General features: G+C 68.3%; 51 protein-coding genes, 3 tRNA genes and 1 riboswitch (1 of these 55 only partly in view). Of the genes, 15 read left to right on the plus strand and 39 right to left on the minus strand.

What is annotated here, in order from left to right; translation table 11 throughout:
- The first annotated feature begins 148 nt into the window (after positions 1-148).
- Genes AC5RVV_RS16400 through AC5RVV_RS16415 form a run of 4 tightly spaced genes read left to right on the plus strand, consistent with a single transcriptional unit; the run spans position 149 to position 4,156 of the window.
- Positions 149-1,366 (plus strand): sensor histidine kinase, encoded by a 1,218-nt coding sequence (locus tag AC5RVV_RS16400; protein WP_494002460.1) that lies wholly within the window; start codon positions 149-151, stop codon positions 1,364-1,366.
- 47 nt (positions 1,367-1,413) lie between these two features.
- Positions 1,414-2,136 carry a LytR/AlgR family response regulator transcription factor gene (locus AC5RVV_RS16405; protein ID WP_494002461.1) on the plus strand — a complete coding sequence of 241 codons (723 nt, stop codon included), beginning with the start codon at positions 1,414-1,416 and terminating at the stop codon, positions 2,134-2,136.
- Positions 2,133-2,654, plus strand: a complete 522-nt coding sequence (locus tag AC5RVV_RS16410; RefSeq protein WP_494002462.1) for a DUF485 domain-containing protein — start codon at positions 2,133-2,135, stop codon at positions 2,652-2,654. The genes AC5RVV_RS16405 and AC5RVV_RS16410 overlap by 4 nt, the downstream gene beginning before the upstream one ends.
- Positions 2,651-4,156 (plus strand): sodium/solute symporter, encoded by a 1,506-nt coding sequence (locus AC5RVV_RS16415; RefSeq protein WP_494002463.1) that lies wholly within the window; start codon positions 2,651-2,653, stop codon positions 4,154-4,156. The genes AC5RVV_RS16410 and AC5RVV_RS16415 overlap by 4 nt, the downstream gene beginning before the upstream one ends.
- Before the next feature lie 16 nt (positions 4,157-4,172).
- Here the strand turns inward: AC5RVV_RS16415 and AC5RVV_RS16420 are convergent, their stop codons facing one another.
- From AC5RVV_RS16420 to rpsB, 6 genes are all read right to left on the minus strand, one after another.
- Positions 4,173-4,763 carry a DivIVA domain-containing protein gene (locus AC5RVV_RS16420; protein WP_494002464.1) on the minus strand — a complete coding sequence of 197 codons (591 nt, stop codon included), beginning with the start codon at positions 4,761-4,763 and terminating at the stop codon, positions 4,173-4,175.
- A gap of 99 nt (positions 4,764-4,862) precedes the next feature.
- Positions 4,863-5,765: a phosphatidate cytidylyltransferase gene (locus AC5RVV_RS16425; protein WP_494002465.1), complete on the minus strand. Its 903-nt coding sequence runs from the start codon at positions 5,763-5,765 to the stop codon at positions 4,863-4,865.
- A 23-nt stretch (positions 5,766-5,788) separates the two neighbouring features.
- The gene (frr, locus tag AC5RVV_RS16430; protein WP_494002466.1) at positions 5,789-6,346 is read right to left on the minus strand and encodes a ribosome recycling factor; all 558 of its coding nucleotides are present in this window, start codon (positions 6,344-6,346) and stop codon (positions 5,789-5,791) included.
- A 94-nt stretch (positions 6,347-6,440) separates the two neighbouring features.
- Positions 6,441-7,184 (minus strand): UMP kinase, encoded by a 744-nt coding sequence (gene pyrH / locus AC5RVV_RS16435; protein WP_493988119.1) that lies wholly within the window; start codon positions 7,182-7,184, stop codon positions 6,441-6,443.
- Positions 7,185-7,353: 169 nt separating this feature from the next.
- A complete protein-coding gene (gene tsf, locus AC5RVV_RS16440) occupies positions 7,354-8,193 on the minus strand; it encodes a translation elongation factor Ts (RefSeq protein ID WP_494002467.1) in 840 nt (279 codons plus the stop codon).
- A 118-nt stretch (positions 8,194-8,311) separates the two neighbouring features.
- Positions 8,312-9,196: a 30S ribosomal protein S2 gene (rpsB, locus tag AC5RVV_RS16445; RefSeq protein ID WP_494002468.1), complete on the minus strand. Its 885-nt coding sequence runs from the start codon at positions 9,194-9,196 to the stop codon at positions 8,312-8,314.
- A gap of 374 nt (positions 9,197-9,570) precedes the next feature.
- On the opposite strand from rpsB, the gene AC5RVV_RS16450 reads away from it, so the two are divergent.
- Complete coding sequence (locus tag AC5RVV_RS16450) at positions 9,571-10,077, plus strand: murein hydrolase activator EnvC family protein (protein ID WP_494002469.1); 507 nt, start codon at positions 9,571-9,573, stop codon at positions 10,075-10,077.
- Here the strand turns inward: AC5RVV_RS16450 and AC5RVV_RS16455 are convergent.
- From AC5RVV_RS16455 to AC5RVV_RS16480, 6 genes are all read right to left on the minus strand, one after another.
- The gene (locus tag AC5RVV_RS16455; protein WP_494002470.1) at positions 10,074-11,264 is read right to left on the minus strand and encodes an acyl-CoA dehydrogenase family protein; all 1,191 of its coding nucleotides are present in this window, start codon (positions 11,262-11,264) and stop codon (positions 10,074-10,076) included. The two genes, AC5RVV_RS16450 and AC5RVV_RS16455, sit on opposite strands and share 4 nt — an antisense overlap.
- Before the next feature lie 235 nt (positions 11,265-11,499).
- A tRNA-Ile gene (locus AC5RVV_RS16460) sits at positions 11,500-11,573 on the minus strand.
- An 88-nt stretch (positions 11,574-11,661) separates the two neighbouring features.
- Positions 11,662-12,858 (minus strand): glycosyltransferase, encoded by a 1,197-nt coding sequence (locus AC5RVV_RS16465; RefSeq protein ID WP_494002539.1) that lies wholly within the window; start codon positions 12,856-12,858, stop codon positions 11,662-11,664.
- A 52-nt stretch (positions 12,859-12,910) separates the two neighbouring features.
- Positions 12,911-13,825: a DMT family transporter gene (locus tag AC5RVV_RS16470; protein WP_494002471.1), complete on the minus strand. Its 915-nt coding sequence runs from the start codon at positions 13,823-13,825 to the stop codon at positions 12,911-12,913.
- Between the two features lie 42 nt (positions 13,826-13,867).
- Positions 13,868-14,497: a CDP-alcohol phosphatidyltransferase family protein gene (locus AC5RVV_RS16475; protein WP_494002472.1), complete on the minus strand. Its 630-nt coding sequence runs from the start codon at positions 14,495-14,497 to the stop codon at positions 13,868-13,870.
- A gap of 89 nt (positions 14,498-14,586) precedes the next feature.
- Positions 14,587-15,519 (minus strand): phage holin family protein, encoded by a 933-nt coding sequence (locus AC5RVV_RS16480; RefSeq protein WP_494002473.1) that lies wholly within the window; start codon positions 15,517-15,519, stop codon positions 14,587-14,589.
- A gap of 207 nt (positions 15,520-15,726) precedes the next feature.
- Between AC5RVV_RS16480 and AC5RVV_RS16485 the strand changes: the two genes are divergently transcribed.
- Complete coding sequence (locus AC5RVV_RS16485) at positions 15,727-17,145, plus strand: GH1 family beta-glucosidase (RefSeq protein WP_494002474.1); 1,419 nt, start codon at positions 15,727-15,729, stop codon at positions 17,143-17,145.
- 50 nt (positions 17,146-17,195) lie between these two features.
- Here the strand turns inward: AC5RVV_RS16485 and AC5RVV_RS16490 are convergent.
- From AC5RVV_RS16490 to AC5RVV_RS16530, 9 genes are all read right to left on the minus strand, one after another.
- A tRNA-Asn gene (locus tag AC5RVV_RS16490) sits at positions 17,196-17,268 on the minus strand.
- Positions 17,269-17,389: 121 nt separating this feature from the next.
- Positions 17,390-17,462, minus strand: a tRNA-Asn gene (locus tag AC5RVV_RS16495).
- A gap of 80 nt (positions 17,463-17,542) precedes the next feature.
- Complete coding sequence (gene dnaG, locus AC5RVV_RS16500) at positions 17,543-19,642, minus strand: DNA primase (protein WP_494002475.1); 2,100 nt, start codon at positions 19,640-19,642, stop codon at positions 17,543-17,545.
- Positions 19,643-19,751: 109 nt separating this feature from the next.
- Positions 19,752-21,047: a deoxyguanosinetriphosphate triphosphohydrolase gene (locus AC5RVV_RS16505; protein WP_494002476.1), complete on the minus strand. Its 1,296-nt coding sequence runs from the start codon at positions 21,045-21,047 to the stop codon at positions 19,752-19,754.
- Positions 21,040-22,221: a tRNA dihydrouridine synthase DusB gene (gene dusB / locus AC5RVV_RS16510; protein WP_494002477.1), complete on the minus strand. Its 1,182-nt coding sequence runs from the start codon at positions 22,219-22,221 to the stop codon at positions 21,040-21,042. Before dusB ends, AC5RVV_RS16505 begins: the two co-directional genes overlap by 8 nt.
- A gap of 179 nt (positions 22,222-22,400) precedes the next feature.
- Positions 22,401-23,069 (minus strand): HAD family hydrolase, encoded by a 669-nt coding sequence (locus AC5RVV_RS16515; protein ID WP_494002478.1) that lies wholly within the window; start codon positions 23,067-23,069, stop codon positions 22,401-22,403.
- Between the two features lie 69 nt (positions 23,070-23,138).
- Complete coding sequence (locus AC5RVV_RS16520; protein WP_494002479.1) at positions 23,139-24,542, minus strand: YibE/F family protein; 1,404 nt, start codon at positions 24,540-24,542, stop codon at positions 23,139-23,141.
- 3 nt (positions 24,543-24,545) lie between these two features.
- Positions 24,546-25,454 carry a GNAT family N-acetyltransferase gene (locus AC5RVV_RS16525; protein ID WP_494002480.1) on the minus strand — a complete coding sequence of 303 codons (909 nt, stop codon included), beginning with the start codon at positions 25,452-25,454 and terminating at the stop codon, positions 24,546-24,548.
- An 83-nt stretch (positions 25,455-25,537) separates the two neighbouring features.
- A complete protein-coding gene (locus AC5RVV_RS16530; RefSeq protein ID WP_494002481.1) occupies positions 25,538-26,926 on the minus strand; it encodes a glycine--tRNA ligase in 1,389 nt (462 codons plus the stop codon).
- 185 nt (positions 26,927-27,111) lie between these two features.
- Between AC5RVV_RS16530 and AC5RVV_RS16535 the strand changes: the two genes are divergently transcribed.
- Entirely contained in the window at positions 27,112-27,339 is a 228-nt protein-coding gene (locus tag AC5RVV_RS16535) for an RNA-binding S4 domain-containing protein (protein WP_494002482.1), read from the plus strand.
- 18 nt (positions 27,340-27,357) lie between these two features.
- Here AC5RVV_RS16535 and AC5RVV_RS16540 read toward each other — a convergent pair whose 3' ends face one another.
- Both AC5RVV_RS16540 and AC5RVV_RS16545 read right to left on the minus strand, forming a co-directional pair.
- A complete protein-coding gene (locus tag AC5RVV_RS16540; RefSeq protein WP_494002483.1) occupies positions 27,358-28,008 on the minus strand; it encodes an alpha/beta hydrolase in 651 nt (216 codons plus the stop codon).
- Between the two features lie 102 nt (positions 28,009-28,110).
- Positions 28,111-29,184, minus strand: a complete 1,074-nt coding sequence (locus tag AC5RVV_RS16545) for an alpha/beta fold hydrolase (protein ID WP_494002484.1) — start codon at positions 29,182-29,184, stop codon at positions 28,111-28,113.
- A 154-nt stretch (positions 29,185-29,338) separates the two neighbouring features.
- Between AC5RVV_RS16545 and AC5RVV_RS16550 the strand changes: the two genes are divergently transcribed.
- Together AC5RVV_RS16550 and AC5RVV_RS16555 are read left to right on the plus strand one after the other, a co-directional pair.
- Positions 29,339-30,181: an SGNH/GDSL hydrolase family protein gene (locus AC5RVV_RS16550; RefSeq protein WP_494002485.1), complete on the plus strand. Its 843-nt coding sequence runs from the start codon at positions 29,339-29,341 to the stop codon at positions 30,179-30,181.
- 11 nt (positions 30,182-30,192) lie between these two features.
- Positions 30,193-31,359: a winged helix DNA-binding domain-containing protein gene (locus AC5RVV_RS16555; protein WP_494002486.1), complete on the plus strand. Its 1,167-nt coding sequence runs from the start codon at positions 30,193-30,195 to the stop codon at positions 31,357-31,359.
- A 95-nt stretch (positions 31,360-31,454) separates the two neighbouring features.
- Here AC5RVV_RS16555 and metX read toward each other — a convergent pair whose 3' ends face one another.
- Together metX and AC5RVV_RS16565 are read right to left on the minus strand one after the other, a co-directional pair.
- Positions 31,455-32,525 (minus strand): homoserine O-acetyltransferase MetX, encoded by a 1,071-nt coding sequence (metX, locus tag AC5RVV_RS16560; RefSeq protein ID WP_494002540.1) that lies wholly within the window; start codon positions 32,523-32,525, stop codon positions 31,455-31,457.
- A gap of 80 nt (positions 32,526-32,605) precedes the next feature.
- Complete coding sequence (locus tag AC5RVV_RS16565; protein WP_494002487.1) at positions 32,606-33,931, minus strand: bifunctional o-acetylhomoserine/o-acetylserine sulfhydrylase; 1,326 nt, start codon at positions 33,929-33,931, stop codon at positions 32,606-32,608.
- Between the two features lie 67 nt (positions 33,932-33,998).
- Positions 33,999-34,113: riboswitch (SAM riboswitch) on the minus strand.
- 227 nt (positions 34,114-34,340) lie between these two features.
- Here AC5RVV_RS16565 and AC5RVV_RS16570 point away from each other — a divergent pair.
- Together AC5RVV_RS16570 and AC5RVV_RS16575 are read left to right on the plus strand one after the other, a co-directional pair.
- Entirely contained in the window at positions 34,341-34,982 is a 642-nt protein-coding gene (locus tag AC5RVV_RS16570; RefSeq protein ID WP_494002488.1) for a VOC family protein, read from the plus strand.
- 174 nt (positions 34,983-35,156) lie between these two features.
- Complete coding sequence (locus tag AC5RVV_RS16575; protein ID WP_494002489.1) at positions 35,157-36,125, plus strand: hypothetical protein; 969 nt, start codon at positions 35,157-35,159, stop codon at positions 36,123-36,125.
- Positions 36,126-36,295: 170 nt separating this feature from the next.
- Here AC5RVV_RS16575 and AC5RVV_RS16580 read toward each other — a convergent pair whose 3' ends face one another.
- The 7 genes from AC5RVV_RS16580 to AC5RVV_RS16610 form a co-directional block, all read right to left on the minus strand.
- Positions 36,296-37,075: a CPBP family intramembrane glutamic endopeptidase gene (locus AC5RVV_RS16580; protein WP_494002490.1), complete on the minus strand. Its 780-nt coding sequence runs from the start codon at positions 37,073-37,075 to the stop codon at positions 36,296-36,298.
- Positions 37,076-37,181: 106 nt separating this feature from the next.
- Positions 37,182-38,138: a PDR/VanB family oxidoreductase gene (locus AC5RVV_RS16585; RefSeq protein WP_494002491.1), complete on the minus strand. Its 957-nt coding sequence runs from the start codon at positions 38,136-38,138 to the stop codon at positions 37,182-37,184.
- 19 nt (positions 38,139-38,157) lie between these two features.
- Positions 38,158-38,955, minus strand: coding sequence for an amino acid ABC transporter ATP-binding protein (locus tag AC5RVV_RS16590; protein WP_494002492.1), 798 nt, complete (start codon positions 38,953-38,955; stop codon positions 38,158-38,160).
- Positions 38,952-39,890 (minus strand): amino acid ABC transporter permease, encoded by a 939-nt coding sequence (locus AC5RVV_RS16595; protein WP_494002493.1) that lies wholly within the window; start codon positions 39,888-39,890, stop codon positions 38,952-38,954. Before AC5RVV_RS16595 ends, AC5RVV_RS16590 begins: the two co-directional genes overlap by 4 nt.
- A gap of 19 nt (positions 39,891-39,909) precedes the next feature.
- Complete coding sequence (locus AC5RVV_RS16600; RefSeq protein ID WP_494002494.1) at positions 39,910-40,860, minus strand: ABC transporter substrate-binding protein; 951 nt, start codon at positions 40,858-40,860, stop codon at positions 39,910-39,912.
- Between the two features lie 218 nt (positions 40,861-41,078).
- The gene (locus AC5RVV_RS16605; RefSeq protein WP_494002495.1) at positions 41,079-41,528 is read right to left on the minus strand and encodes a hypothetical protein; all 450 of its coding nucleotides are present in this window, start codon (positions 41,526-41,528) and stop codon (positions 41,079-41,081) included.
- An 8-nt stretch (positions 41,529-41,536) separates the two neighbouring features.
- The gene (locus tag AC5RVV_RS16610) at positions 41,537-42,616 is read right to left on the minus strand and encodes an aromatic ring-hydroxylating dioxygenase subunit alpha (RefSeq protein WP_494002496.1); all 1,080 of its coding nucleotides are present in this window, start codon (positions 42,614-42,616) and stop codon (positions 41,537-41,539) included.
- A gap of 160 nt (positions 42,617-42,776) precedes the next feature.
- On the opposite strand from AC5RVV_RS16610, the gene AC5RVV_RS16615 reads away from it, so the two are divergent.
- Entirely contained in the window at positions 42,777-43,433 is a 657-nt protein-coding gene (locus AC5RVV_RS16615) for a GntR family transcriptional regulator (RefSeq protein WP_494002497.1), read from the plus strand.
- A gap of 73 nt (positions 43,434-43,506) precedes the next feature.
- On the opposite strand, the gene hutI is transcribed toward AC5RVV_RS16615, so the two are convergent.
- The 5 genes from hutI to AC5RVV_RS16640 are packed head-to-tail and all read right to left on the minus strand — an operon-like array spanning position 43,507 to position 49,776.
- Positions 43,507-44,736 (minus strand): imidazolonepropionase, encoded by a 1,230-nt coding sequence (gene hutI / locus AC5RVV_RS16620; protein WP_494002498.1) that lies wholly within the window; start codon positions 44,734-44,736, stop codon positions 43,507-43,509.
- Complete coding sequence (locus tag AC5RVV_RS16625; RefSeq protein ID WP_494002499.1) at positions 44,733-46,151, minus strand: formimidoylglutamate deiminase; 1,419 nt, start codon at positions 46,149-46,151, stop codon at positions 44,733-44,735. The genes hutI and AC5RVV_RS16625 overlap by 4 nt, the downstream gene beginning before the upstream one ends.
- A complete protein-coding gene (locus AC5RVV_RS16630; RefSeq protein WP_494002500.1) occupies positions 46,148-47,347 on the minus strand; it encodes an allantoate amidohydrolase in 1,200 nt (399 codons plus the stop codon). The genes AC5RVV_RS16625 and AC5RVV_RS16630 overlap by 4 nt, the downstream gene beginning before the upstream one ends.
- A gap of 6 nt (positions 47,348-47,353) precedes the next feature.
- Complete coding sequence (gene hutU, locus AC5RVV_RS16635) at positions 47,354-49,051, minus strand: urocanate hydratase (RefSeq protein ID WP_494002541.1); 1,698 nt, start codon at positions 49,049-49,051, stop codon at positions 47,354-47,356.
- Positions 49,052-49,053: 2 nt separating this feature from the next.
- On the minus strand, positions 49,054-49,776 hold the full coding sequence (locus AC5RVV_RS16640; RefSeq protein WP_494002501.1) for an IclR family transcriptional regulator: 723 nt from the start codon (positions 49,774-49,776) through the stop codon (positions 49,054-49,056).
- A gap of 183 nt (positions 49,777-49,959) precedes the next feature.
- Between AC5RVV_RS16640 and AC5RVV_RS16645 the strand changes: the two genes are divergently transcribed.
- From AC5RVV_RS16645 to AC5RVV_RS16655, 3 genes are all read left to right on the plus strand, one after another.
- Positions 49,960-50,988 carry an ABC transporter substrate-binding protein gene (locus tag AC5RVV_RS16645; RefSeq protein WP_494002502.1) on the plus strand — a complete coding sequence of 343 codons (1,029 nt, stop codon included), beginning with the start codon at positions 49,960-49,962 and terminating at the stop codon, positions 50,986-50,988.
- A 67-nt stretch (positions 50,989-51,055) separates the two neighbouring features.
- Positions 51,056-52,642, plus strand: a complete 1,587-nt coding sequence (gene hutH, locus AC5RVV_RS16650) for a histidine ammonia-lyase (protein WP_494002503.1) — start codon at positions 51,056-51,058, stop codon at positions 52,640-52,642.
- A 100-nt stretch (positions 52,643-52,742) separates the two neighbouring features.
- A complete protein-coding gene (locus tag AC5RVV_RS16655) occupies positions 52,743-53,780 on the plus strand; it encodes a sialate O-acetylesterase (RefSeq protein ID WP_494002504.1) in 1,038 nt (345 codons plus the stop codon).
- A gap of 41 nt (positions 53,781-53,821) precedes the next feature.
- Here the strand turns inward: AC5RVV_RS16655 and AC5RVV_RS16660 are convergent, their stop codons facing one another.
- Positions 53,822-55,039: a glycine C-acetyltransferase gene (locus AC5RVV_RS16660; protein WP_494002505.1), complete on the minus strand. Its 1,218-nt coding sequence runs from the start codon at positions 55,037-55,039 to the stop codon at positions 53,822-53,824.
- 11 nt (positions 55,040-55,050) lie between these two features.
- On the minus strand, positions 55,051-55,919 hold the 3' portion of the coding sequence (gene tdh / locus AC5RVV_RS16665; RefSeq protein ID WP_494002506.1) for an L-threonine 3-dehydrogenase. 178 nt of this gene lie beyond the right edge of the window; 869 of the gene's 1,047 nt are visible here — the last part of the coding sequence; its start codon lies off the right edge, out of view; the stop codon is at positions 55,051-55,053.

The following is a 55,919-nucleotide window of genomic DNA, read 5'->3' on the forward strand; positions in this document are numbered from 1 at the left end:
TGACTGCGATCACTCTGCTAGCTCGCGGTTACGGAGGCCAGCAGCCGGGCGGGTCGGGTCGCCCAACGGTCCACCGGCTGCGGTGAACGGCGCTCCCCTGCGCCGAGCTGCACCCGGCCGGCCCGGCCCGGAGGCTAGGCTGGAGGGCATGCTCAGCCCGGCCGTGGACATCGCGCTCATCGCCGCCCTGGCTGCCGCGGCGGTGGCGGTGATCGCGCTGGTGGGCTTCAAACTGACCCGGTCCTACCGGGACCTTGGCTCCGAGGCCGACCGCGCAACCTACGCCACGCTGCATACCGCGGGGCTCGCCGGCCAGTACCTGCGTGCCGGCCTGACGCCGGCCGGCGCCGGCAAGGCCAGCAAGCACCTGCGCGGCCTGTTGGGCTCCGAGGTGCTGGTGTTGACCGGGTTGGAGGACGTGCTCGGCTGGGACGGCGCCGGCCAGCCGCCGGAGTCGGCCCTGCGCCTGGCCGGCAAGACCATCGGATCGGGCCGCACCCAGGTGTTCCGCGGCGACCAGTTGCTGCCGGAGGGCCGGGTCCCGCGGGGGGCCGCCGCCCGGGACGGCGGCCCGACGGAAGCGGTCTTCGCCCCGATCCGGATCCGGGACCGGGTGGTCGGCACCGTCGGCGCCTACACCGGACACGTAGCGGCGTCGCTCGTGCGGGCCACCAACGAGGTCGCAGCCTGGGTGGCCACGCAGATCGAACTGGCCGAACTGGACACCTCGCGGACGTTGCTGATGGAGGCCGAGGTGCGCGCGCTCCGGGCCCAAATCAGCCCGCACTTCATCTACAACGCCCTGAACGCCATCGCCTCCTACATCCTCACCGACCCGGCGCGGGCACGGGAGCTGGTGATCGAGTTCGCAGACTTCACCCGCTACTCCTTCCGACGGCACGGAGACTTCACCACCCTGGCAGAGGAACTGAAATCGATAGACCGCTACCTGCTGTTGGAACGGGCCCGGTTCGGCGACCGGCTCAGGGTCAGCTTGCAGATCGGCCCCGAAGTCCTCAGCACCGTCATCCCGTTCCTCTCCCTGCAGCCGTTGGTGGAGAACGCGGTGCGCCACGGGATCGAAGCCAAGGAAGGGCCGGGGCAGATCACCATCACCGCCCACGACGCCGGCGCCTACGCCGTAGTGACCATTGAAGACGACGGCGTGGGCATGGATCCGGAGCGGCTGCGCACCGTGCTGGCCGGCCGCGCCGAAGGCGACCATGTGGGTTTGCGCAACGTGGACGTGAGGCTGCGGCAGGTCTACGGCGATGAACACGGCCTGGTGGTCGACACGGCGCCCGGTGCCGGCACGCTGGTCACGCTGCGGCTACCCAAGTTCCAGCCCGGGAACCTGGTGGACTGAAGCGGCCCGCGCGAAGCTTCAGCCCGGGGCCTAATAGACTGTGGGCCATGGTCAATGTGGTTGTCGCCGATGACGAAGCCCCCGCCGTCGAGGCCCTGGCGTACCTGCTCGCCCGGGATTCCCGGATCGGGGAGGTCCACAAGGCCACCAGCGGCGCCGAAGCGCTGCGTGCCCTGGAGCGCCACGACGTGGACGCGCTCTTCCTGGACATCCATATGCCGGCCCTGACCGGGCTGGACATCGCCAAGGTCATTTCCCGCTTCAGCCGCCCGCCCGCCGTCGTCTTCGTGACCGCCGATGAGGACAAGGCGCTGCAGGCCTTCGAGCTGGCCGCCGTGGACTACCTGCTCAAGCCGGTGCGGGCAGACCGGCTGGCGGAGTCCGTGCGCCGGATCTGCGAACTGATGGAAGACGGCGGCGCGGCCAAGCCGGAAGTCGTCACCGTTGACCAGGGCGGCATCACCAAGATGATCCGGCGGGACGAGATCCAGTACGTGCAGGCCCAGGGCGATTACGCCCGGCTGCACACGGCCGACGCCAGCTACCTGATCCGGGTGCCGCTCAACGACCTGGAGCGCCAGTGGGCGGACGCCGGCTACCTCCGGATCCACCGCTCCTACCTTGTGGCGATGGACCGGATCCAGCAGATGCGGACCAGCGCCGGCAGGGCCAGCCTCCTGGTCGGCGGTGCCGAACTGCCCGTCAGCCGGCGTCACCTGCCCGCCGTCCGCGACCGGCTGGAGGCCACGCGGGTGAGGCCGCGCGGATGAGCAGCGGTCCCGGCCGCGGCGAGGTTCCCCCAGGTGACGACGGCGGCATCCCGCTGCACCACGGCGGCATACCGGTGAACGACGGCGGCGCCCCGCTGCCCGACGGCGATGCACAGGTTCCGGCGGCCGGTTTCCGGCAGCGGGTCCGCGTCACCGCGCCGCGTTCGGCCGCGCCCCGGCCGGCGGGCGGCTACACCTTCTCCCGCGAGGTGGCCGAGCAGTCGGAAGTCGGCGAGCTCTTCGTGCGGTCCCTGGTCCGTTCCCAATTGCGCCTGGCCGTGGTGGTGGCGGCCGGTTTCGGGCTGATCCTGCTGGGCATGGCCGTGCTGATCGCGCTGGTACCGCTCACGGGCACGTTGACCGTGTTCACGGTCCCGCTCCCCTGGCTGCTGCTGGGCATCGGGATCTACCCGATCATCCTGGCCTGTGCCGCGCTCTACAACCGGGCGGCCGCCCGCAACGAGCGCCGCTTCCGCGAGTTGACGGCCGACCGGGTTGGCCCGGGGACGAGGCAGTGAACGCGGCCGCCGGGCTGGCGGCGGTAGCCGCCGTCTGCGCCGCCACCGTGCTGATCGGCATCTACGGGCTGCGGATTTCCCGCACCACCGGTGATTTCTACGTCGCCTCGCGGACGGTCAAGCCGTGGTGGAACGCGTCGGCCATCGGCGGCGAATACCTCTCGGCCGCAAGCTTTTTGGGCGTGGCAGGGCTGATCCTGGTCTCGGGCATCGACGCGCTCTGGTTCCCCGTCGGATACACCGCCGGCTATCTGATGCTTCTGCTGTTCGTGGCTGCCCCGCTGCGCCGCTCCGGCGCGTACACGATTCCCGACTTCGCCGCGGCCCGGCTCGATTCCACTGCCGCGCGACGCGTCACCAGCCTGTTGGTGATAGCGGTCGGCTGGCTTTACATCGTGCCGCAACTTCACGGGGCCGCCCTGACCGTGCGCATCGCCACGGGCTTGCCGGGCTGGGCAGGCGCCCTCGCCGTCGTCGTCGTGGTGGTGCTGTCCGTGGTCACCGGCGGCATGCGCTCCATCACCTTCGTGCAGGCCTTCCAGTATTGGCTGAAACTCACGGCCCTGGCCGTCCCGGTGGTGTTCATCCTGCTGGTCCTCACCGGTTCGGGCCAGTCGGCCACCGGCGGCGGCGCGGCGTTCGACCCGTCGCTGGATGTCGTCGGCGATGCATCCCTGTACCGGAATATCTCGCTGATCATCGCCCTGCTTTTCGGGACGCTGGGGCTGCCGCACGTGCTGGTGCGTTTCTACACCAATCCCGACGGTGCCGCCGCCCGCCGCACCACGCAACTGGTGCTGGGGCTGCTGGCGCTGTTCTACCTCTTCCCCACCATCTACGGCGTGCTCGGCAGGCTGCACACCCCGCGGCTGGCCGGCGGCACCCAGTCCGACGCCACGGTGCTGCTGCTGCCGGGGCGCATTGTGGACGGCCTGGCCGGCGATCTCTTGAGCGCCTGCGTGGTGGCGGGCGCGTTCGCCGCGTTCCTTTCCACTACCTCCGGGCTGGTGGTTTCCCTGGCCGGGGTGGTCAGCCAGGACCTGTTCCGCGGCAGCGTCAGGGGCTTCCGGCTGGCCGCCGTGCTGTCGGCCATCGTGCCGCTGGGCATCGCCCTGGGCACCGAATCGCTGGCCCTGGCCGGTAGCGTGGGCACGGTCTTCGCGTTTACCGCCTCGACCATCTGCCCGCTCTTGCTGCTGGGCATCTGGTGGCGGGGTCTCACCGATGCCGGCGCCATTGCCGGCATGGTGTCGGGGGCGGTGCTCTGCGGCGGTTCGCTGCTGGCGGCTGCCGTGGCGGGACCGAAACTGGGCGCCTGGGCCGAGCCGTTGGGACAGCCGGCGGCCTGGACTGTTCCGGCGGCGTTCCTGGTGACGGTGGCCGTTTCCCGGGCGACGGCTTCGCGCAGGCCGGCCACCACCGCCCGGGTCATGGCACGGCTGCACACCCCGGAGCGGGCGGACAGTCCGGAGCCGGCCGGTTGGTCCCGTCCCGGAGACTGAACGAGGTCGGGCCCCGTCAGTCGATCGCGGCCATTAACTCGACGACGCGGTCCAGGAACGCGTCCACCTGGTTTTCCTCGTAGCCGTCTTTGCCCTTGGCCTCGCGGAACACGGCCCTGCGGACCACGTCCACGCTCATCGGCTGGTCGTGCTCGAAATAGCCCAGCAGTTCCACGCACAGCGCGTCGACGTCCTCCACGTTGTAGCTGACGGCGTTCCGCTTCGTCGGCCGGCGGAAGCGTTCGCCCGGGGCGCGGTGCAGGCGGGCGCGCAGCATCGCCGACACGCGGCCGATCTGCGTCAGCCAGGCCTGTTCGCCGTCCCTACTGATCAGCGCGTCGCGCTCCCGCTGGGCGAAGACGTCCTCCAGCCGGTCCAGCGCGGCGTCGACGGCCCGCGGGTCGTAGCCGCCCTTGGCCGGATCGAACGTCATGGCCCGGACATCGCGGCTGGTGATGGGAGCGTCGTCGGGCTCGGGGTTGTTGTAGTACTCCCGCGCCCGGCTGAGGAAGTCGTCCACCTGGCGTGCGTTGTAGCCGAAGTTCCGCCGGTCCACGTGGTCGAACGGGGCACTGCCCTTGCCGGCATCAATGGTTCGTCGCGCCATGGTGTCCTGTGGTTCCTGTTCCGTCAATACGTTCCGCTTGTCTACGGTGCCCAGTCTATGCGGGCCGCCGCGTGGCCCCGGGTATCCGCGGCCGCGCGCCTACACGGCCCCCGGGGCCAGCAACGAGGCGAGCACGAAGGCCACCGGGGCGGCAAACACGATGGAATCCAGCCGGTCCATCACCCCGCCGTGGCCCGGCAGGAAGTTGCTCATGTCCTTGATGCCAAGTTCCCTCTTCACCATCGACTCGGCCAGGTCGCCCACGGTGGAGGCGGCCACGGTGGCCACGGCCAGGACCAGCCCGAACCACCACTGAAGGTCCAGCACCAGCACCGAGCACAGGACGCCGACCAGGACGGCTCCGCCGACCGAACCGGCAAACCCTTCCCACGACTTCTTGGGGCTGATCTTCGGTGCCATCGGGTGCTTCCCGAAGAGCACCCCGATCAGGTACCCGAAGGTGTCGTTGGAGACCACCAGCAGCAGCATGGTGGCCACCTTTAGGGCGCCGGACTCCTCCAGCAGCAACAGCAGCGAGAAGCTGATGAAAAAGGGAACCCAGCAGAGGATGAAGGTGCCGCTGAGCACACTGCTGACCGCGCCGTCGGTACTGTCCAGGCACTTCCAGACCATCAGTGCCACGCAGGAGGCCACCAGGGCGAAGGCCAACCCCTCCGGCCCGCCGTAATAGGCGGCCACGGGCATCGCGAGGGCCCCCGCGAACAGCGGCGGCAGCGGCACCTTGATGTTCTTGACCGTCAGGGCCCGGGAAACCTCCCACACGCCCACGGCCGCGAAACCGGCCACCAGCACCACGAAGGCATCGGGCAGGAGGAAAAGACCCACCAGGACAACAATGAGCAGCGAGAGTCCGACGACGATGGCTGCCGGCAGGTTGCGCCCGGCACGGGAGGGCTTGGCGGCGGCACGCAGCGCCCGCCGTCCGGGTTCTGCCGGCCGCTGTCCCGGACCAGCCGCCGGAGCCGGCGTATCGCCAGCCATGGGTTGAGGCTGGTCCGTACTCATCAGACCTCGAGCAGCTCGGCTTCCTTGCGCTTGAGGAGCTCGTCCACGTTGTCGGTGTGCGACTTGGTTTTGGCGTCCAGTTCCTTTTCGGCCCTGCTGCCTTCGTCCTCGCCGGCCTCGCCGTCCTTGACCAGCTTGCCGATGGTGTCCATCGCCTTGCGGCGGATGTTACGGATCGAAACCTTCGCGTCTTCGGCCTTGCCCCGCACCACCTTGACGTACTCCTTGCGGCGTTCCATGGTCAGTTCCGGCAGGACCACGCGGATCACCACGCCGTCGTTGGCCGGGTTGGCGCCCACATCCGAATCGCGCAGGGCCTTCTCGATGTCGTTCAGCGCCGACTTGTCGTACGGCGTGATCAGCAGGGTGCGCGGTTCGGGGTTCTGGAAGGACGCCAACTGCTGCAGCGGGGTCGGCGTGCCGTAGTAGTCGACCGTGACCTTGGAGAACAGTGCCGGATTGGCGCGGCCGGTGCGGATGGTGGCGAAGTCTTCCTTGGCCACTTCGACTGCCTTGTCCATCTTCTCGGCAGCTTCGCGCAGCGTCTCGTCTATCACGGTCTCTCCTTCACGTCCTTCATTCACTCCGCGATGCCCGCGGTCCTGGCTCTGCTTTCCATCCTAGGCTATCCGGCGGACGGCCCGGCGCCAGTCAGGCGGTGACGTAGGTGCCGATCTGTTCGCCCAGAATCGCACGGGTCACGTTGCCTTCGCCCTCCATCCCGAAGACCACCATGGACAGCTTGTTGTCGCGGCACAGGCTGAAGGCGGTCTGGTCCATCACCCGGATATTCCGGCGCATGGCTTCGTCATAGGTCAGGGTGTCGAGCTTCTCCGCGGCCGGGTCTTTCTTCGGGTCGGCCGTGTAGACGCCGTCCACGCCGTTCTTCGCCATGAGCACGACGTCGGCGTGCACCTCGAGGGCGCGCTGGGCGGCCACGGTGTCGGTGGAGAAATAGGGCAGGCCGGCGCCCGCGCCGAAGATGACCACGCGGCCCTTCTCCATGTGCCGGATGGCCCGCCTCGGGATGTAGGCCTCGGCTATCTGCCCCATGGTGATCGCGCTTTGCACGCGGGTGTCCACCCCGGCCTGCTCGAGGAAGTCCTGGAGGGCGAGGCAGTTCATGACGGTGCCGAGCATGCCCATGTAATCGGCTCGCGAGCGGTCCATGCCCGACGTCGACAGTTCGGCGCCGCGGAAGAAGTTGCCGCCGCCCACGACGATGGCCACTTCGACTTGGCCGACCGTGGCGGCGATCTGCTTGGCGACGCCCCGGACGGTGTCCGGGTCCACGCCCAGCTTCCCCCCGCCGAAGACTTCGCCCGAAAGCTTCAGCAGGACGCGGCGGCGTTTGGCCCCGGTATCAGCGGTGGTCTGGGTGTTCTGGGATTCCATGGTGCCTCCCGGCGTGCGTGGTTCTGGGGAAAGAGGGTGTGACTGGCCGCGGCTGCCCGACGGTTGAAGCCGCGCGGCCGATCCGGACATGAAAAAGGAGTGGTCACCCGATGGTGACCACCCCCTTGTCATCTGAATCAGCCAGTTCGCCTAAACGTTGCGACCGAGGTTACGCTCCGACGCGGAAGCGGGCAATGGCGGTGGCGTTGACACCGGCCGCCTCCAGCACCTTGCCGACGGACTGCTTCGGGTCCTTGGCAAACGGCTGGTCCAGCAGCACGATCTCCTTGAAGAAACCGTTCAGCCGGCCCTCGACGATCTTGGCGAGTGCTGCCTCGGGCTTGCCCTCGGCGCGGGCGGTCTCGTCGGCGATGCGGCGCTCGTTCTCCACGGTCTCGGCCGGGACCTCTTCGCGGGTCAGGTAGGCCGGGGCGTAGGCCGCGCTGTGCACGGCGATGTCGTGGGCTGCCTCGAAGGCCGAGTCGCCTTCGCCGTCGACGGCGAAGAGGACGCCGACCTGTGCCGGCAGGTCCTTGGACGTCTTGTGCAGGTAGGCATCGACGGTCTTGCCTTCGACGCGGGCGACCCGGCGGACGACAACTTTCTCGCCCAGCACGGCGCCTTCCTCGACGACGAAGTCACCCAGAGGCTTGCCGTCGACGTCGGCGGCCAGCAGGGCGTCGAGCTCGGCGGCGCCGGACTCAACCGCCGTGGCCAGTACCTTGTCGGCGAGTTCGATGAACTTGGCGGACTTGGCGACGAAGTCGGTCTCGCAGTTGACCTCGATCATGACGCCGACGGTTCCGTCGATGACCTTGGCGGCCACCAGGCCTTCGGCGGTGGAGCGGCCTTCGCGCTTGGTGGCGCCCTTCAGTCCCTTGATCCGAATCAGCTCAATGGCCTTCTCGGCATCCCCATTGGCCTCGTCCAGGGCCTTCTTGACATCCATCATGCCGGCGCCGGTGCGCTCGCGCAGGGCCTTGATATCAGCAGCGGTGTAGTTCGCCATTTGGACTCCAGTCCTCCCGTATTAAGTAGTGTTCGGTGCCGCTGGCGGCCGGCCTGAGCACAGGCCGCGCCGCCAGCGGAAGTCCGGCGGCGCGCAAGGCGCCCCCGGTGAGTCGGATTTACTTCTCGGTGTCCGCGGCGGGTGCTTCGGCAGCCGGGGCCTCGGCGGCGGGGGCCTCAGCGGCAGGGGCCTCAGCGGCAGCTTCGGCGGCCGGAGCTTCGGCGGCGGGGGCCTCTGTCGAGCCCTCGAGCAGTTCGCGCTCCCACTCGGCCATCGGCTCGGCCGGCGCTTCGGTGTTGCCTGCGGCGCGGTTGTTGCGGGCGATGAGGCCCTCGGCAACGGCGTCGGCGATCACGCGGGTCAGCAGGTTGACGGAGCGGATGGCGTCGTCGTTGCCCGGGATCGGGAAGTCGACTTCGTCCGGATCGCAGTTGGTGTCCAGGATGGCCACCACGGGGATGCCGAGCTTCTGGGCCTCGTCGATGGCGAGGTGTTCCTTCTTGGTGTCGACAACCCACATGACCGAAGGAGTCTTGGTGAGGTTTCGGATGCCGCCCAGCGTGGTTTCCAGCTTGGTCTTCTCGCGCTGCAGCAGCAGCAGTTCCTTCTTGGTGCGGCCGGAAGCGGCGACGTCGTCGAAGTTGATTTCTTCGAGTTCCTTCAGGCGCGAGATGCGCTTGGAGACGGTCTGGAAGTTGGTCATCATGCCGCCGAGCCAGCGCTGGTTGACATACGGCTGGCCGACACGGGTGGCCTGCTCGGCGATTGCTTCCTGGGCCTGCTTCTTGGTGCCGACGAACAGGACGGTGCCGCCGTGGGCGACCGTGGCCTTGACGAACTCGTAGGCGCGGTCGATGTAGGACAGCGACTGCTGCAGGTCGATGATGTAAATGCCGTTGCGCTCGGTGAAGATGAAGCGCTTCATCTTCGGGTTCCAACGGCGGGTCTGGTGACCGAAATGTACGCCGCTGTCGAGCAGCTGGCGCATGGTAACGACTGGCATGTCGTCACTCCTTCCGGCAGCACCGGGCTGGGCCTCGGCTGCTGCCTGTAGACGGTTGTTAGCTTGTCGCCCGGCGGGCTAAGCTCCTGGCGTCTGTCGGCGCCGCCGCTCGGCGGCGCATGTGCCCGGACCGGTTTCCCGGACCGCCTGGGCACACTTCCATCGCTGAGATCAAGCCGATGGATTTCAGACACGCGTAGTCAGCCTCCGTCCGGACATGGGTCATGGACGGAAAACTGCTTCGTCCAGTGTACTACAGGCGGCACCCTGTTCCTGCGCGTTCCCGCCCTCCACAGCCGGCCGGGCCAAGGGGTTGCGCACACCGTCCGGCGCCGCCGCGGCACGGACCACGGGCAGCGGCGAGGATCGGTTGCATGACGCCGTCCGTGTTGCGCTTGGCCGCCGCCGCGGCCTCTGCTGTGCTGCTGGCCGCGGCCGGGTCACCCGAGCCGGCAGGCCGATCCGATTATTCGCCGCCGTGGGGCTGGCCCGCCAGCCCGCAACCCGCCATCGTGCGCGGCTTTGACCCGCCGCCGAAGCCGTGGTTGGGCGGACACCGCGGCGTCGATCTGGCGGTTCCGGGCGGGGCGACGGTCCTCTCCCCCGCCGACGGCCGGGTCAGCTTCTCCGGCCGGGTCGTCGACAGGCCGGTGGTCACCATCGATCACGGCAACGGCCTGCGCAGCAGTCTGCTGGCCGTCGCGTCCGAACTGCAGGCCGGCGATACCGTTGCGTCGGGCGATCCGGTAGGAACGGTTGCCGCGAGCAGCCATTGCGCATGCCTGCATTGGGGCGTCCGTCGCGGCGACGTTTATGTCAACCCCCTGCAGTTCGTCATGGACCTGCGGGCTTCGGTATTGCTGCCGGTGCCGGATGGCTAAACGAACGCCGCCAAGCCGGTGATCGCCCGGCCTGCCACCAGGGAGTTGATTTCGTGGGTGCCCTCGTAGGAGTAGATGGCCTCGGCGTCGGCGAAGATCTTGGCCATTTCGTAGTCGGCCACGATGCCGTTGCCGCCCAGGATGTTGCGGCCCAGGGCCACACTTTCACGCATCCGCGCAGTGGTGAACGCCTTGGCCAAAGCGGACTGCTCGTCCTTGGCCTGGCCGGCGTCTTCCAGCTGCGCCAGGCGGACCATCATGCCCATTGAGGCGACGGTGTTGCCGAGGATCTGCACCAGCTGGTCCTGCACCAGCTGGAACGATGCCAGCGGCTTCCCAAACTGGTGCCGCTCCACGGCGTAGCGCCGTGCCACATCGAAGGCAGCCATCTGCTGCCCCACCGCCTGCCAGGCTACGGCAAGCCGCGTCACCTTCAGCACCTTGTTGGTGTCGCGGAAGCTGTTGGCGCCCTTGAGATGGAAATCATCGGGGACCACCACGTTTTCCAGGGTGATGTCCGCGTTCTGCACGGTGCGCAGGCTGATCTTGTTCTCGATCTTCGTCGCGGCATAGCCGGGGGTGGCCGTGTCCACGAGGAAGCCCTTGACCTGGTTGTCGGCCAGGTCGCGCGCGTAGATGACGACCCAGTCCGAGAAGGTCGCGTTGCCAATCCAGCGTTTGGCCCCGTTCAGCACCCAGCCGTTCCCGTCGCGCCGGGCCGTGGTGCGCGTGCCGCCGGCGACGTCGGAGCCGCCGAGCGGTTCCGTCAGTCCGAAAGCGCCGATCTTCTTGAGGGCGTAAATGTCCGGCAGCCAGGCCTCCTGCTGCTCCTTCGACGCGAGGACTTCGATCGATCCGGCGAACAGGCCGTCGTGGACGCCCAGGAACGTGGCGATGGACGTGTCGGCGCGGGTGAACTCCGCGTGGACGAGGCCGGCGAACAAGTTGGAGTATCCCTGCCGCCTGACCGGGCTGACCACGTCCAGGTCCGCCAGTTTCGGGATGATCTCCAGGGGGAACTCAGCCCGGTTCCAGCAGTCGACGGCAATCGGCCGGACTTCCTTGGCCAGCCAGTCGCGGATGTCGTGCAGCCGCGAGCGTTCGGGTTCCGAGAGCATCTCCTCGAACGAGTAGAAGTCTCCATCGGCGTAGGGAAGGTCGTTCGGATCGATGACGCGCTGGCCCATAGTGGCTTCCTTTTCTGTGAACAGGTCGCGGCCCCGGGCAGGAGGCGCCGGGGAGAAGATCAAGTTACTGATCAGTAACTTAGCGCAGAACCGGTCATCGGGCAACGGCCGAACGCGTGCGGCCGCAGCTTCGGCCGGGGTGCCGGGGCAGCCGCATCCCTGGAGTCCCGCGGGAGTCCGGCGGGCGGCATGACGAAGGCCCCGGACCATTCTGGTCCGGGGCCTTCTCTCGACGTAGGGCGGGTGGGGCTTGAACCCACGACCAAAGGATTATGAGTCCTCTGCTCTGACCGGCTGAGCTACCGCCCCGCGCTGCCGGACGGCGCCCCGCAGCGCGGGGACCGTTACCGGCACCTTAGACATACTAAGTCCTCCCGACCGGCGGGCGCACGTTGGCCTAGTCGAGGAAGTCGTCCGCCGAGGCTCCGCGGTAGAGCTGCTCGAAAGTGTCCATCGTCTTGTCGATGCCGTGCCGCATCGCCTTCGCGTGGCTGGCTTCGCCCATGGCCTCGATCCGCTCGGGACTCTGGCCGAGTACGGCGTTGAGCTTGGCCGCCAGGTCGGAGGGATCGCGGGGGGCAAACAGGTAGCCGTTGACACCGTCCTCCACGAGGTGCGGCAGGGCCATCGCATTGGCCAGCACCACCGGCTTGCTGGCGGACATCGCTTCCAGGGACACCAGTGACTGCAGTTCGGCGGTTCCGGGCTGGCAGAACACAGCCGCGCGCAGGTACGCCCGGCGCAGTTCGGCGTCGTCCACATGGCCCAGAAACGCGATCCTGCGCCCAAGCCCCATCGCGGCAACCCTCGCCTCGAGGTTCTTTCGCTCGTCGCCGTCGCCGATGATCTCCAGGTGGACGTTGAGCGCCGGGTCCGTCATGGCCAGCGCCTCGATCAGCGTGTCCACGTTCTTTTCCACCGCCAGCCGGCCCACAAACAGCACCGTGGGGTGCTCCGGCCTCTCAATCGTTTCCCCGGGGGCCAGCTCATAGGCGGCGGCATCGATGCCGTTGGACAGCGGCATCACCTTGTGCAGGAACGCGTGGTCCCGCATCGCCTTGGCGGCCAGCGGCGTCGGCGTCGTCACCACGGCTGCCTTGCCCATGATCTTGCCCATGTCGCGCCAGGAGTTCTTCGCGACGATGTCCAGGAACCACTGCGGGAACGGCAGGAACGGCTCCAGGTTCTCCGGCATGAAGTGGTTGGTCGCGATGGTGCGGATGCCCCGTCGCACTGCTTCGGCGATGGTGGCCTGTCCGATCATGTAGTGGCACTGGATGTGCACGACGTCCGGCTGGACCTCATCGAAGATCCGCTTGATGTCGCGTTTGATCTCCCAGGGAAAGCAGATGCGCCACGTCTCGTGCGTCGGCACCGAGTGTGAGCGGAGCCGGTGCACCGTCGCCTCCGCACGGTGTTCCACGAAGGTCGGGCCCTTGTCATACCGCCCGGCGATGATGTCGACGCTGTGTCCGCGCTTGGTCATCGCGGTGGCCAACCGGTACCCGAAGACGGCCGCCCCGTTGACATCCGGCGGGTAGGTATCGGCTGCAATCAGGATCTTGAGGGGTTTCGGTCCGATGTCGTCGCTCACCTGCGGCAGGACTCCTTGTTTCGTGGTCACGGTATTGGTCATCGCGCCGGCCCTATGGTTTCTTGCCCGAGGCTTGGGCCCGGCGCCGGGCTTCTTCCTGTTTCTGCAACACGTCCGGATGGTGCCTCGAGAGGGCAATGACCCCAACAATAGCAACCAAACCTGCCCCCACCATGCCAATCGCAAACACCGGTTCGACGTCGGGCCTGAGCTCTCCGAGGATGAAAATGCCGATGGCGATGCCGACCAGCGGATCGATCACCGTCAGCCCCGCGATGACCAAATCGGGCGGGCCGCTGGCATAGGCACTCTGGACAAACCAAGCCCCCAGGCCGCCGGCCGCGGCGACCGCGATGACCGTGTAGATCGGTACGTTGGCTATGAAACCGCCGCCCGGCTCCAGCAGCCGCAGGCCGATAATCCTCACCAGCACGGCAACGAAACCGAACAACATGCCGGCTCCCAGAATGTAGGCGAAGGCATTCAGCCTGTGCCGGAACATCAGTTCCAGCGAGAGGAAGACGGCAACGACGACGGCCAGCAGCAGGACCGCTGAGAGTTCCTCCTCGGCCCGCACGCGATGGCTAGCGCCCGTGACGTTGACGGCCAGCAGTACGAAAACGGCGCTTCCTGCCACACACGTTGAGATCGCCACCACCGTCACGCGGTTCAGCCGGATCCCCTGGTCCTTGGAATTGATGATCGTGGTGATCACCAACGCGATGGCGCCGATCGGCTGGACGACGGTCAACGGCGCGCTCACCAAGGCAAACACGTTCAATCCCATCCCGACGGCCAACAGCAGCAGTCCCAGGACCCAGCGGGGATTGCGGAGCATCCGCAGCAAACCGGCGACGCTCATCGCCAGGCCGCCCGTATTGGCTTGGACGGCACTGGCTTGGCGCTGGGTGCCGAGGGCGAGGAAGAAGGCACCGAGCAGGGCACAGAGTATGGCTAACCAGACCATGGGGTCCCGTCAGAAAATGTCCGTTTCCGCCCGGAGCGCGGGTCAACCATGGAGTGGATCGTTCTGCCCGGCCTCGCGCCGGCGCTTGTACTTGCCCCAGGCCGCCCGCATGTAGCCCAGCCACGCAAGGACGTGCCCCGCACAGCCCGCGGCGAGGATGGCGTAGGCGAGGGTCAGCAGCCAGTCGTGCCCGAAGCCCTCCACCCGATGGAGCAGCAGCAGCGGAGTGCCTGCCAGCAGCAGGGCCGTCCGGACCTTGCCGATGAGTGTCACGGGAAGGTCGGGGCTGCCATGGAACAGGAGCAATGAGAACACGAGCAGGATCGCGTCGGGGATGATGATGGACAGCAGCAGCCACCACGGGGCGATGCCGGCCGCGACAAAGGTCGTGGCCACGATGATGAGGGCCAGCCGGTCGGCCACCGGGTCCAGCCACTTGCCGACCGAGGAGATTTGGTCGAGGCGGCGGGCGAGGTAGCCGTCCACCCAGTCCGTGGATCCCAGCACGACCAGCGTGATGGTGGCTGCCCCATACGAGTGCCGGGCGATCAGCCAGACAAATAGCGGCACCGCAAGGAAACGCAGGACAGTGATGAGGTTCGGGATGGTCCAGAACGTGTGCAGCTCGCGGTACTCGAAGTCGCGCCGCGTCCCGGCACCGATGATCCTCAACGCCGTCCCTCCCCTCAGTCGTCGTTCCACGCTGGGCAGCCGGCTGCGCTGCAGCCGGCTTCCGTGCCGCCGTGCGACGGTGGTAATGGTTATTTTTTCAGCAGCCGCCGGAGCATGACGCCCATGGCGGTCAGCGAAACCGCCAGCGTCGCCAGTGGCTTCCAACGCTCCCTCAGCTCCGGGCCGGCCTCGCTGACGGCTTCGGCGCCTGCCACCAGGCGTTCCGTGGCAGCATCTGCCGCATGCTTCGCCCGGCGCTTGGCCTGCTCCGCACGGGGCTTGGGGTCGACGCGGCGGCCGAGATCGTCCCTGACTGCCGCCAAATGGTCGCGGCGTTCCGCGGTACGGGCACGCAGTTCGTCCATCGTCGGAGCCGGCTCCTGCGGTTCCTTGCGCTCCGCCTTTTCCGCCTTGGTCTCCTTCCGGGGCTTTTCGTCCAGTGTCGCCGGATTGAAGCTGCTGCCCTCACGCAACACGCCGACGTCGTACTTGACGCCGCGGATGGCCTCGGCGGGAAGGAGCGGCATGGCCTTCTTGCCCCTCGAGATTCCAATGAGCGCCAGGATACCGCCGAGGATCAGGAACACGGCTGCGACGAGCAGCGCCGCCAGCCAGGCCGGCATGATGAGGGCCAGTCCCATGATTGCGGCGACCAAGAGGGAGATGGCCATCAGGACCAGGAACACCAACGCGACCGCAAGGATCGCGGCGGCAATGCCTGCCTTGGTGCCCTTGCCCTTGAGCTCGAGCAGGGCCAGCGAGAACTCGTCCTGAAGCTGGCGGGGGGTCAGCTGGCCGGCGAGCCGTGCCAGCCCCGCGGTCGACAACCTGGCGCCGGCGGCGGAGCTGCCTGGCTGCCCGGCGCGGGCAGCGGTGCTCCCTGGCTGCCCGACACGGGCTGCAGCGCTCCCGGGCGGCCGCAACCCGGTGACGGTGCTGCCGGGAGTCGCCGCACCGGTTGCGGTGCTCCCGGACGTCCTCTCACCGGTTGCGGTGCTTCCGTGGCTTTCCGGACCGGTCATGGGCTCTGCCTCCATCTTGTCGGTAGTGCGCGAGTGTCCACACCTTCAAATTATCATTCTGCCCCAGTCTGGCCCCTCAGCCGTAGGGAGTAGTTTCACTGGAGGGCTGTGGAACAAAAAATATGAGTAAACGCTTACGTTCACCTGCCCTGCGAACTAGGCTGGCAGGCAGCCCGTGTCCGCGCCCGTTTCCGCAAGGGACCAGTGATGAGCAAGGTCGTGCAATTCCCGAAGCAGTTCCTGTGGGGCGCCGCGACGGCCGCCTACCAAATCGAAGGTGCGTCCCGGGACGACGGCCGCACCGATTCCATCTGGGATGTCTTCTGCCGGCTGCCGGGGGCCACCGTGGGCGGCGAGACCGGCGAACGGGCCTGCGACCACTACCGCCGCTACCGCGAGGACGTCGCGCTGATGTCAGCCCTGAACCTGGGTGCCTACCGGTTTTCCACGTCCTGGCCGCGGGTCAAACCGGACGACGCGGTCGTGAACCCGGCCGGCCTGGATTTCTATTCGCGCCTGGTGGACGAACTGTGCGCGGCGGGCATTAAGCCCTGGCTCACGCTGTACCACTGGGATTTGCCGCAGGCGCTGCAGGAGAACGGCGGCTGGGCGAACCGGGACACCGCCTACCGCTTTGCGGAATACGCCCTGGCGGTCCATGAGGCGCTCGGTGACCGGGTACGCGTCTGGACCACGCTCAACGAGCCATGGTGCTCGGCGTTCCTCGGCTATGGTTCGGGCGTCCATGCGCCGGGCATCCAGTCGAGGCCGCAGGCCTTGGCGGCCATGCACCATCTGCTGCTGGCGCACGGGCTGGCCTCCAACGAGCTGCGCCGCCGCGATCCGGCCGCAGAGCTGGGCCTCACCCTGAACTTCACGGTGGCGGATCCCCTGAATCCGGAGGATCCCGTCGATGTGGACGCCGCCCGCCGCATCGACGGCCAGTTCAACCGCGCCTTTCTGGACCCCGTCTTCCGCGGTTCCTACCCGGCGGATTTTCTGGTGGACGTGGGGCCGTACGGACTGGAAGCCAGGATTCGGGACGGCGACCTGGCTCTGATCGGAACCAGGATCCAGGCGCTGGGCGTCAACTACTACCACGGTGAAGCGGTGACCGGGCACCCCCGCCCGGACGCGGAAAACACGCATGCCGCCCCGGTCGAGCGTCCGCTGGCGCCGCCCTACCCCGCGGCCGACCATGTCAGCTCTGTTCCCCGCGGGCTGCCCACGACGGCGATGGGCTGGGAGATCCAGCCGGAAGGACTGCACCGGCTGCTCGTCCGTTTGCAGCACGAGTACAGCGGGCCGGCCGGGACGGCGCTCTTCGTCACCGAGAATGGTGCGGCCTTCGACGACGAGGTCTCGGCCGACGGCGCCGTGCATGACCGGCAGCGGCTGGAGTTCCTGCGCGCACACATCCTGCAGTGCCACCGTGCCATCCAGGACGGCGTGGACCTGCGCGGCTACTTCGGCTGGTCGCTGATGGACAACTTCGAGTGGGCCTGGGGCTACAGCAAACGCTTCGGCCTGACCCGGGTGGACTACGCCACCCTGGAGCGCACCGTCAAGGACAGCGGCCGCTGGTATGCGCAGGTCGCGGCCGGCAACCGGGTCGCCTCGGCCTAGCCAAAGAAAAATCCCGCAGCCGGCGCGGGGTGCGGGATTCTGCCTTGCAGCTCCCCCGACTGGACTCGAACCAGTAACCCTTCGATTAACAGTCGAATGCTCTGCCAATTGAGCTACGGGGGATTGAAGCGAGTAAAACTCTAGCAGGACGGCGGCGCGGAGACGAAATCGGCCTCGCGCCGAGGGCCCCCAAACGCACAGGATCCCCGCCTCCTGCAGAAGGCGGGGATCCAGTGTTTGTCCGCTCCCCCGACTGGACTCGAACCAGTAACCCTTCGATTAACAGTCGAATGCTCTGCCAATTGAGCTACGGGGGAAGGCTGCCATCCGCCACCGGCGGTTTGGCCTCCAACAGCATACTCAATGCAGGCCGGAACTTGCCAATTGAAGGCCCGGCCTACTCCGCGCGGAGGGCCCGCCGCTGCATTTCCAGTTCCATCAGTTCACGGTTGATCTGCTGGAAGCTCTCGGGATCGGACGCTGGATCCATCCGTTGCAACTGGCCCAGCTTGTCGGCCTTCAGGTGGGTGATCTGCAGGTCCTGCAGCCGGTTCAGGATCCCCCGGCAATACAGCCGCAGGGCGTCGTCGTTTTGTGCAGGCAGCGGCGTCACCGCAAGTTCCGAGACGAAGGTGCGCAGCTCCTCCGGGACCTCCTGGCGGATGGTCTCCACCCACTGCGAGGGTGTGGCACCGGAAACACCCGCAGCCCGGACGGCGCCGTGGATGGCCACGTGCACGGGCGCCAGGAAGCGGGCCTGCATGAACTGTTCCCACTGGTTGGCATCGAGGAGGCCGGGCTGCTGGATAGCCACTTCCAGTGCCTGGTGTTCCAGGCGGACCACGGGATCGCGCAGGTCCGGCCGCGGAAAGGCCGGGGGTGCCGCGTACTGGCCGGATTCCCGGGCGTAGTCCGTTTCTCCGCCGGCATCGGCGCCCCGGCCGTAGCCGTGCTGCGCGGCGTGCCCGTAGGCAGGCCGGCCGTCCTGTTGCCGGGGGGAAGGATTTCCCGGATTCCGTGCGTCCCGGCCCTGCTGGCCGCCGCCGCGCCGGTACGGTCCGGGCGGCTGCTGGTTGCCGCGGTTCGATTCCTGCCCGCGGTCCTGCTGGCCCCGCTCGCGGCCCGCCGCCCGGGTCCCGGCTTCCTGTCCCCGTTTAGCGGCCCCAGCCACCGCCCGGGTGACGTCATCGATGTCCATGCCCAGCCAGCCGGCGAGCTCGCGCGAGTAGCCGGGACGCATGGCGGGGTCCCTGATCTCCGCCACCACCGGGGCCGCGGCACGGAGGGCCTGGACCCTTCCTTCGACCGTGTCCAGGTTGAACTTCTTCAAGGTGGCCTTGATCGCGAACTCGAACAGCGGACGGCGGGAGCTGATCAACTCGCGCACCGCACCCTCGCCGTGGCTCAACCGCAGGTCGCACGGATCTGCGCCGCTCGGCTCGACGGCTACGTAGGTCTGGGCGACAAAGCGCTGGTCTTCCTCGAAGGCCCGCAGCGCGGCCTTCTGGCCCGCCTCGTCGCCGTCGAAGGTGAAGATCACTTCCCCTCCGGTCCCGTCGTCGGAGAGCAGGCGCCGGGCGATCTTGATGTGGTCGGTGCCGAAGGACGTGCCGCACGTCGCCACGGCCGTCCCGATGCCCGAAAGGTGGCAGGCCATCACGTCCGTGTAACCCTCCACGACCACCAGTTGGCGGTTGCGGGCGATGTCCCGTTTGGCCAGGTCGATCCCGTACAGGACCTGCGACTTCTTGTAGAGCGCCGTCTCCGGCGTATTGAGGTATTTGGGCCCCTGGTCATCCTCGAAGAGCTTGCGGGCACCAAATCCTATCGTCGCCCCCGTCAGGTCGCGGATGGGCCAGATGAGTCGGCCACGGAAACGGTCATAGATCCGGCTGTTCCTGCCGTCGGATCCGTCCGATCCGCCGGAGAACATGCCGGTCATCCGCAACTCGTCCTGGGTGAAGCCGCGGCCGGTCAGGTGCTTGAGCAGGCCGTCCCAGCCCTGCGGGGCGTAGCCCACGGCGAACTGCTCCGCGGCGGCCTGGTCGAAGCCCCGTCCGGAGAGGAACTCCCGGGCCGCCGCGGCACCCGGGCTCTGGAGCTGCTCCCGAAAGAACTCCGCGGCAACCTTGTGTGCGTCCAGCAGCCGCTGCCGCTTGCCCACGTCTTCCCGGCGGGGGCCGGTGCCGCCGTCTTCGTACCGGAGCGTGTAATTGATGCGGTGGGCGAGTTTCTCCACGGTCTCGCTGAACGTGGTGTGATCCATCTTCTGCACGAAGGAGATGACGTCGCCGCCCTCGCCGCAGCCGAAGCAATGGTAGGTGCCCACCTGCGGACGGACGTGGAACGACGGCGACCGCTCGTCGTGGAAGGGGCACAGGCCCTTGAATGAACCGATGCCGGCCGACTTCAGCGTGACGTAGCCGTCGATGACTTCCTTGATGTCGGTACGCTGGCGGACTTCATCGATGTCTTCACGCTTAATGAGTCCGGCCATAGTCCCATGGTATGCAGCCGTGCCAAATCGGGGCCGGAACCGCGGCGGCCTGTGCCCCAGGCACCGCGCGCAGCCGCCTGTGGAGGGAAGCTGCTTGCGGCCCGCAACCTCACAGGAGGGTGCGGTGGGCCCCCATCAGGCGCTCGTGCAGCGCCAGGGCGGAGACATCGGTGAGCGAGGCGATCTGGTCGATGACCACGCGAAGGCGGCCGCCGTCGTCGTCCGCATCCCGCCAATCCGAGGCAAAGGGCTCCTCCAGATGCTTCTCCCCCGTGGCATGGAGCTCGCTGACCAGGTCGTGCAGGATCTCCTGCTGGTGTTCGTAGACCGGCTGGCGCAGGTCCGCGGTCATCACGAACGTGGTGGCCAGGCCCTTCATCACCGCGATCTCGATGGCGGTTTCCTGCGGCACCACCAGCTCCGCTGCGTAGCGGGTCAGCTGCTGCGGGCCGTAGATGGAGCGGGTGGCTTCCATCGCGCTCGAGCAGAAGCGGCCGATCAGCTGGCTGGTCATGTCTTTCAGCGCCGCCATGGCCTTGCGGCTGCCGTCGGCCTCGCGCACCCATACGCCGGATTGCTCCAGCCGGGTCAGTGCTTCGTCCACCTCCTGGGCATCGCTGGAGGGCAGGTACCACTGCTGGGTGTAGCCGATGACCCGGCTGCGGGTGTCGGCGCTGTCCAGCCACTTGAGCTGAATGCGTCCGGCCACGATGGCGTCTTCGACGTCGTGCACGGAGTAGGAGATGTCGTCGGCGAGGTCCATCACCTGGGCCTCCAGGCAGGAACGGCGCTCCGCGGCGCCTTCGCGCAGCCAGTTGAACACGGGAAGGTCGTCTTCGTAGGCGCCGAACTTGCTGGTGCGCTTGCCGTGGATGACCGGCGCGTCGTCGGCGGACCACGGGTATTTGCAGGCCGCGTCCAGGCTGGCCCGGGTCAGGTTCAGCCCGGCCGGGGATCCGTCCGGGCGCAGGATCTTGGGCTCCAGCCGGGTCAGCAGCCGCAGGGTCTGGGCGTTGCCTTCGAAACCGCCAATGGCGTGGGCCGCGGCGTTGAGCGCGGTCTCCCCGTTGTGGCCGAACGGGGGATGGCCCAGGTCGTGGGACAGGCAGGCGGCGTCCACCACGTCGGGGTCGCAGCCCAAGGTGCGTCCCAGTTCGCGGCCGACCTGGGCCACTTCCAGGCTGTGCGTCAGTCGGGTCCGCACAAAGTCGTCCGTGTCCGGGGACACCACCTGGGTCTTGGCGCCCAGCCGCCGCAGTGCCGACGAGTGCAGAACCCGGGCCCGGTCGCGTTCGAACTGCGTCCGGTAGGTGCTCTTCGGCTCCTCGGTGTACCAGCGTTCCTGGTCGAACTCCGTGTAGCCCGGCGTGGGCGGGGCCGGGCGCCCGGTGCGTACCTTAGCCACCGGAGACGTCCAATTCAGCGGCGGCGATCATGGCCTTGTGGTCCGCGTTCAGCTCCCGGCTGGAGAGCCAGCCGTCGGGCAGCGCCGTGCGTTTGGGCGAACCGGCACGGCCGCGCGGGCCCTCGGCGTCCGCCCCCGGATAGGGAGCGTCGGCATCCAGTTCGGCCAGCAGTTCGCGCAGCACCTCGAGGGTGGGCACCTGGGCCAGCGCGGCACGCAGCTCGCCGCCCACCGAGTATCCCTTGAAGTACCAGGCCACGTGCTTGCGGATATCCCGCAGGGCCTTGCCCTCGTCCTCGAAGTAATCCACCAGCAGCTCGGCATGCCGGTAGAAGCTGTCCGCGACGTCCTTTAACCCGGGCCGGAAGCGCCTGTCGGTTCCTTCGAAGGCGGCCTGCAGGTCGCCGAACAGCCACGGGCGGCCTTGGCAACCGCGGCCGACGACGACGCCGTCCACTCCCGTTTGTTGCACCATCCGCACCGCATCCTCGGCGCTCCAGATGTCTCCGTTGCCCAGCACCGGGATATCCGGCAGGGCTTCCCGCAGTTCCGCGATCGCGTTCCAGTCGGCCTTGCCCGAGTAGAACTGGCTGGCGGTGCGGCCGTGCAGCGCCACGGCCGCCACCCCGGCGTCGCGGGCGATCTTGCCGGCCTCGATGAAGGTCAGGTGCTCGTCGTCGATCCCCTTGCGCATCTTGATGGTCAGCGGGACGTCGCCCTTGGCCGCTTCGCGCGTCGCGGCCTGGATGATCGCGGTAAACAGTTCGGTTTTCCAGGGCAGCGCCGAGCCGCCGCCGCGGCGGGTGACCTTCGGCACCGGGCAGCCGAAGTTCAGGTCGATGTGGTCGGCGCGGTCTTCCTCCACCAGCAGGCGGACGGCGGCGCCGACGGTTTTGGGATCCACGCCGTAGAGCTGGACGGACCTCACGCCCTCGTCCTCATCGTGCGAGATGATCCGCATGGACTCCCGGTTGCGTTCGACCAGCGCGCGGGACGTGACCATTTCCGCCACATACAGGCCGCCGCCGTACTGGCGGCAGAGCCGGCGGAACGCCTTGTTGGTGATGCCGGCCATGGGTGCCAGCACCACCGGGGTGTCGACGGTTATCGGGCCGAGATTGAGCGGTGGAAGCTCGAGCCTGGCGGCCGATTCGGGGGCAGCGGTAAGTGTCACCCCACCATTCTCTCAAAACCGGGCAAATCCGTCCGCCGGCACCCGCGCCTGTGGACTAACGGCCCCGGTCCGCCGCGCCGCCGTTCCTCCGCGCCGCCGGGGTTCGTGCGCGTCCGCGGGACAGCCGGGCCGCGCGCCGGCCGTGGAGCGCGCAGGCCGCCTGCCGCGCTCGTTGGCCGTCAGGCGCGCAGCAGGCCGCCGAGGGCGCTGTCCGCGAAGTGTTCGAGCAGGTCCTGCGGGTCCCGGTACACCTCTGCCGCACCGGCGTGGAGCAGTGTCGCAGCGGGGGTCCCGCCGCATTCGAGGCCGATGCACGGAATCCCGAGGTCTCCCGCCGCCTGGACATCCCACACGGCATCGCCCACGAAAACGGTGTCTGCCGGCTGCAGGCCCGCCGCGTCCAGGGCCGCCTGCAGGATGTCCGGTGCCGGTTTGCTGTTCTCCGCGTCCGCGGAGCTGGTGGCGGCGGTGATGGACCCGTCGGCGTCGATCACGCGGCGCAGCACTTCCAGCTCCGTTCCCTCGGCGGAAGAGGCCAGCACGACGGCCAATCCCTCCTCGGCGGACCGGCGCACCAGCTCGCGGGCACCGTCGAAGCGGCGCAGACCCGGCCAAAAGGTGGAGAAGACGGTTCCGTGGGCGGCCTTGAGGTCCTCGTCCCGGGACTGGTCGCGGTCCTCGTCGAGCAGCTGTGCGATGAGCCTGCCGCCGCCCATTCCCACGCAACGGTGGATGGCCGCCATCGGGACGTCGAGACCCGCCTGCCGGAAGGCCTGCCACCAGGCCAGCACGTGCAGGTAGTTCGAATCCACCAGCGTCCCGTCCACGTCAAACAGCACGCCCTTCATAAGCACTCCTCCCGACGACGGCGATGGTTCTTTCGGCACCGGCCCGGACTCGGCACCAATGTGTGCAGTCTAGCCGCTCGGGTCGGCGGGCCTGCCGTGGCCCGCCGTGGCTTCCGCCCCGGGGTCCCGCACCCCTGCGTCGGCGGGCGCGCGGGTTGCGGCGGCCCCGCCGGGCCCCCTTACCCCCGCGTCGGGATCGGCGGCGGCTCCGGCCATGAGGTGCCGGGGGCCTGACCGCTCCCCCGCCGCCACCGGACCACGGATGCCGGTGGCCTTGACCACCAGCACCGCGATCAACGTGGTGATCGGGATGGCCAGGACCAGGCCGATGGATCCGACCAGGGTGCGCACAATCTCCTCGGCCAGTTCCCCGCTGGTCAACGTGGCGAACAGCGGCCGGTCGTGCAGCGACACCAGGATCAGTACCGGAAGGGACGCGCCGGCGTAGGCGAAGGCAATGGTGTAGACGGTGGAGGCGATGTGGTCCCGCCCCACGCGCATGGCCCCGGTGAACAGGCGCCTGGCAGAGGCACCGGGAGCCAGTTCGTACATTTCCCACACCGCCGACGACTGGGTGATGGTGACGTCGTTGAGCACGCCCAGTCCGGAGATGATTAACCCGCACATGATCAGCCCGGAGACGGAGAGGCTGCCGCCCAGGTTGATCAGCTGGTAGGTGTAGTCGTCGTCCACGCCGGTCAGGTAGGCGGCGTCGGTGGCCCAGGCCGCCAGCAGGGCGGTCACGCCCAGGCCGAACAGGGTGCCCAGCAACGCGGTGGACGTGCGGGCGGAGAAGCCGTGGGCGAAGTAGAGCACCCCGACCATGATGACCACCGAGCCGATGAGCGCCAGCAGCAGCGGCGGCTTGCCTTCCATGAGGCCCGGCAGGATGAACTGCGCCAGGACCAAAAAACCGCCCGCCAGTCCGAGCATCGCGCGGAAGCCGCGCCAGCGGGCCACGGCCACCACGACCAGCGCGTAGAGCACGGCCAGCAGCACCATGGGGACGCTGCGCACGAAGTCCACGAAGACGTAGGCCCCCTCCTGCCCGCCCATGACGCCGGAGAGATTCAGGTAGCGGATGGTGTCGCCGGCCTCGACGCCGCGCGAGGCCGCGATCTCCGGCGTGATCTCCACGGGCAGCGGCGAGCCGCCGGCGTCGGGCTGGGTGTAGGCGACCAGGCACTCCTGCGCTTCCATCCCGGCGTCCACCGCCGCCTGCGAGGTGGGGCAGTCTTCCAGCTCCACCCTCTGCACGGTGCCGACGTCGAAGGTCACCCCGGGCGCCGCGGCATAGGGGTCGGGGACATCGGCTCCGGCTCCGTCCCCGGAGGGCCAGAGCAGGATCATGCCTACCAGGGTCAGGACGGTGACCGGCAGCAGGATGGCCGCCAGGAGCAGGTTGGCCCGCCGCCGCGCGGCCAGGGCGGCGGCGCCGGGCGTGGAAGTCCCGTGGCTGTGGCTGTGCCCCATCCGTCAGTCGCTGACGATGGAGGTTTCCGGACCCAGCTGGCGCGCGAGACCGGAGTCCAGCAGCGGCTGCAGCACGGCCAGCACAGCGGTCATCGAGTCGTCCACCTCCAGCTGCACCGGGTACTGCGCCACCAGCATGGCCAGCAGCGCCCGCACCGCGGCCTCGGCGTCCTCGGCCGGCAGCGCGGTGTCATATCCCAACAGCACGTCCGCCGGGGCGTCCGTGCGCTCATGCGTGTAGCTGACGGCGAAAGCCTGGATGGTGCCGCCGTCGGACTTGGGGGCGCTGCGCAGCACCACCGCTCCGCCGGCCCCCGCGCTCTCGCTGAGCAGCATCTGCTGGGCGCGTCCCACGGTCATGTCCGCCCGGTCCCACACGTGCACCGAGTTGTAGAAGTCGGCCACGGCCCGGGTCAGTTCCACCGACCCGGTGGCCGCCTCCTCCAGTTGCGGACCGGTTTCCCCGAGGTCGGGCAGCGGCAGCGCGCCGGGCGAGACCAGCACCACGCGCGAGCTCTGGATCTGGGTCAGGCCGGCGGCCCGGGCGAAGGCGGCGCCGGAGGTGTCCGGCTCCACCTTCGCCCGCAGCTTCCGCACGCCCGAGGGCGCGTGCTCGGCCTCGGCGCGGAGCCGTGACAGCAGGTCACGGGCGACCCCGGCGCCGCGGTGGTCGCGGGCAACCTCGACGTACACCCACAGCCGGTCCGGATGCAGGCTGGTCTCGTACACGGTGCCTGCGGCAACGGCTATCCCCTGGTCTTCGGCAACGATGCACCGCGACCACGGCTGGTCGGCGGACGGGCGGAGCATGGCACGGAAGTGACCGGCCTGGCCGGTTTCCGGGTCGCCCCAGACCTCCAGCAGGGCCAGGTCATCGTCCTCGCGCCAGTCACGGTAGGTCAGCTGGGCCATGGTTCTCCTTCAGGGGTGGGCTGCTCTGATCGGGCGGCTGGACGGTTGCCGCCGCGGCTGCGGACGCGCGGTCCGCGGCCGGTTCAGGCTCCGATCAGGCGGGCTGCCAAATATGCTTCGACCTTGTCCAGGGAGACCCGTTCCTGGGCCATCGAGTCACGCTCACGGATGGTCACCGCCTGGTCCTCGAGCGTGTCGAAGTCCACCGTGATGCAGAACGGCGTGCCGATCTCGTCCTGCCGGCGGTAGCGGCGGCCGATGGCACCGGCGTCGTCGAAGTCGATGTTCCAGTTCTTGCGCAGCGCCTCCCCCAGCTCCTTGGCCTTGGGCGAGAGGTCCTCGTTGCGGGACAGCGGCAGCACGGCGGCCTTGACCGGGGCCAACCGCGGGTCCAGCCGCAGCACCGTGCGCTTGTCCACGCCGCCCTTGGCGTTCGGTGCCTCGTCCTCGGTATACGCGTCCACCAAAAAGGCCATGAAGGACCGCGTGAGCCCGGCGGCCGGCTCGATCACGTACGGGGTGTAGCGCTCGTTGGTGGCCTGGTTGAAGTAGCTCAGGTCGGTGCCGGAGTGCTTAGAGTGGGTGGACAGGTCAAAGTCCGTCCGGTTGGCGATGCCTTCCAGCTCGCCCCATTCCGAGCCCTGGAAGCCGAAGCGGTATTCGACGTCGGTGGTGCCCTTGGAGTAATGGCTCAGCTTGTCCAGCGGGTGCTCGAAGAGGCGGAGGTTGTCGCGTTTGATGCCCAGGTCCACGTACCACTGCAGCCGGGCGTCGATCCAGTACCGGTGCCACTCTTCGTCCGTCCCGGGCTCCACGAAGAATTCCATTTCCATCTGCTCGAACTCGCGGGTGCGGAAGATGAAGTTGCCCGGGGTGATCTCGTTGCGGAAGCTCTTGCCGATCTGGCCGATGCCGAACGGCGGCTTCTTCCGCGAGGTGGTCAGGACATTGTTGAAGTTCACGAAGATGCCCTGCGCGGTCTCCGGGCGCAGGTAGTGCATGCCTTCTTCCTGGGCGACCGGGCCCAGGAAGGTCTTCAACAGGCCGGAGAATTCCTGGGGTTCGGTCCACTCGCCCTTGGTGCCGCAGTTGACGCATGCGACGTCCTTCAGCCCGTTTTCCGGGGCGCGGCCCTTTTTCTCCTCGTACTCTTCTTCGAGGTGGTCGGCGCGGTAGCGCTTGTGGCAGTTGAGGCACTCCACCAGCGGGTCGGAAAAGACGTCCACGTGGCCGGACGCTTCCCAGACCTGGCGCGGCAGGATGACCGACGAATCCAGTCCGACCACGTCGTCGCGGCCGCGGACCATCGTCTGCCACCACTGGCGCTTGATGTTTTCCTTCAGCTCGACGCCGAGCGGCCCGTAGTCCCATGCGGAGCGGGATCCACCGTAAATCTCACCAGCCTGGAACACGAAGCCGCGGCGCTTGGCCAGCGAGATAATCGAATCGAGGGCTGATTTGGCTGCTGCCATGAGGTGGTTCTCCGTATCTCTCCAGGGCCGCTGGGTGCGGTCCGAGGGTTGTCATGGCACAGATCCGCCCGGCTGCTGCAGGCACGGATCGGCGCATAGCGAAGCTACAACGTTAGCCTACCGAAAACGGGAACCCGAACCCGAACCGCGCGGATGCATCGACAGGCATCAGGCATGATGGTTCCATGGCTTCCGACGATATCCATGACGTGCCGATCCGCGACGAGATGATCCGGCTCGGCCAGCTGCTGAAGCTGGCCAACCTCGCCGACGACGGGATCCAGGCCAAGGAGTTCGTCGAGAACGGACTGGTCCAGGTTAACGGCGACATCGAAACGCGCCGCGGCCGGCAATTGCACGCCGGCGATACGGTCAGCTGCAACGGCCAAACGGTGCGGGTCAGCCGCGGCTGACCCGCACGCAGCCGTTTGCTACTTCCCCTGCAGCACCTTGTAGGTCAGGAACTCCTTCACATGCGCCAGTTCCTGGGCGTTGATGCCGTGGCCGATGCCGGGGTAGAGGACCTTGGTCAGGTCCACATGCTCGTTCGTCCAGGCGTGGGTGAACTCGATCTTGTCCGGGGTGATGACCTGGTCCGCCTGGTCCCGGCCCCAGAAGAGCGGGGGCTTGATCGCCTTGACCGCATCGTCGCGGAAAAAATCGTTGCCCGCGGCCGGCACGGCGAATCCGGACAGGCCGACCACCGCGGCGATTTCCTCCGGGCGGTGCCGCAGCACCGAGGTGGCCACCGCCATGCCCATGGAAAAGCCCAGCACCGAAACGCTGCTGTGCTGGTCCTTGACTCCGTCCAGCCAGGACACCACGTCGCTGACGGCCTTCGTGACCTTGTCCACGGAAAAGTCCGGCTCGTGCATCAGGGGGAACCAGGTGAAGCCTGGCCCCATCGCCACCGGCGCGCGCACCGCCGCCACGGTGAATTCCTCCGGCAGTCCGGGCACCAGGCCCATCAGGTCCTGCTCGTGGGATCCGTAGCCGTGGAAGAGCACCAGCAGGGGCGTCCCCGCCCGCTCCTCTTCGGGTTTGGACCAGGCAACGACGGGCTGATAAGCAGTTTCAGTCATGGGTTCCATGATGGCACAAAGAGCCCATTGCTTGAAAGTTAAAGCTTCTTAGGGTGTCGGATCTCCCAGGGCCCGGGCACCCGAGCCGGTGCCCGGGAGGCCTCAGACCGCGGGCTGCCCGGCCGCGCCGCTCCGTTCGACGTGCGCCGTCAGCTCGGCGACGAACCGTTCCGGATACTCCACGTGCGGCGAATGTCCGCAGTTGTCGAGCAGCACCTCGGTGAAGCGCCCGCCGTTGGCCGCATACTTTTCCAGCACCGCCCGGGTCTGCGCGACCATCGGCTGCGGCGGGGCCGCCTCCTCCCCCGGCCAGCCGGGCACCAGACCGGCCTTGCCGAGGCAGTTCAGGTCGAAGAATGAAGCATCGGAAACGATCGCATCGCTGTCGCCGCGGATCCAGAGGATATCCGGCTTGACTGCCAGGTCAACAAGGCCGCTGGCGTCGAAGACCCCCGGCGCCATCGTGTTCAGCACCCCCCTGCGTCCGGGAGCGAAGCCGGGCCAGTTCGGCGAGGGGACGGAATCGCCCGGATAGTTGTCGCGGCCGGTCTTGGTGCTGAGCATCGATTCGACCCAGATGCGTTCGTAGGGCGACTGGAACCCGGCGTGCACATAGGTCGAGCGGTAGACCGACAGCGGCGAGGCAGGCGCGTCGCCGCTGGTGTCCCTGGCTGCCAACCGCGCCACGAAGTCGGGGTTGGCGCCCCCGCCGCCGGTGCCGGCGTCGTCCCCGGTGAGCCTGCGCCCCTCCGGTCCAGCCGTCCCGCCGAAGCCGTACGGCGAGACCGGAGCCTGGAGCGTCAGGCTGCTGACCGGATGCTCCAGCGCGTATTGCATCACCACGCCACCGCCCATGCTCCACCCCACCAGGTGCGCGGGCGCCAGTTGCAGGGTTTCCAGCGTGGCATGAAGATCGTCCGAAAAGTCACGCAGCCCGCGGGCGGCGTCCACCGGCGCCGGGTCCGTCTGGCCGAAACCCCGCAGGTCCACCGCGAGCACGCGGTAGTCGGCCGGCAGCGCCTGCATCGCCTCCTGCCAGAACAGCGCGGAGGAAACATTCCCATGCACCAGGACCACCGGCGTGCCGTAGGGCCGGTCGCCGTCGCGCTCAAGGATGTTCACCGTCAGCCGCTCCGTCGGCACACGCCGCGCCACGATTCCCGCCAGCAATTCCATCCCTGCTCCTCGAGGTCGAGGCGGCCGCCGTTGGCCGCGTCAAGCACACAGTAGTCGGTAAACCGAGCAGTGACCATCACTTTCTGAAAGGTGATTCAGGTATTGGTTGTCGACCTTCTGTGCATCCTCCGCGGCTTGTTGGGAGAATGTACTTGTGAGTAACTTGTCCCTTCCCGAAACACAAGCGCCCATCGCCGCGGCCCGCCATCCTTGGAGCCGTTTCGTTGCCCTGGGTGATTCGTTCACTGAAGGCATCGGCGACCCGGACCCCGGGAGCCCGGGCGGACACCGCGGATGGGCCGACCGCGTGGCCGAGGAACTCGCCCGCGGCCACCATGACTTCGCCTACGCGAACCTCGCGATCCGCGGCCGCCTGCTGCAGCAAATCATCGATGAACAGGTCGAACCGGCCCTGGCCCTGCAGCCGGACCTCATTTCGATCTGCGCGGGCGGCAATGATGTGATCCGGCCGGGCGGCGACCCGGACGCCCTGGCCGAGAAGTTCGACCGCGCCGTCACCCGGCTGGCAGCGTCGCAAGCCACCATCGTCCTGTTTACCGCGCCCGACATCGGCGATACACCCGTCATCGGCAGTGTCCGCGGCAAGGCCGCGATCTACAACGAGAACCTGCGCACGGTGGCGGCACGCCATAACGCCGTCGTGGCCGACATGTGGGCGCTGCGCCAGCTGAAGGCACCGCAGATGTGGGCACCTGACAGGCTGCATTTCTCCCCGCTGGGGCACCACACCATCGCGGCCATGGTGCTGGACGCCCTCAACGTGGAGCATTCGCTGCAGCCCGAGACGCCCAAACCGTTGCCACCCAAGAACTGGCGCACCGCCCGCACCGAGGACCTGGTATGGGCCCGCCAGCACCTGGTCCCGTGGGTCCTGCGCCGGGTCCGCCACCAGTCCTCGGGCGACGGGATCCTGCCCAAGCGGCCGGCCGCCGACCCCTTCTTCGGTCCGGGCATGCCTCCCGGCGCGGCCGGGTAACAGGAGCAGCCGTGCAGCAGCCGAGTCCCCAGGAGATCCGCCGTCACCGGCTGCGGGCACAGCGGCTGTGGGACAGCCCCCGGGACGACGCCGCCGCCGCCTTGTGCTGGCTGCTCGCCTTCCAGTCCCAGGAATATGCCTATGCCCGCTGGTCGCTGGCCCAGCGCTGCGGCGGACCGGCACGGGACAACGCTGCGGAGGTGGATGCGGCGATCGCCGGCGGACGCATCCTGCGCACGCATGTCCTGCGGCCCACCTGGCACTTTGTGGCCGCCGAAGACCTGCGCTGGCTGATGCTGCTCTCCGGCCCCCGCCTCAAGGCAGGAAACAAGGGCCGGGACCGGCAGCTGGGACTGGACGAGGCAACGGTGGCGCGCAGCAACGACGTGCTGGCCGCGGCCGTCGCCGGGGGCCGGCACCTGACCCGGGACGAGCTCGCCGCCCGGCTCGCCCAGGCGGCGCTGCTGAAGGACGACGGCGCGAGGCTGAACGGAGCGACGCTGCGCGGGCAGCGGCTGGGGCATCTGGTGTTCCATGCGGAAATGGACCGGGTGCTGGTGAACGGGCCTCCGCGGACCTCCGGGTCGGGCGCCGTGCAGCAGACGTATGCGGCCTTCGACGAGCGGGTACCGCCGCTGGCCGCGGACTTCGACCGCGACGCGGCGCTGGCCCAACTGACCGGGCGGTACTTCACCAGCCGCGGACCGGCGACCTTGAAGGACTGTTCCGACTGGTCCAAACTGCCTCAGGCGGACGTCAAGCGCGGCCTCGAAGCCGGGGGCCGAGACGGACTGGAACTGTTCGAAACCGAGGGGCAACAGCTCTGGTACTCCCCCGCCGCCGGGACGATCGGCGGCGCCGCAGCCGCGGCGGGCGACGGACACCCGCGGGCGGACCTGATCCAGTGTTACGACGAATACGTCATGGGTTACACCAAAACCCGCGGCTATCTGGGCGGCAGCGCGCCGGCGGCGCCGGGCGGCGACGTGCCGATCCACGTGCTGCTGTTGGACGGACGGATGGCCGGCAACTGGAGACACGTCCTCCGGCCCGGCTCCGCCGAGCTGCGGCTCAAGCCGCTGCGGGTCTTAAGCGAGCCGGAGCGGCAGGCCGTGGACGACGCGGTGGAACGGTACGGGGCCTTCCTGCGGCGGCCGGTATCGCTCGAACTGACCTGACGCTCCGCTCCCCCCGATCGGGCGCGGCGGTGGGAATCGGCGCGGAGGGCGCGCACCGACGTCGTACCGAGGCCGCTGTCACGCGGGCCGAAAAGTCAGGCGGGCGCGAAGAACGCCTCGGTGAGGGCCTCGTGCAGCTGGTGGATGTCGGTGAGGAAACCGTCGTGGCCCAGCGGCGTCTCGATGGTGTGGACCTTGACCGCCCCGGGCAGCGCCTCGGCCAGCTGCCGCGACTGTTCCGGGAAGTACAGGCGGTCGGAATCCACCGCGGCGACGAAGAACTGCGTGTCGGTGAGGCCGCCCAGCGACTGCTCCAGCGAGCCCCGGCCCCGGGCAACGTCGTGGCTTATGAGGGCCTCGGTGAGCAGGATGTAGCTGTTGGCGTCGAAGCGCGCGACGAGCTTGTCCGCCTGGTAGTCAAGGTAGCTTTCCACGGCATAGCGGCCACGGGCGGACGGCGTAATGCCGCCGAACGGCTGCTCCTCCGCCTGCGGCTTGCGGCCGAACCTGTACTCCAGCTCCGGCTCCGAGCGGTAGTTGATGTGCGCGATCCGCCGGGCGATACCCAGTCCAGCCTCGGGAGCGGGGCCCCCGTAATAGTCGCCGCCGGAGAAGTACGGGTCCAGCCGGATGGCCGCGACCTGCGCCTGCGCGAAGGCAATCTGTTCGGCGGTGCTCGCGGCGCCGCACGCCAGGACGGCGCACCGGGCCGTGCGCTCCGGGAACGTAGCCGCCCATTCAAGCGCGCGGGCGCCACCCATCGACCCGCCGAGCACCGTGTGCCAGCGCCGGATCCCCAGCGCGTCGGCCAGCCGCGCCTCGGCGCGGACCGAATCGCGGATCGTGACGAACGGGAAGCGTGAACCCCACGGCGTCCCGTCCGGAGCCGGCGACGAGGGACCGGTGGAGCCGTAGCAGCCGCCAATCATGTTGGCGGCCACGACGAAATAGCGCTCCGTGTCGATCGTGGCACCGGGGCCTACCAGGTCGTCCCACCAGCCGTCCTCGTCCGAGTAGCCGCGTGCGACATGCGTGCTGCCGGTCAGGGCATGCTGGATCAGGACGGCATTGGACGCGTCCGCATTCAGGGTGCCCCAGGTCTCAAAGCCGAGGACCACCTCGGGCAGATAGCCGCCGGCTTCCAGCTCCAGCGCACCAACCGGCATCCGGCGCAGGATGCCGTCGGTTGCCTGTTCCACCAGTTCCTGCGGTTGCACTATCGTCACGCTGCGCTCTACCTGCTTGCCTAGTCGTCCGCACCCTTGGCGGCGCGGAAACCGGCCTCCAGGTCGGCGATGATGTCGTTGACGTTCTCGATGCCTACCGACAGCCGGACCAGACCGTCGGTCACCCCGGCTGCGACCCGTTCCGCGGCCGAGAGTTGGGCATGGGTGGTCGACGCCGGGTGGATCACCAGCGAGCGCACATCGCCCAGGTTGGCCACGTGCGAGTGCAGTTCAAGGCCGTCCACAAAGCGCTTTCCGGCCTCGATGCCGCCCTTGATTTCGAACGCGACGATGGCGCCGGTCCCCTTCGGGCCGTACTTGCGGCCGCGCTCATACCAGGGGCTGGAGGGCAGGCCGAGGTACGCGACGGAGGCAACGTCGTCGTGCTCTTCCAGGAATTCGGCCACCCTCTGAGCGTTGGCCACATGCCGCTCCACGCGCAGGCTCAGCGTCTCCAGCCCTTGGGCAATCAGGAAGGCATTGAACGGCGAGATGGCGGACCCCAGGTCGCGCAGCAACTGCACCCGGGCCTTGAGGATGTAGGCCAGGTTGGCGCCCAGAGCGCCGTTGACGCCGAGGTCGCGGGCGAAGACCAGCCCGTTGTAGGTGTCGTCCGGCGTGTTGAACCCCGGGAACCTTTCGGGGTCGGCGGCGAAATCGAACGTGCCGGCGTCGACGATCACGCCGCCGATCGCCGTCCCGTGGCCGCCGAGGTACTTGGTGGCCGAGTGGAGCACGATGTCGGCCCCCCACTCGATCGGGCGGATCAGGTACGGGGTGGACAAGGTGTTGTCAACGATCAGCGGCACGCCGTTTTCGTGGGCGATGGCGCTGACCGACTCCAGGTCCAGCACGTCCTGGCGCGGGTTGGAGACGACCTCGCCAAAGAACGCCTTGGTGTTCGGCTTGACGGCATCGCGCCACTGCTGCAGGTTGTCCGGATCCTCGACGAAGGTGACCTCGATGCCGAACTTGGGCAGCGTGGTGCGCAGCAGGTTGTAGGTGCCGCCGTACAGGCTGGGGCTGGCCACGATGTGGTCGCCGGCCTCGGCCAGGTTGAGGATGGAGAACGTCGACGCGGCCTGGCCCGAAGCAAGCAGCAGGGCGCCGACGCCGCCCTCCAGGTTGGCGATCCGGGTCTCGACCGCTTCCTGGGTGGGGTTGCCGATCCTGGTGTAGATGGGTGCCAGTTCGGACAGGGCGAACCGGTCGGCCGCGCTCTGCGCGCTGGGGAACACGAATGACGTGGTCTGGTAGATCGGCAGTGCGCGGGCGCCCGTGGCGGCGTCCGGCTCCTGCCCTGCGTGGATCTGACGGGTTTCAAAGGACCAATCGGCGTTGGACATGGTGCAACTCCTTCACTGGAAGGGGCCATCCGGGATCCGGCCGTGCCGGCATGTCTGTCCCGGGTGTGACCCGCGCTTGCGCACCGCCTTATGGCGGCTGCCTGGTCTTCACCCGGGGCACCCCACCGCGGTTGGAGGGTTGCCGGCCAGCAAACCGGGGTTTTGCGCTGGCACTCATGACCTGCCTCCAGTCTCCGCAGACAAGCCGGCGGCCGCAACAATATGACACCTTATGACTGGGCACCGGTCTCCGGACCGCCTGTCCGACCGTCCGCTTCGTCACTGTTGCCGGCGCGTGCCGGGGAGGCGGAATTGCTGTCCGGAACGGCGCGTTCCCCACGAGCCGCAAATTGAGTGACTTAGGTCACCCTAAGTCGAGAGCGGGTTCACAAAGTGCCAAGATAATGCCATGCGCTTCGACCATGTTTCTTATGCCGCTGAACCCGACGGTCTGGCTGCCACCTCAGAGCGGATCTCCAAAGCCCTAGGCATCGACGCCGTCAAGGGCGGGGTTCATCCCCGCTTCGGCACCCGCAATATGATCTTCCCCCTCACCGACCACCACTACCTGGAGGTCGTGGAGGTGCTCGACCACCCCGCTTCCGACAAGGCCCCCTTTGGCCAGGCAGTGCGGGCGCGGTCGGAAGCCGGCGGCGGTTGGATGGGCTGGTGCGTGGCGGTCGACGACCTGACCCCGTTCGAAGAACGGCTGGGCCGCCACGCGGTTCCCGGCAACCGCAAGTTCCCGGATGGGCAGGAACTGAGCTGGCAGCAGATCGGGATCAAGGGCCTCATCGCCGACCCGCAGGTGCCCTACATGTTGCGCTGGGATGACGGCACCGAACCGCTGCACCCGTCCAACGCCCGCCCCGCCACGGTCAAGCTGATCGGCCTGACCATCGCCGGCTCTTCCGAGCGGGTGGCGGACTGGCTGGGCACGCCGGTCGACGGCCTGCTGGACGACGTCAAGGTCGCCTGGACGGCACCGAACGGTACGCCGGGCATCCTGTCCGTCCGCTTCGAAACCGCCAACGGGATCGTGGAACTGTAAGTTCTCCCGGCATCGCTCCGTTTCGGGCGTCCGCTCCGCGTTATAGAAGGAGCAGACGCCCGAAACGGAGCTTTTGCGTTCACAAGCCCTCCAGATCGACCTGCAGGGCAGCGTTTTTCCACACAGCTCCTCCCCGCGTGCCCGACCGCCATGAGGCCGCCGAGGCTGTCCCGTATGGACGTGAAACTGATCTATGTGAGGGACCTGGAGAAGTGGGGTCCAGGACGCCGGGATGTCGCCCGACAAGCTGCGGAAGGACAATTGGTCCGCTTGCGGCGCGGCGTGTATGCGGCCGCCGGGGAATACTCGCGGTTGCCATGGTGGGAGCAGCAGCGCCTACACATAGAGGCCGCCGTCGGCACCGGACGCACCGACAGAGTCCTTGTCCAGCGCTCTGCGGCGGCGGTGTGGGGACTTCCGGTAATTGGCCGCTCTCTAGACGTGGACTTGTTGGCTTACAACGGCACGCATGGTCGGTCCCGTGGCGGAATCCGGTGGCATCGCAGGGAACTTTTGGAACCCCTCGTTAGCCGCAACGGCTACCTGATCACTTCCCGGGCACAAACCGTTGTCGATGTGGCGGCGCATAGTCCCTTCGCTGAGGCCGTTCCCGCAATGGACCATGCGCTTCGCGTGGACCGCCACCTCGGCCTTCCCGCCCTGCAGGCCACCCGGATTCTTGATCTGGCCGGTTCTTTGCCACCGGGAAAGTCAAACCGCGTGAAACGGGTTCTCGCCTTCGCCGATCCCGCCTCGCAGTCGCCAGGCGAATCGTACTCCCGGGCTCTGATGTACCTGAACCACTTCCCGGAGCCGTTACTGCAGTACCCTGTCTTCGATTCGCAGGGAGTTCGTGTCGGCATCGTCGACTTCTACTGGGAACAATTTCGTCTCGCCGGCGAATTCGATGGTGCAGGAAAATACTCCCGAAACGAGTACCTTCGGAGCCGTAGTCCCGCCGACGTAGTGGAGGCGGAAAAGAGGCGGGAGGACCGCATTCGGGCGACGGGGGCGGGCATGGTTCGCTGGATGTGGGACGCGCTCCAGCCCACAGGTACCGACACACCACTGGGCATCGTCCGGTCCCTTTCCATGGCGGGCCTTCCCCAGGATAGGTGGAACAACTCGTGGACGGGCATGTAGCGGTCAATTCTCCCCGGCACCACTCCTGACTTGGGGGCGAGCCGTTGCGAAGGTTTCGGCTGCGGCTCTGGAGACAGCCGGAGCACGTGTACCAGGCTCCAATAGATGGCCGGCAACTCTTTTGTGCCCGCTACGTGCCGATGCCGATGGCCGGCAACTCTTTGTGCCCGCTACGTGCCGATGCCGATGGCCGGCCCCAGCAGCGTGTAGCCGACGAAGCCGGCAATATCCAGCAGCGCGTGCGCCACCACCAGCGGCATCACCCGCTTGGCCTTTGTATAGGCGTAGCCGAAGACCAAACCCATGAGGAAGTTCCCGATGCCCGGCCCGATGCCCTGGTAGAGGTGGTAGGTCCCGCGCAGGGCGGCGCTGACGAAGATCGCGGACCAGATGCCCCAGCCGAACTTCGCGAAGCGGTTGAAGAGGTAGCCCACCATGACCACCTCTTCGAGGACCGCATGCCGCAGCGCGGACAGGACCAACACCGGAACCGTCCACCAGTATTCATCCAGGGCCGCCGGGACAATGGCGGTGGTGATTCCCAGCGCCCGGCCGGCGGCATAGACGCCCAGCGTCCCGACACCGATCACCAGCGCGAGCAAAAAGCCCAGGCCGAAGTCCAGCCGCGGCCGGGAAAACGTGAACCCGATCGCCCGGAAGGCCGACCGTCCGGGACCGGTCATCAAAAACAGCACCAGGGCCACCGGCACCAGCGCAAAGACGATGCCAAGCATTTGGTACACGAAATCGAAGAGTTCCCGCTCGTTCAGCACCGGGTTCAGTGTGGTCGTCTGCGAGGCCAGCGGAGCGCGGGTCATTTTTTCCAGCAGGTTCACCACGGCATAGACCGCCGACTGCCCGAGCGAGAGTCCCAGGACGATGAGCACTTCCGCCCGGTAGTACTTGACCGTGCGCGGCGTGCTCGCGGTGGCGACCCTCTGCTTGTCCATAGCCTCCATCTTGCCAACAGAACCGCGGGAGTCATCGGCCTGGGGCGCTTCCGTTCCGTGCGCGGCTGCTCCCGTGGCCCGCGTCGGCGCCGGGAACGCTTGGCTGCTACAAGTCCAGCAGCAGGCGCCGGCCCTTGCATCGCGACACGCAGATCATCATGGTGTCTCCGGCCTCGCGCTCGTCGTCGGACAGCAGCGAGTCACGGTGGTCGATCTCACCACCCAGGACGGGGGTTTCGCAGGTGCCGCAGATCCCCTCCCGGCAGGAATTCAGCGGGTGGATCCCGACCGCTTCGAGGGCCTGCAGAATCGATTCCCCGGGTCCCACCGGAACCTCGGTGCCGTCGGCCAATTCGACCGTGAAGGCCGAGTCCCCCGCCTCCGCCGGCGGCTCGGCCGTCCCGGAGGCTGTGAAGCGCTCACAGTGGAAACGCCCGGGGTTGTCCCAACCGTCCGCGATCGATTGAATCACGTTGAGCAGGGGTCCGGGTCCGCAGGCGTAAACGTGTGTTGCCGGCGGCAATTCGTCCAAGAGTCCGGCCAGCGGGTAGAAGCCGCTTTCGTCGTCGGCGTGGATATGGATGTCGCCGTCGAGCGCCTGGATTTCGTCGAGGAACGCCATCGAAGAACGGCTTCGCCCCAGATAAAGCAGGCGCCAGGGCACGCCGGCTTCGGCAGCTTCCCGGATCATCGGCAGAATCGGGGTGATGCCGATGCCGCCGGCGATGAACACATAGCCGGCGGCGGGAGCCAGAACGAAGTTGTTGCGCGGTCCCCGGACCTGGATCTTGGTGCCGGGCCTGAGCATGTCGTGCACGTAGGCGGAGCCGCCGCGGCCCTCCGGCTCGCGCAGTATGCCAAGCCGCCAGGCGGAGCGGTCCGCCCGCCGGGAGCACAGCGAGTACTGGCGCAGGAGGCCGTTGGGCAGGAGCACGTCGACATGCGCCCCCGCGTCCCACTCCGGCAGCTCCTCCCCCAGCGGATGTTCCAACTGGAGGGAGACCACGCAGTTGGACTCGTGGCTGATCGACCGGACTTCGACGTCGAAAAATTCTTCATTCATGGTGGCACTCACAGGGGTATCAGGCTGCTGCCGGTTCGGCGAGAACGGAGGCCAGGAAGGCCCTGGTTCGTTCGTTTTGCGGATTGGTGATGACGTCCCGGGCGGGCCCCTCTTCCACGACATGACCGTCGTCCATGAAGACCACGCGATCGGCGACGTCGCGGGCGAAATTCATTTCATGCGTCACCACCACCATCGTCATGCCGGACATGGCCAGGTCCTTCATCACCTTCAGGACCTCTCCCACCAATTCGGGATCCAAGGCGGAAGTGGGCTCGTCGAACAACATCAGCTTCGGTTCCATGCACAGGGCACGGGCGATCGCCACCCGCTGCTGCTGGCCGCCGGAAAGCTGGCGCGGATACGCGTCCGCCTTTTCGCTCAGGCCGACTTTTTCCAGCAGCGACTTGGCTCTGGCCACCGCTGTCGCCTTCCGCTCCTTCCGGACCAGACGCGGCGCCTCGATGAGGTTTTGCAGGACGGTCATGTGCGGAAACAGGTTGAACTGCTGGAACACCATGCCGACGTCGGAGCGGCTGTGGCAGATATCGTTGTGGCTTTGTTCGTAGAGCCTGTTGCCCTTGAGGTCGTAGCCGACGATCTTCCCGTTGACCCACATCCTGCCGCCGTCGATGACTTCCAGGTGGTTGATGCACCGCAGGAAGGTGCTCTTCCCGGATCCTGAGGGGCCGATGAGGCACACCACCTCGCCCTGCTGGACGTGCAGGTCAATCCCCTTCAGAACACGGTTCGAGCCGTAGTTCTTGCAGACCCCGTTCGCCTTGACCATCGGTTCGGCACCGTTCGCTGCTGTCATTTCTTGCCGCCTTTCAGGGAGAGTGCGTCATGGGTCGCGAAGAACCGCTTTAGCTGCTGGAACGGCGTCGGCGGCAGGTTTCGCTGGTTGCCGCGGGCGAACCGCCGCTCCAGGTAGTACTGGCCGACGGTGAGGACCGAGGTGATCAGCAGGTACCAGAGGCTGGCCACAATGAGCAGCGGGATGGTCTCGAACGTGCGTGCGTAGATGATCTGCGCCGAATACAGCAGCTCCGGAACCGAGATCACGCTCACCAGGGCGGTGGTCTTGAGCATGCCGATGGTCTCATTCCCGGTGGGCGGGATGATCACGCGCATCGCCTGCGGCAGCACGATGCGCCGCATTGTCTGCAGCTTCGTGATGCCCAGCGCTCCTGCGGCCTCGGTCTGTCCGTGGTCAACGGAGAGGATGCCGGCCCGGACAATCTCGGACATGTAGGCACCCTGATTCAGGCCGAGGCCGAGGATCGCCGCCGTCATCGGCGTAATGAACTGATTCGCATCCAGGTGGACCCCCGGGATGCCCAGGGTAATGACCGGGTAAAGCGCGGCCAGGTTGAACCAGAACAGCAGCTGGACCAGCACGGGGGTGCCGCGGAAGAAGTGCACGTAGGCGAAGGCAGCGCCGCGCACCACGGGATTGACCGACAGCCGCATGACGGCAAGGACCACCCCGAGCACGATGCCAATGGCCATGCTGATGGCGGTGAGTCCCAGCGTGACGAGTATGCCCCGGCCGATGGAGATGTCGCGCAGATACATCGCCACCACGTCCCAACCGAAGTTCGGGTTGGTAAAAACGGAGTGCAGCAGCAGTCCGCCGATCAGGAAGATCAGGGCTGCAGCCAGCCAGCGGCCGGGGTGTTTGGCCTTGACGATGGTGTAGTCATCGACCGGTGTGGCGACCGGCTCGCTTCGGGCAGTCACGGCAGTCATCAGCTGGTTCCCTCTTTCGCTACTTCGCCTCGAGCGCGTCGGCCGAGATCAGCACGGTCTTCGGGAAGTCCCACTTGGCGCCGATTTCCTCGTAGTGGCCATCGGCGATGATGCCCTTCACCGCCTCGGTCACGGCTTCCGTCATGCCGGAGTCCTTGGCCAGGGCAATGCCGAAGGGCGCGGGATCGTAATCCTCGCCCTCGGCCAGTTCGAACTGCCCCTTGGCTTCCTTGCCCTGGAAGGCCAGCGGCATGCTGTCGGCGATGACCCCGTCGACGCGGCCGGACGTGAGCGCGAGGTTGGCGTCCGTCTGCCCGGGGAAGTTTTGGATCTTGATCGCTTCCTTGCCGGCGGCCGTGCATGCCTTGGAGAACTCCGGCAGGTACTCCATCGACTGGATGGATCCCTTCTGGCCGCCGATCTTCTTCCCGCACATGGTCATGGGGTCCATGGAGATGCCCAGCGGATTTCCGGGAGCAACGGCGATGCCCGTGCCGGTGTTGAGGTACTCCACAAAGTCGACGATCTTCTCTCGTTCGGGCGTCACCGAGAAGGCCGACATGGCCATGTCGTACTTCCCGGAGGCCAGGCCCCCCAGGATGGTGTCAAAGGTTGCCGGAACGTGCTCCACTTCCAGTCCCAAGGCCGCGCCGACGGCGTCGGAGAAGTCGACGTCAAAGCCGATCATCGTCTGGTTGTCGGTGTCGTAGTACTCGAAGGGGGCGTAGGTCGGGTCGGAGGCGACCTTCAGTTTCCCGGAGGCCAGGATCCCCTCCGGCAGCAGGTCCCGGGCTGCTTCGTTGACCTCCACGGACCCCGTTGCGGCGCCGGCGGCGGCCGGAGCGGCGGTGCCAGCGGAGCCCGCGGCCGAACCGGAGGCGTTCGTGCAGGCGGCCAGGGACAGCGCGGCCAGCAGCACTGTGCCGGTGAGGAGATTGGCACGGACGGCACGGTGACGTGAATGACGCATGGACTTTCCTTTCATGGGCCGGACGGCGTTGTCCGGTTTTGGATATCCGCACTGATCAGGAGTCGATCAGCGCCTCGGTGCTTCAGTTTCAGGTGCAGGGCGCAGCACGCGGCTCCGAATGAAACCGTGGCCGCCGCGGGACGGCCAGCGCGCCCGTCCCGCCGATCCGCGGGCCGTGCGTTGCGTGGTGCAAGCTGCAGGTGGTCAGGCCGTGGCCGTCAAGGGACCCATCGCAGCACCTTGGCCTTTCGCGGGGCGAGGGTGATGACTTGGACGGCGGACTCTCCCGCCGCGAGCGAGAGCCGGATAGTCTCCGCGTCCTCTCCTTCGACGATGAACACGTCGCCGGCCCGCAACCAGCGTTCCCACGGGCCGTCCTCGGCGGCGACCAGCGCCTCGCCGGCCAGTCCGGTCACCAGCAGCTGCTCGCCGGGCCCGCGCTGCAGCGTGCCGGTGTAGTTGCCGGTGTAGCGCTGGCTTTCGGAGGCAATGTAGTTGTCGTCGGCTTCGAGTGCGACGGCGGGCTCGGGGCCGGATTCATCCAGCGCAACCGTCCAGCGCCACGGGTCGCCGCGCTCGGCCGAATCCGGACACGCCGCGAGGATCTTGGCGCCCGACTCGGCCGAGGTCTCCGCGCCGAGCGCATTGGCTCTAATCAGCATCCACATGCGGGCACCTAGGCCGTCCTGGGAGCAACCGGCTCCCGGCGGGGAGCCGAACCGAGGGCGGACTTGGCCGGCTGCTCCTTCTTGAGCAGCGCGGCCAGGATGCGCCGCGCCTTTGCGACCCCGCCGTCCTGGGCGATCAACACATCGAACTCGCCCGCGGGCCGGGTCTGCATCCCGATTTCCTGCGCTTCCAGCGCGGACGCGTCCTCGTCCAGCACGGTGGCCAAACCGACCCGGAGGTCCTCGGTCGCCTGCTCGTTGTCGACGGCGAAGTTGCGGCTGAAGGCGTAGTAGTACCAGGAATTGTGCTGGTCGATGGGCGTGATCCCGTTGAGGACCTTGATCAGGAAGCCCTCTTCGCGCGGCTTGCCCTCCCCGGTGATGCCGGAGTGCAGGACATGCAGGTTGGGCACGAAGAACTCGGTGCAATGGAAACGGTCGAACAGCCCGCGGGCGTCCATGGTTTCGGCATAGAGCGGCGGCGCTTCGACCGAGGGCATCAGGCGGTCGACGCTGACCACGTTGCCCTCGACCTCCACGGTGATGCCGTGTTCGTAGATGTAGTCGTCGCCCACGGTGGTCTTGTGCAGGAAGGACTCATGGGTCAGGTCCAACAGGTTGTCGTGGATCAGGTCGGCCCGGCACTTGAAGTGGTACGAATGGGTGACGGTGGCCCACTCGGGGTCCACCATCCAGTGGGTATCCGGGACATCGGCCGGGTCGGCCAGTTCCGGATCGCCGGTCCACACCCAGATCCATCCGTCCTGCTCCACCACGGGGTATTTGCGCACCTTCGCGCGCTCCGGGATCGAGGACTGGGCCGGCACCTTGGTGCACATGCCGTCCGGGCCGTAGGTGAAACCGTGGTAGCCGCACTCCACCGAATCGCCGATCGTGCGGCCTTCCGAGAGCGGGAAGGCACGGTGCGCGCAGCGGTCCGCAAGGGCAATGGCTTCGTTGTCCTGGGTCCGGAACAGGACGATCGGCTGCTCGCAGATGACCCGCCGCACCGGCTTGCGGGTGACCTCCGTCGACCACGCCGCCACGTACCAAGTGTTCAGCACATACATTTTAAGGTTCTCCTCCAACAGGTGTGTATACACTGTATTCAGAGCTGCAATGTGACGTCAAGCACTTTCAGCTAAACGTTGGCAAGTTACGCGTTTGGCCGCTTTTGCCTCGAAATCCATGTCCTGCTTGGCGGCAGGGCTATAAAGTGCACTCAATGAAACCCAAAAGGAGGCCATCGTGGCTGCGATACCGAATGACGTGAGGCCGCTGGCGGTCCGGGTCCACGAGCAGCTGAGCGCCGACATCATCAGCGGATCCATCGAACCGGGTTCAGCCCTGGCCCAGGAGTCCGTGGCGGCACAATACGGTGTCTCCCGCACGCCCGTCCGCGACGCGCTCACCCAGCTGACGCTGGAAGGACTGACCACCCTCGTCCCGGGCAAGGGTTATATCGTCAACCAGCTCGACGAGCGTGAGATCGAGAACGTCTTCAAGGTGCGCTATGCCCTGGAAGCACTCGCGGTCCGGGACGCCATCGGGTCCTACACGCCGCAGCAGCTCGTGCGGCTCGGCGGCCTCGTGGACGAGACGGAAATCGTCGACCCGCAGGACAGCGGTGAACTCTTCCGGTTGGGCAGGGCCTTCCATCTGGCCCTGATCGAACCCTCGGACAACGACTACCTGCGCGGCGTGATCTCCTCCATCTGGAACCATCCCATCCAGCACCGGATCACGTTGACGTACCGGCAGGGGCCGGAGCACCAGGCCAAGGTCATCCACGATCACCGCAGCATCCTCCAGGCACTGAAGGACCACGACGCCGAGCGTGCCGTCGAGGTCCTTGCCCACTGCCATGACGTGAAAGACCCCAACCGCTACGAACATATCGGCTGAGGACCGCTCCCGGCCTTCAGGATCCGGAGCGGGCCGGACCGGGCCTGCAGTATCCCGGGGCGGGCCGGACGCCCTAGGCCCCCACGGCCGAGCGCACGCCCGCCCGCCACACCGCGGCGGTCAGGGGCATGCCGGGCCGGTAGGCGAGGTGGGTGGCCGACGGGGCGTTGAGCAGGTGCAGGTCGGCCCGATGGCCGACGGCGAGGGACCCGACGGCACGCTGGCCTTCGGCATCGACCCCGGCATGCCGCCCGAGCGCCAGCGCCCCGCCATAGGTGGCGGCCCGGACCGCCTCGTGCACGCTGAGTCCCATCTGCAGGACGGCGGTGGTGACGCAGAAGTTCATGGAACTCGTGAACGAGGTCCCCGGGTTGCAGTTGGACGCCAGGGCGATTTCGACGCCGGCATCGAGCAGTTGCCGGCCGGGCGCCAGCGGCTGGCGGGTGGACAGGTCGCAGGCCGGCAGGCAGGTGGCCACGGTGCCGCGCTCCCCCGTGCCGCTGGCCCGGTCCCAGCCGGCCCAGCTGCCGGCGAGCGCTGCGACGTCGTCGTCGTTCAAATAGTTGACGTGGTCCACGCTGGCCGCCCCAAATTCCACGGCCAGCCGCACGCCGGGACCTTCACCCAGCTGGTTGCCGTGCACGCGCAGCCCGAGGCCGGCGTCGCGGCAGGCCGCCAGCACCCGGCGTGATTGGGCCTCGGTGAAGGCCCCGCGTTCGCAGAACACGTCGGCCCACTGCACGTACGGCCTCACCGCCGCGAGCATGTCCCCGCAGACCAGGTCGGTGTAGTCGTCGGCGTCGATGCCCGCCGGCACCAGGTGCGCCCCGAGGTAGGTGACCTCATCGGCCACGGTGGACGCGATGCGGGCGCTGCGGGCCTCCTGCTCCACGTCCAGGCCGTAGCCGGTCTTGGTCTCCAGGTAGGTGGTGCCGCCGGCGGCCGCCTCCGCCACCCGGGCCAGCAGCAGGCGCGTGAGGTCGTAGTCGCTGGCCTCGCGGGTGGCGCCGGTGGTGACGGCGATCCCGCCGGCCTGGTAGGACTGGCCGGCCATCCGTGCCTCGAACTCGGCGGTGCGGTCTCCGGCAAAGACCAGGTGCGTGTGCGAATCCACCCAGCCCGGCAACACGGCCCGCCCGCCGGCGTCGAACTGTTCGTCGGCATCGGGGGCCTGTGCCGCGGGCCCGAGCCAGGAGATGCGCTCCCCCTCGATGATCACCGCGGCGTCGTGCAGCACGGAGTCCGCGCCGCGGGCCGGGTCCTGCGTGTGCAGTTCGCCGATGTTGGTGACGACAGTGCTCATTCAAACTCCTTCAGGGCGTCGGCCAGCAGCTCGGCCGGCCAACCCAGGCGCCGGTGGCGGCCGTTGACGGCCAGCAAGTCACCGGCAACGACGACGGCGGAAACGTCCGCTGCGCTGGCGCTCAGCGGCAGTTGCCCGGGCTTTGAGCCTACCGTGCGGACGCTGCCGGGGTTCACGGCCATCAGGTCGCAGGCCATTCCGACGGCGATGCCGGCCACCGGGGTGCCCATCGCAGCGGCGGCTCCGGCGGACACCGAATCCAGCAGCTCGGCCGGTGCAAACCGGCCGCGCTGGCCGCTGGCCAGCCGTTCTCCGTGTTCCAGCGCCCGCATCTCCAGCCAGGGGTCGATGACGGCGTGCTGGTCGGTGCCGACGGCGATCCGGGCGCCGGCGTCCGCCAGCTCCCGGGCCGGGCCGATGCCGTCGGCGAGATCGGCTTCCGTGGTCGGGCACATCACCACGGTGGCACCGGCTTCCCCGAGCAGCGAGATGTCCCCCGCGGTCAGGTGCGTGGCGTGGACGGCGCTCAGGCGTGGCGACAGCAGCCCGTGCCGGGCCAGCAGGCCGGCCGGCGTCACCCCGTAGGCGGCCAGGCAGGCCTCATTCTCGGCCGGCTGCTCGGAGAGATGGATGTGCAGCGGCAGGCCCTCGGGCAGGTGCTCGGCGATGAGCGGAAGCGCGGCTTCGGGCACCCCGCGGACCGAGTGCAGGGCGGCGCCCACCGTGATCCGCGCCGGGTCGAACCGGTCCGCAACCACGCGGCGCAGCGAGTCGAGCCGGGCCAGCCAGGCCTGCACGTCGCCGTCGCCGAAGCGCTGCTGCTCCGGCGCCAGCGGGACGCCGATGCCGCCGGCCAGGTAGCAGGTGTCCAGCAGGGTCAGCCGGATGCCGGCCGCCTCGGCGGCCCGGCACAGCGCCAGTTCCATCGCGTGCCCGCCGTACCCGGGGGTCTCCGGATCATCGCCCGCCGGACCGGACCGGTGCCTGCCGCGGCTCCCGCCGGCCGCGCTTCCGGGCCCGTACGGGCTGCCGTCCGGGCGGTGGTGGACGTAGTGGAACTCCGCCACGCTGCTGAAGCCGGCCGCCACCATCTCCGCGAACACCGCCGTCGCCAGGCGCTCGTAGTTTTCCGGGGTCAGCGTCCCGGCCGCGCGGTACATCTGCTCCCGCCACGTCCAGAAGTCGCCCCGGCCGGCGTGGGTGCGGCCCCGCAGCACCCGGTGGAATGCGTGCGAGTGCGCGTTGGCGGCGGCGGGAAAGACCACGCCGTCGAGCACCAGCACGCCGTCAGCCGGATCGGGCCGGGGCGCCGTGCCCACGTGCGTGATCGTCCCGGCGTCGTCGCAGCCCAGCAGGACTCCCTCGGCCACGCCGGCGGGGCCCAGCCAGGCGCGCTCGCACCAGATGCTGCTCACAGCAGTGCCTCGAGCACGTCCGCCAAGGCTTCCGCGCCGGCGTCCGCGTCCCAGGGCTCCACGTATTCCTCCGGGGAGTGCGAGATGCCGGAGGGGTTTTTCACGAACAACATGCCGGACGGCACCCGCGCGGCCAGCACGCCGGCGTCGTGCCCGGCACCGGTGGCCAGCACCGGCGCGCCGGGCAGGGCGTTCTCCAGCTGGCGCTGCAACGCGGAGTCGAAGTGCACGGTTCCGCTGTAGGACTCTTCCGTCAGCGAGACGGAGCAGCCCTCGAAGGCGGCGATCTTCTGGGCCTTCCCGTGGATGGCCTCGACCAGGTGCGCGGTGACGGCGTCGTCCGGGTGCCGGGCGTCCAGCCACAGGTCCACCCGCGAGGCGATCACGTTGGTGCCGCCGGGCACCGGCTGGAGGCGGCCGACCGTGGCGCGGGCGTCGGGCTGCTTGGCCGCGGCCTGCTGTACGGCCAGGATGATCTGCGCCGCGGCGACCATCGGATCGGCACGGTCGGCCATCAGGGTGGTGCCGGCATGGTTGCCCTGGCCGGTGACACTGATCCGCCACCGCCCGTGGCCCAGGATGGAACTGCCAACGGCGATGGTCGGGCCGTCCTCGCCCAGGCCGCGGCCCTGCTCCACATGCAGCTCGATGAAGTCGCCGATCCGCGCCAGCGCCTCCTCGTCGCGCCCCAGATGCGCAGGATCCAGCCCGTTGGCCCGGGCGACGTCGGCGAACGTGTCGCCGCTCTCGTCGCGCAGGTTCCGGGCCTTGTCCGGATCGATGGCGCCGGCCAGCAGCCGCGAGCCCAGGCAGGCCACACCGAACCGCGATCCTTCTTCTTCCGGGAAGACCGTGACGGCCAGCGACCGGTTCGGCTCGACGCCGCGATCCTTGAGGAGGTCCACGGCGGCGAGCGCGGAGGCGACGCCCAGCGGCCCGTCGAAGGCGCCGCCGCCGGGAACCGAATCCAGATGGCTGCCGGTGACCAGGGCGCCGGGCTGCGGCTCGCCCCACCACGCCCAGATGATGCCGTTGCGGTCCGTCTCCACGCCCAGCCCGCGCCGTTGGGCCTGTTCGATGAACCAGTCGCGCAGGCCCAGTTCCGCGGTGGAATAGACCGGCCGCGAATACCCGCCGCGTAGCGCGTCACGGCCGACGTCGGCAATGGATTCCAGGAGGGAGGACACAGTTTCCATCTGCGCCTACTTGCCCATCGGGATGTGGACGCCCCGTTCGGCCGCGACCTCGACGGCGCGGTCGTAGCCGGCGTCCACGTGGCGGATCACGCCCATCCCCGGATCGTTGGTCAGCAGCCGCTCCAGCTTCTGCGCCGCCAACTCGGTGCCGTCCGCCACCGACACCTGGCCGGCGTGGATGGAGCGGCCGATGCCGACGCCGCCGCCGTGGTGGATGGACACCCATGTGGCCCCGGAGCTCGCGGCGGTCAAGGCGTTCAACAGCGGCCAGTCCGCGATGGCGTCCGAGCCGTCGGCCATCGCCTCGGTCTCCCGGTACGGCGAGGCGACGGAGCCGGAGTCCAGGTGGTCGCGGCCGATCACGATCGGCGCCGAGACCTTGCCCTCGGCCACCAGCCGGTTGAAGAGCAGCCCGGCCTGGTGGCGCTCGCCGTAGCCCAGCCAGCAGATGCGCGCCGGCAGCCCCTCGAACTCCACCCGCTCGGCCGCAGCATCCAGCCACCGGTGCAGGTGCTCGTTCTCCGGGAACAGTTCCTTCAGGGCTGCATCGGTCACCTCGATGTCCTTCGGGTCGCCCGAGAGCGCCACCCAGCGGAACGGGCCCAGTCCCTCGCAGAACAGCGGCCGGATGTAGGCCGGGACGAAGCCCGGGAACTCGAAGGCGCGCTCGCAGCCGCCCTTGCGCGCCTCGTCGCGGATCGAGTTGCCGTAGTCGAACACCTCGGCTCCGGCGTCCTGGAACTCCACCATGGCCTGCACGTGCCGGGCCATGGACGCCTGCGCCTTCTTGGTGAAGCCGACCGGATCGGCCTGGGCCTCGCGCTGCCAATCCGCCACGGAAATGCCTTCCGGCAGGTACGACAGCGGATCGTGGGCCGAGGTCTGGTCGGTGACCACGTCCACGGTGATCTCGCCGGCCCGGTGCCGGCGCAGGATCTCGGGGAACACCTCCGCCGCGTTGCCCACGTAGCCCACCGACCAGCCGCGGCCTTCTTCCTTGGCCCTCATGGCCTTCGCGACGGCGGTGTCCAAATCCGTCTCCACCTCGTCCAAGTAGCGTTTGCCCACGCGGCGGCGGAGCCGGGCCTCGTCCACGTCCACGATCAGGCAGGCGCCGTCGTTAAGGGTGACCGCCAGCGGCTGGGCTCCGCCCATGCCGCCGCAGCCGCCGGTCAGTGTCAGCGTTCCGGCCAGCGTGGGCGACGCTGTCTTGCCGGCCTCGTGCAGCTTGGCGCCGACGGCGGCGAAGGTCTCGAAGGTGCCCTGCAGGATTCCCTGGGTGCCGATGTAGATCCAGGACCCGGCCGTCATCTGGCCGTACATCATCAGCCCTTCGGCCTCCAGGCGGCGGAATTCCGGCCAGTTGGCCCAGTCGCCCACCAGGTTCGAGTTAGCGAGGAGCACGCGCGGGGCCCAGGGGTTGGTGCGCAGCACGCCCACGGGCTTGCCGGACTGGACCAGCAGCGTCTCGTCGTCTTCGAGTTCCGCCAGCGTCTTGACGATCGCGTCGTAGGCTTCCCAGGAGCGTGCGGCGCGGCCGGTGCCGCCGTAGACCACCAGGTCCTCGGGGCGTTCCGCCACTTCGGGATCCAGGTTGTTCATCAGCATCCGGAGCGGAGCCTCGGTCTGCCAGCTCTTGGCGGTGAGGGTGGTGCCCCGGGAAGCCCGGATGCGGCGGGAAGGGTCGTGCTGGGTGAACGTCATCGTCATGCCCTTTCTGGCGTGGAGGTACTTCTCTGGTTATGTTCTTCGGTCCCATTGGCCGCCGAGCCCTCCGGCGCGGCGAAGAGCGTGCCGGCTTGTTCGGCCAGCAGCAGCCCGAATTTTTCGGCGGCCTCTGCCGTCGTGCGGTAGCTAGGCGCGACGATGCTCACCGCGGCAACCACCTTGTCGCCGGCGAAGACGGGAGCCGCGACGGCGGTGACGTCGGCCTCCACGCTGTCCGCCTGCACGGTGTACCCGCCCCGGCCCACCTGTCCGCTGAGGGCCGCCCCGGCCGCGCTGCCCGCCATCGGGAAGGTCCGGCCCACCCAATTCACGTGGCGCACGGTATGGGTGCCCTCTTCGATGGCTATGTACAGCCCGTGGTCGTTGCCGGCGGTCACGCTCAGGTACGCCGACTCCCCGGTCTGGTCCACGAGGCTCCGCAGGACCTCCCGGCCCGCATCCACCAGCGACTCGTGGCTGAGCGCCTGGACACCCAACTGCACCATCCGGAAGCCCGGCCGGTAGAGCGCGTTGTCGCGTTTCGCTGCGAACCCGTTGGCTTCCAGCGTGCGCAGCAGGCGCAACGCGGTCGACGCCGACAGGCCCACCGCCTTGGCCGCATCGGCGAGCTTCACGCCGTCGTGCTCGCAGACGATGCGAAGCAGCGCCAGGGTGCGGTCCGCCGCCCTGGTCGTAGGATCCGCTGCCGTTCCTGACGCCATCTCTGCTCCTCGGTAACCATCCAATGTTGCAGCCAGTAAAACATCAATTTCATTCAGCGGCAAGGAATTAGCAAAAAACCCTTGACCCCGGCAGCGCGGATGGGTAGCTTCAGGTAGCAAGCCACGCTCGTTTTACTGATCGAAACAGGTATGCCGCGTACCGGCAGAAACAAGGAGACCCTGATGCGCCCATTGATGTCCGCGGCCACCGCGCCCCGCCGCCCCCTGCTGGCCACCGCCTCGGCCGCGGTGCTGGCCGGCGCCCTCCTGCTGACCGGGTGCGGCTCCGGCAGTCCGTCCTCCACCGGCGGCGGAACGGAAACCGCAGGGGCGCCGGCAGACGCCAACCTGGACCAGGTGAGCCTGGGCCTGATCCCGATCGCAGACGTGGCCCCGGTTTACCTGGGCATGCAGGAGGGCTACTTCGAGGAGGAAGGCATCCAGCTGTCCATCCAGCTGGCCCAGGGCGGGGCGGCCATCGTTCCGGCGGTGATGACCGGCGAATACCAGTTCGGCTACTCCAACGTCATCTCGCTGCTGATCGCGCGGGACAAGGGGCTGCCGATCACGGTCGTCTCCAACGGCTCCAGCTCCACCAATGAGCCCGGGAAGGATGGGACCGAGGTGGCGGCCATGCCGGACAGCGGCATCGAGAGCGCCGCGGACCTGGTGGGCAAGACGGTCGCGGTGAACGCGCTGAACAACTTCGCCGACGTCACCATCCGGAACTCCGTCGAACAGGCGGGCGGCGACCCGGACGCCGTCGACTTCGTCGAGATGCCGTACCCCAACATGCCCGCGGCGCTGGAGCGCGGCGACGTGGACGCGGCCTGGACCACGGAGCCGTTCCGCACGCAGATCCTGGACGCCGGCGGAAAGATCGTGGCCAGCCCCATGACCGACCTCGCCGACGACTTCGATTCGGCCTTCTACTTCGCCTCCGAGCAAACCCTGCAGGAGGACCCCGAGCTCGTTGAGCGCTTCCGCCGGGCGCTGGAGAAATCTTTCCAGTTCGCCTCGGAGAACGAGGACGAGGTGCGCACGATCATCCAGGATTATGCCAAGGTCACGCCCGAATTGGCCGAGAAGATAGTGATCTCCCGCTGGTATCCGGAGGTCAACATGGAGGGCCTGCAAAAGCTGGGGTCCGCGGCCACCAAGTACGGCGTGCTGAAGAACGAGCCCGACTATGACGCACTGATCGCGGACTGATCCCCGCCCCTCCCATACCCGCCACTCCCACCTTCACCCGCACCCGAACCCGCACCCGAAAGGCACCATGTCCCAGCTCCAGACCGCCACCGTCTCCGTCTCCGTCGGACCCCTCTCCCCCGCCGACGTCGTCGCCGTCGCCCGCCACGGCGCCGCCGTCGAGCTCAGCGAGGAATCCCTGCAGGCCATGGCCGAATCCCGCAAGGTGATCGAGGCCCTGGTGGATGACGACGTGCCGCACTACGGGGTCAGCACCGGCTTCGGCGCCCTGGCCACCAAGCAGATCCCGGTGCAGCTGCGCACCCAGCTCCAGCGCAGCCTGATCCGCAGCCACGCGGCCTCGTCCGGGGCCGAGGTGGACCGGGAGGTGGTGCGCGGGCTGATGCTTAACCGGCTGGCGACGATGGCCACCGGCCGCACCGGCGTCCGCCCGCTGGTGGCCCAGGCCTACGCGGGCATCCTCAACGCCGGCATCACCCCGGTGATCGGCGAATACGGCTCCCTGGGCTGTTCCGGGGACCTCGCGCCGCTGGCCCACTGCGCACTCGCCCTGATGGGTGAGGGCCAGGTCCGCACCCAGGAAGGCGAGCTGGTGGCGGCCGCCGACGCACTGGCCGCCGCAGGCCTGGAGCCGGTGGAGCTGCGGGAGAAGGAAGGGCTGGCACTGATCAACGGCACCGACGGCATGCTGGGCATGCTGATCATGGCGTCGGCCGACCTGCACCGGCTGCTGAAGACCGCCGACCTCGCCGCGGCCATGAGCATCGAAGGTTTGCTCGGCACCGACTCCGTGCTGGCCGAGGACCTGCACGCGCTCCGGCCGCACCCCGGCCAGATCGCTGCGGCCGCCAACATGCGCACCGTCCTGGCCGGTTCCGTCCTGATCGCAGAGCAAAAGTCAGCCGGAGCCGATGCGCAGCACCGGTTCACCCGGGTCCAGGATGCGTACTCCCTGCGCTGCGCACCCCAGGTGCACGGCGCGGCGCGCGCCACGCTTGCCCATGTGGAATCGGTGGCCGGCTACGAACTGGCCTCCGCCGTCGACAATCCCGTGGTCACCCCGGACGGCCGGGTGGAGTCCAACGGCAACTTCCACGGCGCCCCGGTCGGCTACGCGCTGGACTTCCTGGCCATCGCCGTGGCCGACCTTGCCTCGATGAGCGAACGGCGGACCGACCGGTTCCTGGACACCGCCCGCAGCCACGGCCTGAATGCTTTCCTGGCCGATGATCCGGGGGTGGACTCCGGGCACATGATCGCCCAGTACACCCAGGCCGGCATCGTCAGCGAGCTCAAGCGGCTCGCCAACCCGGCGTCGGTGGATTCCATCCCGTCCTCGGCCATGCAGGAGGACCATGTGTCCATGGGGTGGTCCGCGGGGCTGAAACTGCGCCGCGCCCTGGACGGGCTCACCCGGGTGCTGGCCATTGAACTGCTCACCAGTGCCCGCGCCCTGGACATGCGCGACGGCGGCGTGGAGACCTCCCGCAGCGCCCCGGCCGTCACCGCGGTGCGCCGGGAGATCCGCAAAACCGTCGCCGGTCCGGGCACCGACCGCTATCTCTCGCCGGAAATCGAGGCGGTCCGACTGCTGGTGGACAGCGGCGTGCTGGTGGACGCCGTCGAACAGGCGGCGGGCACGGCACTGAACTGACGCGTTCGGCATAGACTGGTGCCGACAATCGCCGCGTCCGGCAGACCGGACCGGATGCGGCGCAGGGACTCTGGGGGCCGGCACCGGGAGGACCTGCTGCATGGCCGCCAACACGCCCGAGGGACAGCCGAGCCGGCGCAGACTGCTGCAGCAGACGGTTCCCGTCCTTGCGGCCGGCATCGGGGCCGGGGCGTTGGGCACGGCCGGGGCGGCCGCAGCAACCCGTCCGGATTCCGCACCGGATGACGAGCGGATTGCGCGCTTGGTGGCGGACCCGGCGTCGGCCACCCACCGGGAGCTGCTGCAACTCCTGGCCCCGACAATCGCGGCTGCCGCCCAAACGGCTGCCAACGGGCGTGTCGATCCCCGCCAGGCCGGTCACGACGTCGTCCTGCTGCTGGGCCAGTCGAACATGCAGGGCTGCGGCCTCCCCTTTGATCCGGCCATCGATGTGGAGCTCGACGGGATCGACCAGCTGGCGGGTTCCGGCCCGTCCGCCGGCCGGGTCATCGCGGCCAGCGAACCGCTCTGCCATGTCGCCAGTGTGTGGGTGGACGGCCGGCCCGCGGTGGGACCCGGCCTCGAATTCGCGCGGCAGCTGTGGCTGGCCCAGCCGGCCGGCCGCAAGGTGTTGCTGGTGCCCGCGGCCCTGGGCGGCACCTCGATCACCGGCAACGCCGACTACTCCTGGGATCCGGACAACAAGACTGCCCGAACGAACCTGTGCCACCGCGCGCTGGATGCCGCCCGGCAGGCGCTCTCGCTGAATCCGCGCAACCGTTTGGCGGCGGTCCTGTGGCACCAGGGCGAGTCCGACGCGGTGCTGGGCGCCTCAGAAGGCTGGTACCGCCGCAAGTTGCTGCAGATTATTGATCTGGTCCGCGACGCGCTGGGGCCGGCGCCGTTCCTGATCGGCGGGATGGTGCCCGAATGGCTGCCCGATGACCGGCGGCGGCGCGGCATCGACGCCGCGCACCGCTCCGTGGCGGCGCAGCGGTTGCGGACGGCGTTCGTGGCGGGCCCGTCCGGCGCCAGCCAGGATGCCGAACAGATCCATTACAGTGCCGCCGGCGCCCGCGAGCTCGGCCTGCGCTTCTACCGCGCCTTCGAGGCCGAAACCGCGGACCGGGCCCGGTAGCCGGGCCGGCGGGCCGGGAAAGGGCGCCACGCCCCGCCCGGTCAGGCCTGCCCGACCGCCTGTCGGGAGGCAACGAACGCCGCGACGCAGGCCTCGACGTCGTCGGCGCTATGGGCCGCCGAGAGCTGCACGCGGATCCGCGCTGCGCCCTTGGGCACCACCGGATAGCTGAAGGCGGTGACGTACACGCCGTGGGCGAGCATGGCCTCGGCCACCCGCCCGGCGAGGACCGCGTCGTGGAACATGACCGGGACGATCGGGTGCACGCCTTCGAGCAGATCGAACCCTTCCTCGGCCATCCGCCGGCGGAACAACGCCGTGTTGTCCTGCAGCCGCGACCGAAGGTCGGCCGAACCGCCCACCAGTTCCAGCGCCTTCAAGGCGGCGGCCACGATGGCCGGCGCGACGGAGTTGGAGAACAGGTACGGCCGGGCCTTTTGCCGCAGCACGGTCACGATTTCGCGGCGGCCGGACACGTAACCGCCGGAGGCACCGCCGAGCGCCTTGCCGAAGGTCCCGGTGTAGATGTCCACCCTGTCAGCCACCCCGGCATGCTCCGGGGTGCCGGCACCGTTGGCACCCATGAAGCCGACGGCGTGCGAGTCGTCGACCATCACCAGCGCGCCGTATTCTTCGGCCAGTTCGCAGATCCGTTCCAGCGGCGCCAGGTAACCGTCCATGGAGAACACGCCGTCGGTGACGATGACGGTCCGCCGTGCGCCGGCGCCGTCGTTCATTGCCGCAGCCTGTTGCAGCCGCTCCTGAAGTTCGGCCATGTCCCGATTGGCGTAGCGGAACCGCACTGCCTTGGACAACCGGATGCCGTCGATGATCGAGGCATGGTTCAGCGCGTCCGAGATGATGGCGTCCTCCGGCCCGAACAAGGATTCAAAGACCCCGCCGTTGGCGTCGAAACAGGACGAGAACAGGATGGTGTCCTCGGTGCCCAGGAAGCGCGACACCTCCCGTTCCAGCTGCAGGTGGAGGTCCTGCGTGCCGCAGATAAACCGCACGCTGGCCATGCCGAACCCTCTCTCCTCCATGGCGGCCTTCGCGGTGGCGATGATGTCCGGATGGTCGGCCAACCCCAGGTAGTTGTTAGCGCAGAAGTTCAGCACCTCGCGGGTTGACCCGTCCTCCGGGCCGGCGGAGATGTGGCTGGACTGCGGGGTGGTGATGCGCCGTTCGGCCTTGAACAGTCCGGCGGCGCGGATCTCCTCCAGCTCCGAGGCCAGCTGGTCCTTGAGTGTTCCGTACATGCTTCTCCTCCCTATATCCGGGTCCAGTCCAGGACCACTTTGCCGCTTGTCCCCTGCCGGGCCGTCTCGAACCCGCGCTCCCATTCGGCGGCTGGCAGCACGTCGGTGATCACGGAGGAAATCGCCGCGTGCAGGGCCGGGCTGGAGGAGAGCATGGCGCTCATCGCGTACCAGGTTTCGAACATCTCGCGCCCGTAGATGCCCTTGAGCGTGAGCATGTGGGTGACCACCTTGGCCCAGTCGATGGTGATGTCTTCGGCCGGCAGCCCCAGGAGCGCAATCCGGCCGCCGTGGGTCATGTTGTCGATCATGGCCCGCAGTGCCGAGCCGCGGCCGGACATCTCCAGCCCAATGTCAAAACCTTCGACCAGTTCCAGCTGCCGTTGTGCGTCCGCCACCCGGGCGTGGCTGACGTCCACCACCATGTCGGCGCCCATGTGCTTGGCCAGCTCCAACCGTTCGGCGGACACGTCGGTGACGGCGATCTTGCGGGCTCCGGCGTGGCGTACTACCGCTATCGCCATCAGCCCGATGGGCCCGGCGCCGGTGATCAGCACGTCTTCACCGACCAGCGGAAAGCTCAGTGCCGTGTGCACGGCGTTGCCGAACGGATCGAAGATCGCGCCCAGTTCGGGCGTGACCGCCGGGTCGGTGTGCACCCACACATTGGTTTCGGGGATCACCACGAACTCGGCGAAGGCACCGTCCCGCTGCACGCCGACGCTGACCGTGCGGATGCACATCTGCCGCCGGCCCGCGCGGCAGTTCCGGCAGGTCCCGCAGACGATGTGGCCCTCCCCCGAGACCCGGTCGCCGATCTGCACGTCCTGCACGGCGCTGCCGGCGGCCACGACCTCGCCATAGAACTCGTGGCCGGGGA

The organism is Arthrobacter sp. MDT2-34-1 (genome assembly GCF_059091365.1).

What these genes read in the sequence shown, in the direction of transcription:
- AC5RVV_RS16400 (WP_494002460.1), top strand. Translation starts at nt 149, where the DNA reads ATGCTCAGCCCGGCCGTGGACATCGCGCTCATCGCCGCCCTGGCTGCC.
- AC5RVV_RS16405 (WP_494002461.1), top strand. Translation starts at nt 1,414, where the DNA reads ATGGTCAATGTGGTTGTCGCCGATGACGAAGCCCCCGCCGTCGAGGCC.
- AC5RVV_RS16410 (WP_494002462.1), top strand. Translation starts at nt 2,133, where the DNA reads ATGAGCAGCGGTCCCGGCCGCGGCGAGGTTCCCCCAGGTGACGACGGC.
- AC5RVV_RS16420 (WP_494002464.1), bottom strand. Translation starts at nt 4,763, where the DNA reads ATGGCGCGACGAACCATTGATGCCGGCAAGGGCAGTGCCCCGTTCGAC.
- AC5RVV_RS16425 (WP_494002465.1), bottom strand. Translation starts at nt 5,765, where the DNA reads ATGGCTGGCGATACGCCGGCTCCGGCGGCTGGTCCGGGACAGCGGCCG.
- pyrH (WP_493988119.1), bottom strand. Translation starts at nt 7,184, where the DNA reads ATGGAATCCCAGAACACCCAGACCACCGCTGATACCGGGGCCAAACGC.
- tsf (WP_494002467.1), bottom strand. Translation starts at nt 8,193, where the DNA reads ATGGCGAACTACACCGCTGCTGATATCAAGGCCCTGCGCGAGCGCACC.
- rpsB (WP_494002468.1), bottom strand. Translation starts at nt 9,196, where the DNA reads ATGCCAGTCGTTACCATGCGCCAGCTGCTCGACAGCGGCGTACATTTC.
- AC5RVV_RS16450 (WP_494002469.1), top strand. Translation starts at nt 9,571, where the DNA reads ATGACGCCGTCCGTGTTGCGCTTGGCCGCCGCCGCGGCCTCTGCTGTG.
- AC5RVV_RS16455 (WP_494002470.1), bottom strand. Translation starts at nt 11,264, where the DNA reads ATGGGCCAGCGCGTCATCGATCCGAACGACCTTCCCTACGCCGATGGA.
- AC5RVV_RS16470 (WP_494002471.1), bottom strand. Translation starts at nt 13,825, where the DNA reads ATGGTCTGGTTAGCCATACTCTGTGCCCTGCTCGGTGCCTTCTTCCTC.
- AC5RVV_RS16480 (WP_494002473.1), bottom strand. Translation starts at nt 15,519, where the DNA reads ATGACCGGTCCGGAAAGCCACGGAAGCACCGCAACCGGTGAGAGGACG.
- AC5RVV_RS16485 (WP_494002474.1), top strand. Translation starts at nt 15,727, where the DNA reads ATGAGCAAGGTCGTGCAATTCCCGAAGCAGTTCCTGTGGGGCGCCGCG.
- dnaG (WP_494002475.1), bottom strand. Translation starts at nt 19,642, where the DNA reads ATGGCCGGACTCATTAAGCGTGAAGACATCGATGAAGTCCGCCAGCGT.
- AC5RVV_RS16515 (WP_494002478.1), bottom strand. Translation starts at nt 23,069, where the DNA reads ATGAAGGGCGTGCTGTTTGACGTGGACGGGACGCTGGTGGATTCGAAC.
- AC5RVV_RS16520 (WP_494002479.1), bottom strand. Translation starts at nt 24,542, where the DNA reads ATGGGGCACAGCCACAGCCACGGGACTTCCACGCCCGGCGCCGCCGCC.
- AC5RVV_RS16525 (WP_494002480.1), bottom strand. Translation starts at nt 25,454, where the DNA reads ATGGCCCAGCTGACCTACCGTGACTGGCGCGAGGACGATGACCTGGCC.
- AC5RVV_RS16530 (WP_494002481.1), bottom strand. Translation starts at nt 26,926, where the DNA reads ATGGCAGCAGCCAAATCAGCCCTCGATTCGATTATCTCGCTGGCCAAG.
- AC5RVV_RS16535 (WP_494002482.1), top strand. Translation starts at nt 27,112, where the DNA reads ATGGCTTCCGACGATATCCATGACGTGCCGATCCGCGACGAGATGATC.
- AC5RVV_RS16540 (WP_494002483.1), bottom strand. Translation starts at nt 28,008, where the DNA reads ATGACTGAAACTGCTTATCAGCCCGTCGTTGCCTGGTCCAAACCCGAA.
- AC5RVV_RS16545 (WP_494002484.1), bottom strand. Translation starts at nt 29,184, where the DNA reads ATGGAATTGCTGGCGGGAATCGTGGCGCGGCGTGTGCCGACGGAGCGG.
- metX (WP_494002540.1), bottom strand. Translation starts at nt 32,525, where the DNA reads ATGCCGGTTGGTGCGCTGGAGCTGGAAGCCGGCGGCTATCTGCCCGAG.
- AC5RVV_RS16565 (WP_494002487.1), bottom strand. Translation starts at nt 33,931, where the DNA reads ATGTCCAACGCCGATTGGTCCTTTGAAACCCGTCAGATCCACGCAGGG.
- AC5RVV_RS16570 (WP_494002488.1), top strand. Translation starts at nt 34,341, where the DNA reads ATGCGCTTCGACCATGTTTCTTATGCCGCTGAACCCGACGGTCTGGCT.
- AC5RVV_RS16575 (WP_494002489.1), top strand. Translation starts at nt 35,157, where the DNA reads ATGGACGTGAAACTGATCTATGTGAGGGACCTGGAGAAGTGGGGTCCA.
- AC5RVV_RS16580 (WP_494002490.1), bottom strand. Translation starts at nt 37,075, where the DNA reads ATGGACAAGCAGAGGGTCGCCACCGCGAGCACGCCGCGCACGGTCAAG.
- AC5RVV_RS16585 (WP_494002491.1), bottom strand. Translation starts at nt 38,138, where the DNA reads ATGAATGAAGAATTTTTCGACGTCGAAGTCCGGTCGATCAGCCACGAG.
- AC5RVV_RS16590 (WP_494002492.1), bottom strand. Translation starts at nt 38,955, where the DNA reads ATGACAGCAGCGAACGGTGCCGAACCGATGGTCAAGGCGAACGGGGTC.
- AC5RVV_RS16595 (WP_494002493.1), bottom strand. Translation starts at nt 39,890, where the DNA reads ATGACTGCCGTGACTGCCCGAAGCGAGCCGGTCGCCACACCGGTCGAT.
- AC5RVV_RS16600 (WP_494002494.1), bottom strand. Translation starts at nt 40,860, where the DNA reads ATGCGTCATTCACGTCACCGTGCCGTCCGTGCCAATCTCCTCACCGGC.
- AC5RVV_RS16605 (WP_494002495.1), bottom strand. Translation starts at nt 41,528, where the DNA reads ATGTGGATGCTGATTAGAGCCAATGCGCTCGGCGCGGAGACCTCGGCC.
- hutI (WP_494002498.1), bottom strand. Translation starts at nt 44,736, where the DNA reads ATGAGCACTGTCGTCACCAACATCGGCGAACTGCACACGCAGGACCCG.
- AC5RVV_RS16630 (WP_494002500.1), bottom strand. Translation starts at nt 47,347, where the DNA reads ATGGAAACTGTGTCCTCCCTCCTGGAATCCATTGCCGACGTCGGCCGT.
- hutU (WP_494002541.1), bottom strand. Translation starts at nt 49,051, where the DNA reads ATGACGTTCACCCAGCACGACCCTTCCCGCCGCATCCGGGCTTCCCGG.
- AC5RVV_RS16640 (WP_494002501.1), bottom strand. Translation starts at nt 49,776, where the DNA reads ATGGCGTCAGGAACGGCAGCGGATCCTACGACCAGGGCGGCGGACCGC.
- AC5RVV_RS16645 (WP_494002502.1), top strand. Translation starts at nt 49,960, where the DNA reads ATGCGCCCATTGATGTCCGCGGCCACCGCGCCCCGCCGCCCCCTGCTG.
- hutH (WP_494002503.1), top strand. Translation starts at nt 51,056, where the DNA reads ATGTCCCAGCTCCAGACCGCCACCGTCTCCGTCTCCGTCGGACCCCTC.
- AC5RVV_RS16655 (WP_494002504.1), top strand. Translation starts at nt 52,743, where the DNA reads ATGGCCGCCAACACGCCCGAGGGACAGCCGAGCCGGCGCAGACTGCTG.
- AC5RVV_RS16660 (WP_494002505.1), bottom strand. Translation starts at nt 55,039, where the DNA reads ATGTACGGAACACTCAAGGACCAGCTGGCCTCGGAGCTGGAGGAGATC.